Consider the following 41,506-nt stretch of genomic DNA (forward strand, 5'->3'; position numbering starts at 1 on the left):
TGTGGGATATCGTAGTTGATGACGTGTGTCACATTGTCGACGTCGATGCCGCGCGCCGCCACGTCGGTGGCCACCAACAGCTCAACCTCGTTCTTGCGGAACTTGTTCATCACGCGGTCCCGCTGAGCCTGGCTGAGATCACCGTGCAGACCGTCGACCAGATAGCCGCGCGCAAGCAGCGCTTCGGTCAGTTCGTCCACACCGCGCTTCGTCCGGCAGAAGATGATGCCCAACTGGACGTCCTCACTGTCGACAATCCGGCACAGACTCTCGAGCTTGTTCCGTTCGAGAACCTTGTAATACACCTGATCAATCAGCGGTACCGTGACCTCGCCGCGGTTGACCGTCACGTGTTCCGGATTGCGCATGTATCGCGTGGCCAGCCGCTTGATATCCGTGGTGAACGTCGCCGAGAACAACATGGTCTGCCGGTCCTCCGGGGTCTCCCGGAGAATTGTCTCAATGTCGTCGATGAAGCCCATGTCGAGCATTTCATCTGCTTCGTCCAGCACCACGGCGCGCAGATTCTGCAGCTTCAACGTACCCCGCCGAATATGATCCAGCACGCGGCCAGGGGTGCCGATGACAATTTGCACACCCTGCTGCAGCGCACGTATCTGGTGTCCAATGGACTGCCCGCCGTAAATCGGCAGTGTCCGAACCCGCTTGTACTTGGCGATTTTCCGGAACTCCCCCGCCACCTGAATGGCGAGTTCGCGCGTCGGCGTCAACACCAACGCCTGGACCTTCCCTTCCGTGCTGACCATATTGACCAAAGGAATACCAAACGCAGCCGTCTTGCCTGTACCGGTCTGCGCTTGTCCAATCACGTCTCGCCCTTCCAACACCAAGGGAATGCAGGCGGCCTGAATCGGAGACGGTTCTTCAAATCCCATCTCGTCAATGGCCTGCTGCACCTTGCGATTTAGATCCAACTCTTGAAAAGCTGTCATTGTATCATCTCACCTGTCTCAAAAATTCCCGCAAACCACTGTCGGGCTGAACTCATGATGCAGCGTGAACCGGCGATTATGCATGGTCCGCCGCATCCTGACTCAAAACCTTCACCAATTGCCAGAGCGCATTTTTGCTCGACCGAATCCGAATCTGCTCGCGCGATCCGCGGAACAAACCGCGCTCCACCACCGAACCCGTTGGCCCAGCCACGGCGATGTACACCAAACCCACCGGTTTATCCGGCGTGCCTCCATTCGGCCCCGCAATGCCCGTGGTGGCCAGGCCGTACGTCGAGCCAAGCCGTTGGCGAACGCCTTCTGCCATCTCCTTCGCCGTCTCCGCAGACACCGCCCCGTGTTCTCGAAGCGTTTCTGGAGAGACGCCGAGGACTTCCATTTTCACCGCATTCTCATAGGCGACCACGCCGCCCTTCCAAACTGCGGACACCCCGGGGACTTCCGCCATCATGGCGTTGACCATGCCCCCCGTGCAGCTCTCCGCCACCGCCACCGTCGCCCCGCAGGCCTGAAGCCCTCGATAGGCGGCCACAGGAAGCGTGTCCTCATCCGTTCCATAAATGAACGACCCCAGGCGGCGGCGAATTTCCGATTCCATCGCACGAACCAATCCCTCGGCCTCACCGACGGACGGCGCATTCGCGGTGATGCGTAGCAGCATCTCCCCTTCTCCGGCCAATGGAGCCAGCGTCGGATTGCTGCTTTGCATCAGATCGTGAAGCTGTTCATCGACGTGAGATTCACCAATGCCGCAGAAGTGAAGAATCCGGGAAATCAGCACCTGTGGAGATGGAAACAAGCGCAACAATCGGGGAAGCACTTCATTTTTCAGCATCGGCTTCATTTCCAGCGGCGGCCCGGGCAGCAGGAAGTAATGCACTCCCTCATGTGCCACGTACTGGCCGGGTGCCGTTCCATTCGGATTCGGCAATATCTCCGCTCCCTGAATGCGCATGGCCTGCCGTCGATTCTCCTCCGGCATGGTCCGCGACCGGCTCCGAAAGAACGATTCCACCATCGCCAGCGCCTCTGGATCCAGTGTCAACGGCAATCCGAGGTGCTTGGCCACCGCATCCCGCGTCAAGTCGTCATTCGTGGGGCCGATGCCGCCCGTCAAAATCACGACATTCGACCGCTCGGAGGCCTGTTTCAAGACTTGCACGATGCGTTCCAGGTTGTCTCCCACCGCGTGGTGATGATAGAGAAACAGGCCGTGTTCGGCCAACATCCTGGAAACGGACTGCGCATGCGAATTCAGAATCTGCCCAAGCAGTATCTCCGTACCAACCGCAATGTGTTCCGCAATACATCTCTGGTTCAATGACCCCGCCCCATTCTCATGGAGTCGACTCACAGGCTACCCAACATTCTCAATCACGCGTTTGTTCTTGACGAAGTAGTCAATCCCTGAAACGACAGTGGCGACAACCATCACGTACACCATCAGCGTGTCAAAAGGGAAACCAACGTAAGAAAACGGAAAATTGTTGATAATCAGAGCGACCATCGTAACAATCTGCGACGCCGTCTTCCATTTCGCCAGCCGGCTCGCTGCAATGACGAGTCCCTCGCCAGCGGCGACCAGCCGCAGACCCGTGACGGCGAACTCGCGGCTGATGATGAGAATCGCCACCCACGCGGACAGGCGCTGCATCTCCACCAGACTGATGAGCACAGCAGAAATCAACAATTTATCCGCGAGGGGATCTAAAAGCTTTCCGAACGTGGTCACCATCTTACGCTTTCTCGCGATGTATCCGTCCAGTCCATCCGTGCTCGCGGCCAGGATGAACACGAGCGCAGCTATCATCTCGCTCCCCGTGGTGGTTCGGTGATTGATGGTCACAGTCCAGAAATCAAACCGAACCAGGAGCAGGAAAATCACCACTGGCACTAAAAAGATTCTGGCTATCGTAATCCGGTTAGCCAGATTCAATCAAAACACTCCCCATCCCGCTGCTCAATTCATTGCTGTTCGACTGGTCTACAGCCGCCGATGCACTGTACGCATCAGGAACCAATCTTCGCCACAATACAGTATAGCCCAGCGTCAGGAAGTCTGTCAAAACAGCTTCCCGCACCGGGCCTCACCTCCATCCGACCTATCCGCGATAATTCGTAAACTGCAGCGGCACATCCAGGTCTGCCTCCCGCAGCATCTGGATCACCGCCTGCAGGTCGTCGCGGCTCTTTCCCGTCACCCTGACCTGGTCGCCCTGGATGCTGGCCTGCACCTTCAGCTTCGTGTCCTTAATCAGCTTCGTGATTTTCTTGGCCGTATCCTGGTCAATGCCCTGCTGGAGCGTGACCACCTGTCGCACCGTGCCGCCCGAGGCCGGTTCAATCTTCCCCATTTTCAGGGCTTTCAACGAGATGCCCCGTTTCACACACTTGGTCTGCAACACATCCGTCAGGGCAGCCAGTTTGTACTCGTCGTCAGAGACGAGGACGAGCGTTTCTCCGTCGAACCGGATGTCGCTCTTGCTGCCCTTGAAGTCGAAGCGGGTCTGAATCTCCTTCAGGGTCTGATTCACCGCATTGTCCACTTCTTGCAATTCAACCTTTGACACAATGTCAAAGGATGCGTCCTTGGCCATTACGAACGTTTCTCCTTTCTCCCGATGGTGTATCGCCGAAGTCCGTGCATCGATTCACTGCGCCTGTCCTTTGGTGACGGTCACATAGATCGGGCTGTTTGTATTTGGCAATGACAGCGACTGGCCGTTCACCGTCAAACGAACCCCAGGCGGAAACCCGAGGCGGATGCGCACGGTTTGATTCCCGGTCCATGTCCGCTGCGCTGGTGGATTCAGCGTCTCGCTCGGATCGACCAACTTTTGATCCACCCACGTCTGCAGCCAACAGCTCTGCGTGTCCTGAAGCTGAACGGTCAACGGATCCGCGGTGGCGACCACGAACGTCTGCTCACCCCCGGAGAAGGTCTGCGACACCACCTGAAGCTTCGACGCAGGTGATGTGCTCCCCGGCGCATTCCCCGTTTGGTTGCCTGGATTCGACGTGTTCCCCGGCGCGTTTGTCGCGTTGGACGAAGACGACGCATTGGAAGCGCCGGAATGAACCGTGTCCGTTTGATTCAACGTGGATAAACCCGCGTTATCCGAATGTCCCTTGCCGGGTCCGCCAATCAACCACCAGGCCGCGCCAACCACGGCGAGAATGGCGACAACGGCTGCCGTCTCTCCCCAGTAGGTCTTGCCCCGGCCTGCGCTCCGTTCACCCAGACGCACGGAAGTCGGTCGTTCCAGACGCGTGGGCTTGGTTGCCGTACGGCTCGGCTTTACACGCTGCGGCGTCGGATCCGCTTCCTGCACCGGCTCGGGCGTCGGCTGCGAACCTTCCTCCACACCGTCGGCTTCGCCCGCCGTACCTATGTATTGTTCCAACAGTTGTTTTCCGTCGAGACCCACCGCCTCCGCATAGCTGCGCACAAACCCCCGCGCGTAGACATCACCGGGCAACAAGTCCCAGTCTCCGTCTTCCAGAGCAATCAGGTAGCGCTTGCGAATCTTCGTTTTCTCCTGCAGTTCATCCAGCGTGATATTCAACTGTTCGCGGCGATTCCGCAAAACCCTTCCCAACTCTTTCACGCAGTAAACCCTCCTCTGGCCGCCACGCCAGTCCGGATCGGCCGCTATTCCTCATGCCACCTGGCCGCCTCCTGTTCATACACTTCATATTGAATCGCCTCGTCAGGATCCCGGCGCAGTTCAATCAGCAGATCAAACAACTGCCAGCCAAAATGGGAATGTTTTACAAAAATATCCGGGTGCTCAATGACGACCGGTGCCGGCAGGCGCAACACCTCATCCACCAGCATCAGATGCCGCTCATCTCCGCGCAGCGTTGATACCGCGCCGTCGATGATGTACACCAACTCGTTGGACTCAAGCTGTTCCCGCCGAAGTTCTCGTATTATCGTTTGCTTCAACAGGGTTGAAGATACAAACGTCCAGCGCTTGTTGGCGTAAACGCTGGCGGCCACAATCGATTCGGTCTTGCCCACGCGCGGTTGCCCTCGCATGCCAATCACCTGTCTCCCCGGCCGCTTCAACAATTCCCCGAGAAAGTCGACGAGAATGCCCAGTTCGTCGCGAACAAAGCGATAGGTGCGCGTCTCGGTGTCACTGCGCTCGATGAACTTGCCATGCCGGACCGCGACCCGGTCGCGCAAGGACGGACGGCGCAGCGCCGTCAGCTCGATATCCTCCAACAACGCCACCATGGAGCGCAACAAGTCCACGGATTCCGGCCGCTCGGTCCGCAGCAAAAAGCCGCGTCCCGTCTCGGAAACACCGCCGAGTTGAAGAATATTGAATCCGAGCATGCCTAACAGCGACGCCACATCGCCCAACAACCCGGGCCGGTCTTTCCGGATGCGATACTCGAAGTAGATGTCTGCAGGGTCCCCCTGCAGCCACTGCTGCATTTTCGACATGCTGGTCCCGACTCCTCCCTTGCCGCACGGCAACGGTTATGTGGCCAATCCCGCGACGGCGCTCCATGCCGTCCGGATAGGCGACGGTACATTCGACCAGGCTGTTGTGACATTGATAGCGTTGTTCGCCAAGGAGGACGCCATCCCCTGCCAGCTCGATTGGACCTGTGGCGAAAGAACACCCGTAGAAACCTGCAGCAGTTGGTCAGGCGTGGCGGAAACCACGCCCGGCTTCCACGTGTGATTCGCGAATGCCAACAAGTCCTCGACCGCCGCCTGCACATCGGGCATCGCCGGCTGTGTGCTGATCCCGGATACGCCGGGTTGAGGTACGAGCGACAGGAGCACGGCGCGCGCCGCGGACAGGGTCGACGCTTCCGCAGCACTCAGCACGTGATTGGTGATGACAATGGGTGGCACGGGCCCGCTCGCGCTCTGGGACGGCGCGGATGCGTTCACCGCCTGCAGTTGCACGTTCGGAGCGGCCGCGTACAACCCACCGAGCGTCGCTTGCTCCGCCGACGCCGGCACGCCGCTTGGTCCCGACAGCCAACCGACCACTGGCGCCGAGGTCGTCCATCCGGCGCTTTCCAGGGTACCTGCCAACCACCCCGTGCCGTAGCCGGTGATGGCCTCATCCGGTACGCGTTGCCGGAAGTTCGCTAAGTTCCCCAGCTGACGATTGCCCGCTGTGGACAACCATTCAAACATCACCTGCGGATGCTGCTGGACCATGGTTGCAAAAGCGTTGTCCGGCAAGTCTGCCGAGGCCACCATCACCAGCCCCACGCCGGTGCTCCGAATGGCTTGCGCAACCTCCTGTTCGAGCTGCCCAGACGTGCAGAACTTCACCTGCACATTGAGGCCGGACGCCGATTCCAGCGTCTGCACGGCGTCAGCGGTCCAACCCGGTGGATTGCCAACCACCAATACTTCCGCAGACGACTTCTGGACGGTCGGCTTCATGGCCGACAGGTCCGGCGCACCACAGCCCACCACAGCCACGCAACTGAACGCGGAACAGAGTGCCAGCCAGTGAAACGGACGATGCATGACTGTACCTTCCTCCACAGAGCCAATCCCAACAGGCGACCGCACAGAACCCGGCGCCTGTCGTTCCCGACTCATTGTACCATTTTTGGTTCGACATCTCTTGCCTTTCAAGAACAATGTACGGATAATATGGGTGAGAGGTGGGGAGTCTCATGCCAAGTACGGGTGGCGAACACCTGTCCGTTGCAAAAGCGCTGTACCAATTGGATTTCTACCTTCGGACGCTGAACATGCCGCTGACGGTTGTAGATCTGTATGAACGGGCATATAAGACGCGCCGGGGAGACCATTACGACGACCGCTGGGTCGTGTGCTTGCATGAGAATCCGGATGTCGCGGCTTCCATTGAAGAGCCGTTTACGACGCAGACCATCATCGAGACCCTCATGCGGACCGGTCACGAACCCATTGTCCGTGCGTTGATGAAGGAAGTTCGGAAGCGCAAAATCGTATTCACGCAGGCATACATGATTGGATTGCCAAAAAAACCTTGATTCTTGGCCAAACATAAATAGGGGGCGCGGCAGCGCCCCTTTTGTTGTGTGCCCCAATCCTTTACGGTGCGGAATTGTCCAACAGGGATTGATACCAACAATCTTCGGGCCCCTCGATGTCGCTGGACGCCTGGGTGGCCAGCAGGTCCGTGAACTGGGCGGGTTCCGCTGTGCTGACCGCCGCACCCAGTTTCGCGTAAGCGTCCCTGCCCAAACCGGCGCCAGCCACAACGCGGCCATCCTGCAGGATGTACAGGTGGGCATCATCCACTGCCACGCCGCTTTGATAGACATTTTCAAAGAACGTCTGAACATCGTGTTCCACCATCGCGTCGGTCTGTCCCGTCGCGCCGTCCAGCGCCAACTCCACAGTGCCGCTGACCGTGTAATGGTTTGGCGCATCCGCGGGCAATACCACCCATTCCTGTAAATCGGACAATTGATTGAGATGCGACTTCAAGTCGGCCAACACCGAATCGGGTACGTCGGCATCCGAAATCGGAGGCGCGGATTGCGCCGCACCCAATCCCGCGGCGCTGGTCGGCTGCAGGTTTAGACTGGCCGCGCAGGCGGTGAAGGCGGCCCCGCACACGATGATGGCGGACATCAACACTTTGCGCGGATCGAAAAACGGGCTGGCCATCGACATTTCGGACACCTCCAGCGCTTGTCCTTACATCTGTATGTCGATGGCCGCCCGATTAGTCTCCGTCGTTCGCCACAGTCCCACCCGGCGCGTACTTTCTGCGCAGCTCCTGCCACTGCGCCGCCGTGATCAAAACCTCGCGCGGTTTGCTGCCTTCAAACGGCCCCACCAGCCCCTCCTGCTCCATTTGGTCGATGATTCTGGCCGCTCTCGAGTATCCCACGCGAAACCGACGCTGGACCATGGACACGGACGCCTGCCCCGCTTCCACCACCAGGTCCACCGCGTCCGCGAACAGGGCGTCCACTTCCTGATGCTGCACCGCAGCCTCGGCCGTCTCTTCCAGGTGGTTGAGGTCCACGGTATATACCACGTTTTGTTGTTGCTTGACATAGTCCACCAGTGCCTCAATTTCCTGTTCGGACACGAACGCCCCCTGGACGCGCACCGGTTTGGATGCGCCCACCGGCAGATACAACATATCGCCGCGGCCCAGGAGCTTTTCCGCCCCCCCGCCGTCGAGGATGGTCCGAGAATCCGCCATCGAGGACACAGCAAACGCAATGCGGCTGGGAATGTTGGCCTTGATGACGCCGGTGATAACATCCACCGACGGGCGCTGCGTCGCCACAATCAGATGGATGCCTGCCGCGCGCGCCATCTGCGCAATCCGGCAAATGGCGTCTTCCACATCCCCCGGCGCAACCATCATGAGGTCCGCCAACTCGTCCACAATCACCACGATGTACGGCAGCGGATCGAGTCCGTCCCCTTGCACCAACTGATTGTACCGCTCAATGTCGCGCGCCCCTCGCTCCGCGAACTGGCGGTAGCGCGTCTCCATTTCCTCCACAATTTTCTTCAGTGCGAACGCCGCTTTGCGCGGATCCGTCACCACAGGCGCCAACAGATGGGGGATCCCGTTGTATCCGCTCAACTCCACCATTTTTGGGTCAATCATCAAAAACTTCACTTCGTGCGGTTTCGCCTTCATCAAGATGGAGGCAATCATCCCATTGATGCACACGCTCTTGCCCGATCCGGTCGCGCCCGCGACCAACAGGTGAGGCATTTTCTGCAGATTGCCGACGATGGCGGCCCCGGATATGTCCCGTCCGAGCGCCAGCGTCAAGCGACTGGCTTCACGCTGGAATTCGGTCGACTCAAATACCTCCCGCAGCGTGACCACGGCAATCTCTTCGTTCGGGACCTCAATCCCCACCACCGGTTTGCCGGGTACCGGCGCCTCAATCCGAATGTCTCGCGCAGCCAGCGCCAACGCGATGTCATCGGTCAAATTGACGATGCGCGACACCTTCACCCCAGTCGCCGGTTGCACCTCGTACCGCGTGACGGCCGGCCCGCGGCTGATTTCCAGCACCTTCGCCTGTACACCGAAGCTCTCCAGCGTCGCCTCCAACTTGCGCGCGTTTTCCTGGATAGCTTTCTGCGAAAATCCGCCGGATCCGGCGGGTGGCAGAGAAAACATCCGCAGCGGTGGCAGTTGGTAATTCTCATCCCGCACCGGCGCCCCCACCGGATAGGCGTCGGCCTTTTGGGTGGGGCGCGGCGACGGACTCAATTCCGATTTCTGTTCCGGGAACTTCACGGTGATGGTGCGCCCCGATTGTTCCATGCGCGGCAAGGTGCCTTCCTTTTCCTCCACATCCTGTTTCTCGCGGAGTTTTGCGGTGAAGTCATGAACCACCGGCGGCTGGTCACCGTCCACATCCCACGGCAGCGCTCCCGCTTCCAGCGCCGATTCCGTCGTTTCGGGCGCCCCCGTCTGCTTCTGTCCGCGACGCGATCGGTTCGATTGTTGCCGCCCCTTCTCGGCAGGAAGTTTGCCTTTCTGTTCTTCCGTACCGAACAGCAGGGACGCATACTGCCGACTTCCTTTCCACAGGCCCGTCAAGCGGGCTTCCATCCACTTCGTGCCTCGCTGCACCACGGCCACCACCGAAACTTCCAGCAGCAGCGCCAAACCGATGATCGCGCACACCGGTAGCACGACGCGGATACCGATCCCCGCGAACAGGTAGTGAAACACCGAAAAAACCGCACAGCCCACCAGTCCGCCGCCGGCTTCCGGAGGGCCTCCACCGGTGGCGTGGCCATTGAGCACATCATTGCGCAATTCAATGATGGCTGTCCACGTGGCGTGCCACAGCGGCACCGGCTGGCCAGGTTCTGTGTATTGTGCGATGTCCGCGTAAAACCCCTGATGAATATACGTCAGCCACGTGATGAACAGGATCAACATCCCCATGTGGCGACTCGTCCACGGAAAAGAAGTGCGCCGCACCATAATGTAAATCCCGGCATAGCCGGTGAAAATGGGCAGCAAAAAACTCCAACTACCGGCCAGGAAGATGAAGATCACATCGAGATTTCGCCCGACCACGCCGAGACGGCCCAACGTCAATATGCTCATCGTCAGGATAATCAATCCAACCAATTCAAAGTAGAAGATGTTCTGCTGTTGCTTCTTTTTTCCCATGCTCTTCCTCCGCGTTGCCGCGCAGCCGTGCGCCGTCTTATGAAACAATTCGTGTCTGAACGGATCATTCCTGCAATAAAGAAGGGCCGGCGCTCAGCCGGCCCACGACTCCGATATCATCCGCGTTGCCCGGATGGCAGTTGAATCAGGCACCCCGGCTGCCACTCCGGTTTCAGGTAATGCTTGGGGTTTCCGCTGATGACGCGTTCAATCCGTGCCATTCCACCTTCCACCGGTTCCACGACCATGGTGGCCCCTTCCAGCGTCACCTCACGAAACCGGGACGGCCGATCGGACGCCGCGTCCATGAACACCCACTCCGACGGAATCACCGACCACAACAGTGTCATTGGACCGCTTCCTTTCCGCCCTCCGGCTTTGCCACCCGTTTGGCGTCCACCAGCTGCCGCAGTTTGGCCATTGCCTGCCCGAGTCCGCCCACTTCGTCAATCAATCCGTATTTCACCGCGTCCCGCCCGACGACCGTGCTGCCGATATCGCGGGCCATCTCTCCCGTGTTCAGCATGAGGCGGCGAAACACCTCTTCGCTGATGCGCGAATGTTCCACCACAAAGCGCGTCACCCGTTCCTGCATGCGCTCCAAATACTCGAAGGACTGGGGTACGCCAATCACCATGCCGGTCAGTCGAATTGGGTGAATAGTCATGGAGGCCGTTTCGGCAATGAAGCTGTAGTCGGCGCTGACGGCGATGGGTACGCCGATGGAGTGGCCTCCGCCGAGGACGATGGAGACGGTCGGTTTGCTGAGGCTCGCGACCATTTCGGCGATGGCGAGTCCCGCTTCCACATCTCCCCCCACCGTGTTCAACACCAGCAACAATCCCTCAATGGCGTCGTTTTGCTCCACGGCGACCAACTGCGGAATCACGTGCTCGTACTTGGTCGTCTTGTTCTGTGGCGGCAGGACCAGATGCCCTTCCACCTGTCCAATGATGGTCAGACAATAAATGCTCGAATCCGCTTCGACTGGATTGGTCTGCCCCAACGATTCAACGTTTCGAACGATGGCTCCTTCCGACGGTTCCGCCGTTTCCGAAGCCGCCGCCCGCGGGGCCGTCCCTCCCGTACTCCGCAACACCGCATTGATGCGATCCCGCATGTCCAACTCCCAACGACTCCTTCCCTCACATCCGGATGTTGGGTAGTATGGACGTTCACTGTGCGGACATACAGAAAAGCGGTCCGCCCATGGGCGGACCGGCTCACGCCTCCATGATGATGGGCAGAATCATCGGACGCCGTCGAGTCTGTTCATACAGGAAACGGCCGAGCGTGTCCCGCACCGCGGTCTTCAAGGAAGACCACTCGCTGATGTTATCGGACACCAGCTTGGTGAGCGTCGACTCCACCAATTTGGTCGCCTCGTCCAGCAACGCCTCCGATTCCCGCACGTACACGAAACCGCGCGAGATGATGTCGGGTCCGGACAAAATGTTGCCCGACGTCTTCGACAGCGTGACCACCACAACCAGAATACCATCCTGCGACAGCAGCTTCCGATCGCGCAGCACAATATTGCCCACGTCGCCGACACCCAGTCCGTCAATCATCACGGTACCCGCAGGAATCTTCGATCCGTACCGAGCCGCGCCGTTGTCGAACTCCACAGTGTCCCCGAGATCCAGGATGAAGATGTTTTCTTCCTGAATCCCCACGCTCATGGCCAACTCCGCGTGCACCCGCTGCATCCGGTACTCCCCGTGCACCGGCACGAAATACCGGGGCTTGGTCAGGTTGAGCATCAGCTTCAATTCCTCCTGACTGCCGTGCCCGGACACGTGTACACCGCGGTAGATCACGTGGGCGCCAACGCGGAACAGCTGATCAATGGTCCGAAACACGTACTTTTCGTTTCCAGGAATCGGCGAGCTCGCCAACACCACCGTGTCGCCCGGCATAATCTCAATTTTGCGGTGGGCCGAACGAGCCATCCGCGTCAGCGCTGACATCGGTTCTCCCTGGCTGCCCGTCGACAGAATGACGACTTTCTCCGGCGGCATTTTCGCCACGTCATCCACGTCAATCAGCGTGGATGGCAGCATCTCCAGGTAACCGAGCTGCGACGCAATCTGGATATTGTTGACCATGCTTCGCCCCACCACGGCCACTTTGCGGCCGTGCCGTTCCGCCGATTGGATGACCTGCTGCAGACGGTGAATGTTCGACGCAAACGTCGCCAAAATTACCCGTCCCGGCGCCTGAGCCACAATTTCATCAATCTTTTTCCCCACCACGCGTTCGGACGGCGTGAATCCCTCGCGCTCCGCGTTCGTGCTGTCCGCCACCAGCGCCAACACCCCTCGCTGCCCATACGCTGCGAGTTTGGCCAAGTCCGCCTGGCGCCCGTCCACCGGCGTGTGATCAAATTTGAAGTCCCCCGTGTGAACGACCAATCCTTCCGGCGTATCGATGGCGAAACCACCCGTGTCAGGAATGCTGTGATTCACATAAAAGAATGAGACCTCAAACGCACCCACGCGAACCGATGTATTGCCGTCGAGCGTGATCAGTTTGGTCGAGTCCAACAGACCGTGCTCGCGAAGCTTGTTTTCCACCAAGCCCAGCGTCAGGCGCGTGCCGTACACGGGAACCTGCAGACTTTTCAGCACGTACGGCAAGCCGCCGATGTGGTCTTCGTGCCCGTGCGTGAGAAAGATTCCGCGCACTTTATCACGGTTGTCCAACAGATACGTGATATCGGGAATCACCGCGTCAATGCCCAGCATTTCTTCCTCTGGAAATTTGAGACCGGCATCAACCACAATGATGTCGTCGCCATAGCGATACGCGGTCATGTTCTTGCCAATTTCACCGACACCGCCAAGGGGAATGATGATGAGTTTTGGATGTTTAGCCAAAGTTGCACCTCCATTGCATAAAAAGAGCACCTTGCGAATTTTACATAAATTGTAAATTCAAGAATACACACGAATTCTGTGTCCCGCTATCCGACCAGTTGTTCGAACTGCGCCCGCATGAGTCCGTCCGCTCGATACGCAGATCTGTCCTGGTCATCACGCGTTCGAGTGATGATGTTGGTTCTTTGAAATTCAAAGCCGCACCAGTCACTTTGACACCATTATACCCAGCCCCGCTCCATCACACAACCGAAGAATGCAAAAAGGGCCGGGGTTGCCTCCCCGACCCAACTCGTTTCCCGAGACCGGTGCTTACAATTTGCCCAAGCGCTGTAGTTCCGTGCGCAGTTCGTCGACCACCGACTGCGGCGCAGCCACCAAAGGCAGGCGCAATCCACCGCTGGGCAGTCCGAGTAATTCCATGGCAGCCTTCAGCGGCGCCGGACTCGACACCCGGAACAGCGCCTCAAAGATAGGCAGCAGCCCCAGCGCCCATCGCTGGGCCTCCGCCATCCGTCCGCTCACAAACGCGTCCATCATGTTCCGCATTTCCGGCCCCACCACGTGCGAGGCAACGCTGACCACGCCGTACGCGCCGAGAGCCATCATGGGCAATGTGAACTTATCGTCACCGCTGTACACCAACAGGTCGTCCGGCTTGTTCGCCATCAGGCGCAGGATGTGCGTAAAATCGCCACTGGCCTCTTTCACCGATACTACGTTCGGCAGCTCGGCCAACCGCAAAAGCGTCGGAACCTCAATGTTCACCGCGCTGCGAGGCGGAATGTTGTAAATCATGATGGGCAGGGACACCGCTTCGGCAACCGCCGCAAAATGGGCGTACAGTCCGTCCTGCGTCGGCCGGTTGTAGTACGGAGCCACCAGCAGCAGCCCATGCACGCCAAGCTGCTCCGCTTCCTTCGACAACCGGATGGATTCGGCCGTGTTGTTGCCCCCGGTTCCCGCAATCACCGGCACCCGCCCCGCCGCGAATTCCAGCGTTTTCTCGAATAACAGCAGCTTTTCCTCGTGAGTGAGCGTCGGCGATTCGCCGGTCGTTCCGCAGACCACAAGCGCCGTGGTCCCTGTGTCAATCAGGTGGTTCACCAAACGCTCCAGCCCCGCAATATCCACGCTGCCATCGGCCGCAAACGGCGTGGCCATGGCCGTCACCAAACGTCCAAAATCCATCGTTCATTCCCCTTGTTCGTCGTCGGTTTGATCCAGACCAAAGGTGTGGTGAAGCGCCCGCACCGCAACCTGCATTTGCTCACGGCGCACCAAGCACCAAATGGTGGTGTGGGAATCCGCCGTCTGCAGAATCTCCACTCCCTGTTCCGTCAGTGCCCCGACGATGCGTGCCATGATGCCGGGAACGCCCGCGATTCCCGCGCCGACCACCGCGACCTTGGCGCAGTTCGGCACCACCATCGGCTGCACGCCGAGGCCTGCCAATGTCTCTACCGCTCGCCCTGCATCCGCGTCGGACACCGTATACGCAATTCGATCCGGCGATACCGAAATGATGTCCACACTGATTTCCCGATCCGCCATGGCGCGGAATACTTCATACGCCCCGACCGACGGTCGGTCCAGCACCAACTGGGTGATGCCCACCGTGTGCGCTACGCCGGTCACAAACCGATCCGTGACCGCGTGACTCTCCAGCACTTGGGCGTGGTTTGTGATCAGCGTTCCCTCGTCCGTGGATTCGGTGTGCCGAACGCGGATGGGAATATTTTTCTGCATCGCGATTTCGACGGCGCGCGGATGAATAACTTTCGCACCGGAATAGGCGAAATTGCAGGCTTCCGCATAGGTCACGCGCTGCAGACGGCGCGCTTCCGCGACCACCCGCGGATCGGCCGTCATCACCCCTTCCACGTCGGTGAAGATGTCGACAAACTCCGCCTCAAGCGCCACACCGAGCGCGGTCGCCGTGGTATCGCTGCCACCGCGGCCCAAGGTCGTCACATCTCCGTCCGCCGTGACGCCCTGGAATCCGGTCACCACCACCACCTGTCCCGCACGAAGCCCATCCAGAATGCGCTGTGGTCGAATGCGCAGAATTCTGGCGTTGCCGAATTGATGATCCGTCTCAATCCCGGCCTGCGCTCCGTTGAGGACCAGCACATCATGTCCGCGGGCGCGCAGTGTACTGGCAAACACCACGGACGAGATGGCCTCGCCGCACGACATCAAGATATCCAGTTCGCGCCGATCCACGGGATCGTCCGCTTCAATCAAACTGAGCAGGGTGTCCGTGGCATACGGATCGCCTTTCCGGCCCATGGCCGAAACCACCACCACCACGGCGTAGCCCTTGTTGAGCGCATCCTCAACTTGCGCCACCGCCGCCAGCCGGCGCTCCCGTGTGGCAACGGAGGTACCACCAAACTTCTGTACGAGGATTTTCAACGACTGCACCTTATCACGCACCGAGGGTTCCACCAGTTCGCCCAACTGCGCCATCATCGCTCCACCCCAGCCAGCAATTCGGCAATTTGAACCGCATTCCAAGCGGCGCCCTTGAGCAAGTTGTCCGCCACCACAAACATCAGCACCGTCCGAGGATCCGCCAGGTCCTGTCGAATCCGTCCGACGAACGTATCGCCCGTTCCCTCCGCCATTTTCGGATGCGGAAACACGGCCGCGGCCGGATCGTCCACCACAACCACCCCAGGCGCACTGCGGAGCCGTTCGCGCACCTGTTCAGCAGACACCTCGGACCGGAACTGCACCGCCACCGTCTCGGAGTGTCCGTAGATGACCGGCACGCGGACTGCGGTCGGGCTCACCCGCAGATTGGGAAGATCCAGGATTTTGCGTGATTCATTGACAAGCTTCATTTCCTCTTTGGTATATCCGTTGTCCAAAAAGACATCGCACTGCGGGAGGACATTGAACGCCATCGGATAGCGGCTTTCCTGGCTGGTCGTGGGGAACACGGTGGTTTCCGCTGCGCCGCTCACTTCCTTGTGCAGCGCATCGATGGCTTTTTGCCCCATGCCGCTGACCGCCTGGTAGGTGGATACGGAGACGTGCTCAATGCCGAACTCCACCAGCGGTTTGAGAGCAACCACCAGCTGGATGGTGGAACAGTTCGGATTCGCAATGATCCCGCGGTGGCGGAACGCGGCATCCGAATTCACCTCCGGGACAACCAGAGGAACGTCGGTCTCCAGACGGAAGGCGCTGCTGTTGTCAATGACCACAGCCCCCTGCCGCACCGCCAGCGGCGCGAACTGCTGGCTGGCCGACGCGCCAGCGCTGAACAGGGCGATGTCCATGCCGACGAACGCCGCTTCCTCCGCAGCCTGGACGGTGTACGCACGTCCGCGGAAGGTCAGTTCCTCGCCCGCAGAACGGGGGGAGGCGAGCAGACGTAACTCGCCGACCGGAAAATTCCTGCGTTCCAGTGTATGGAGCATTGCGCGTCCGACAGCACCGGTCGCGCCGAGTATGGCGACATTGTAGCGATCCTTTTTCGTCATGCCAATTCTCCTTTGTCTTCAATCCATCAAGAAGTCATGGGCGCTCCTCCCGCCAACGCTCAATCAACACGGGCTGCAGCTGCCGTTTCTCCAGCGCGGCCTCGCACGTTTCCGGAATGAGCCGCATCAAGGACACCAATGAGTTCATTTTAACATGCGGTGCATCTTGCCCAAACGGTACGAAGAAGATATTTTTCATATTCATCAATTTTGCGATGTTGTAGAGATTCAACCCCAGCCCATCGTTGGTAGAAATCGCAATGACCACCGGACGGTCGTTGCGCAGTGTGGCCTTAGCGGCCATTAACACCGGCGAATCGGTCGCCGCGTTGGCCAGTCGGCTGAGCGAGTTTCCGGTGCAGGGAGCGATGACGAGACAGTCGAGCCGTTTCGACGGACCCAACGGCTCTGCCTCAGGCAGCGAGGTGATGGCGGGATTGCCGGTCACCTGCTCAATTTTCGTCGCCCATTCTCCGGCTTCGCCAAACCGTGTGCTCACCTGCATCACGGTATTGGAAAAGATGGGAACAACGTCCACACCCAGTGCCACCAAGCGCTTCACCTCTGGATAAACTTCAACGTTTCCCGCAAAAGTTAGAACGCGAATAGAGACCCCTGCTCACGTCAGCATAGGGGTCTCCTCGCGCAGTGCAATGCGGCCTGAACGGTGCATTCGTCACAGCCTTTCCTGCCTTGTAGGAACTACCCGGTCTTACGTTCGGCGGGTGGTGAAGTGTGATTCGCCCTAGGTGTGTGTCCGAGTATCGATGGATCCTTGAACCGATAAAGGCCAAAATCACTCGATTATTGTTCTTTGACACCAAGCAGGTCCGTCTAAGCTAGTCTTGGGTGCCTGGTTCACACCGTAGCCCACTTCGGCGTTCCGTATCGGAACAACTTCAGCAGGTTGTGGCACATGGCTACCAACGACCATTCGCCTTCGACTTTGGTGAGACCTCGAAGGGAGAAGTGGTCGAACTTTCGGCAATGCTTGATTTGCCCGTGCGGCGTTTCAACGATGACCTTTCGTCTGGCGTAGATGGCATGTCCCTTCTTCGTCCTCAGCTTTCGAGCCATTCGTTCCTTGACGCCGTAGTGACTCGGTATCCGACCTCTGACCGCGATTGGCATGGCGTTGTGTGGCTGTCGCCCGGTTGCAATGTATGGGTCGATGCCTTCTGATTCCAGCCAGGTGATGTCATCCTGCTTGAAATATCCGGCGTCACAGGAAAGCCGCTTGGGTTTCTTGCCAATGTTCTCTTCGACCATCCGCATCATGTTTCGAAGATGACCTGCATCCGTCGGGCTGTTCGTGACCTTCGTTGCAACGATGATTTGGTATGCTTCATCGACGACTGACTGAACATTGTATCCCTGGATGAACCCATTCGCCGTCTTCATGATTCTGGACTCTGGGTCTGTGAAGTTCATCTGTGCCTTGTCTGCCGGTAGATCCTTTGGTTGCTTGCGTGACGCCCACGCCGCTTGCCGCCAGGACCCTTACCATCCGGGTCATCCTTGTTATCCTTTGACTCTTGTTCCGCTTGTTCTTTGGCACGTTTTTCAAGAGTGGCCATGGCCTCCTGGATCTTCTTCAGGCGGGGCTCCCGCCGAGTAAGCTCAACAAGCAACTCGTCACCACGGGTGGAACCGTACCGACGGTCTTCGCGCTCGTCCACATGCTCCACCTGACGCAGAAGGTCACGGATTTCCTTGCGCAGCTTCTCGCTGTCTTGCTTCATCCGCCCGTAGCTCATGGCCTTATGCTTGGAGGCGTTTGCTTTGATCTTGGTCCCGTCCAGCGCGATATGTCCGAGTTTGACCATGCCGGACTCAGAGCAGATATGCAGCACCTGAAGGAACAGGTTTTCGAATGCCACCAGATGACGTTTGCGAAAATCACTGATGGTGCGAAAGTCAGGGAATTGGTTGGCTGACAGCATCCGATATGCCACATTCTCTTGACAAGCCTTCGCGATCTTGCGCGATGAGTAGGTGCCTGTGGAGTACGCGTAAATGAGCACCTTGAGCAACATGGTCGGATGGTACGGCGGAAAGCCTCTGAGCTCTCGCTCGTACACGGATAAAATCGCGGAGATATCTAAACTGTCGACGATGTCGTCGATGAAGTGGACTAAGTGATCCTCAGGCAACCATTCGTCCAGAGAAGGTGGCAGCAGCATGCTCTGGTTCGGGTCGTAGAGACGAAACTTTTTGGTCATCTCGAAGCCTCCATAAATGAGCTACAGGAAACTTCAACAGCGATCCTTTTATTACCTTTTGGAAAACCGGGGATTACTCGGACACACACCTAGCCCCACGCGTGGTGTGTGAGAGCACCGACATCATGACACTGTTGAGCCTGGCAGAGTCCGGTGTCGGGGTCACGATTGTGCCTGTATCCGCGATGAATCTTCGTACGAGTACTGCCCTGCAGTTTCGGAAAATCGTTGAACCCTCTTTCGAATCAACGGTTGCTGTAGTATGGTTGCGCAACCGAATCCTGTCCACACCGGCTCGCAAATTTATCGAAATGTGTGAATTCAGCGTCTTATGACAGAAACGCGTAGCCGATCCACTGCATTTGCGAAGGTATACATATTATTGATGTCTTCCCTGCAGGACCTGCATACCCATTTCTCGCGAAAGCGCGTCATTTCTCCAGGAAACCCGCAGAACACACATGATGGAACATATCGATTGATGATGAGCTGATCGCCATCCACATAGAATTCAAGCGGTTCGCTGTGAGTGATGCCAAGTCGGCGTCGAATACCGACGGGGATTACCAAGCGGCCCAAAGCATCTAAGTCTTTGATTTCATACCGTTCCATTTCCACTTTCCTCCTTCGTGAGGATTGTGGCACGAGATTATGAGCGTGGTCAATAACGCAGAGGAGAATTTGAGGACTTCTTCAAAAGAAGTTGGAATATGGGATCAATCCCACGCCCGGTATATCGGCCATCGGCGGTCGCTGTGCTCCAAGTCGAACGCCGAGCCATCCGTATTTCTTCGCTTTAAAAAATCATCCCCTTCACACACAGTCTGACACTTCACCCTGTGTGAAGAGGAACGTAGTAAGTCCATTCCAGGCGGCCTCTTGATTCTGACAATTCCGAGTCAGTCGTGCCCCGGAACTGTCAGAATCTCTACAAGTTTTGGCCAACCTATAAGGACATGACTTTGCCAAGGCACCAAATTGGGTGGGAGCTCGCTTTTCGTGACGGCTTTACTTCGATTATGCCTTCAGCCTGATTGCCTCGTTCTCTAAAGCTGACATGAGAGCGGCTAACTCCTGCGCAGAGGCTGCCTGCTGCTCCGAGATTGCCATTGCACCTTCCACCTGCTGATGGATGGTATTGATTCTTTCCCTTACCCTCGTTACCGCCTGCTTGATATTGTCGGATGATCTCTTGGCTCGTTCCGCTAATTTACGAACCTCGTTTGCGACGACCGTGAACCCCAATCCACTGCTCCCAGCTCGAGCCGCTTCAATGGCGGCGTTTATACCGAGAATATTGGTCTGTGCGGCGACATTCATGACAAACTCGCTGAGTTCGTCAATGGTTCGACTATCAGCGGTCAATTCGTTCACTGACTGAACAACAGCCTCCTGGGTTGCAGCCAACTCCGTCGCTGATGTAGCGAAATCACTAGCGATTGCACTAACTTGGTTGACAGATTCCAAAAGTGACTGAGACGCTTCTTGCATATTCCTTTTGTATACTTCGTTTGCTTTTAAAATGTCTCCAATGTACTGCTCCAAAATGATTGCAGAGTCAAATAAAAATCGTTGCGAAACCGCCTGATACAGACGATATCCGTCCGTAAGATTCGAACGATCAATATGCTTGGAAATGTGGTGAAGATAAATCGAGTACCCACCAAGGAACCAAACAGCCGAAAGACCAATTTTGGCATGAATCGCTCCGATCTTCTCACGACCGGCGATGTATTCATCGTCAATGTCATTCGAACTTAAGGTCTTGAAGTACCAGATCTGCGTCTTACGCAACCGTTCAATGGTACTGTGCTCGTGAATGATACCTTCAAGATGGTCTACCTGCATGATGTGTTCGTAGAATGCATTTACGATGTCCTCCGCATTCTTATCAAAGAATTCCTTGTTTTCATGAAGTATATCCAAATCATTTTGATCCAGTCCATAGAATTTCAGCAAATCATTCCATCGACCCTGAACGCTAATCATTGACATCACCTATCTTTTCGAATGTATCCCCAGATGACAAAGTGATTTACGAAGGTACAGCGAATTACGACTTAACGAATGAATGTTTGAATATGTTGATAGATTGTAGACAATTCTCCTTGCCGATCCGCATAACCCGCTTCGAACACGACTTTCGGCATTCCGTATACCACGCAGGATTCTTCGGCTTGCACTATGACGTGACCGTAATGCTCTTTTACACTCTTACAGCCTTCAAGACCATCCGAACCCATTCCGGTCAAGATGACTGCTAACAATCGGTCCTTATAGAGCGGCGCAGCGGACGAGAGTGTGACATCGATGCAAGGTTTATACAAAGACTGTATTGGGAGGTCAGTTCGAATTTGCAGTTCGACATGATCCCCGCGTTTGGCCAACAGGGTTTGCGCACCAGCAGGTCCGACGAAAATCGTACCTGGAAGCAGCCGTTGTCCATCTTCAGCCTCCATTACCCTTAAGTCACACATGGTGTTTAACCGATCCGCCAAAGGCTTTGTAAAGCCAGGCGGCATATGTTGGAGCACCAGAATCGGGATAGGAAAATCCGCCGAAAATCTCGGCAAAATCGCTTGTAGGGCGGAAGGCCCACCCGTGGAGCACCCGATAATGAGAAGATCTTTTTTAACGTCTAACGAATCTCGGTCCTCCTCCGATTTAGGGAGAATGGTTTCGGTTAAACTCCGCTTGGGAATATTCGCATGTATCACCGATTTGAGTCTGGCCAAGAAATCTTTGATAATTTGTGGTTCCGGATTCTCCTGTATGAGCGCATTCTTTAGGAAGAAATCGACCGCACCAAGTTCCAACGCCTTAAGCGTGGATTGTGCCCCTGATTCTGTAAAAACACTCAACATAACAACTGGCACAGGACACTCTTTCATAATTTGAGCCAGTGCGGAAATTCCATCCATCTCAGGCATTTCGACATCCATGGTCACAATATGCGGTTTGATTTGTTTCACTTTCTCCAAGGCCTCCAGGCCGTTGCGTGCGATACCAGCAACGAATAGCTCCTGATCACTCTCTATGAGCATACTGATGCTTCTTCGCATAAAAGCGGAGTCATCAACCACCAAAACCCCGTACTTCGGCATCCGGAGAGGCCTCCTTTCGATAGTAAAACGTCGCAGGCGAATGAATGGTCTCGAACCCAAGGCCCATCCCGGTAATCGTCTCCGCATGACCGAGAAATAGGTACCCACCCATATGGAGACGACGGTGAATATTGCTGATGACTTTTTGAATGGTTTTTGTGTCAAAATAAATGAGTACGTTTCTACAGAAAACCACATCAAACATGCCAAGTGGCTTTGTTTCTTCCTCATCTATGAGGTTAACGTGTTGAAACTTCACCATGTCTTTCACGACGTCGTTGACCGTGAATCCGCCGTCGTCTTCAACAAAGTACCGTTTCAATAAAAACTGTGGAATCCGCCGAAATGATAGCGACTGTTTCCCGTACCAGCCCGTTCTCGCTTTTTCCAACATCCGCTTATCAATGTCCGTTCCGACGATTTCTACTTCCTCCGGCAAAAAGAGGCCTGTCTCAAGAATCAGCATCGCCAAAGTATAGGGTTCTTCTCCACTGGAACAGGCGGCGCTCCAGATCCGGATTGGCCTACCGTCCAAATTTTCCTTTATCATTGGAAGAACGGTATTTTGGAATTCAAGCAGTTGACTCTGTTCCCGATAAAAATAGGTCTCATTAATGGTCAGAAGCTCTGCCACAACGTCCCATTCCTCCGGTTGTTGCAAGAGGTAGCCATGATACTCCCAAAAAGATAACCCCAGTTCCTCCACTCGTTTAGCGAGTTTGCTTTCAAGAGCAGACGCGTTGTCTACGTAATTCAGTCCGTAAAACCTATTGATCAGTTCCGCCAATTGGCGCAAGACCAAGTTCTTCATCGGAGACTTCCTCGCATTCCGTCCAACTCGCTGGGATAGAAACTCTCTATCCCAGCGAGCCATCATCATACTTACAAGGAAAGCAACGAGTTGCGGACTTCGGAAGATCGACTTGTCAGTTCTTGCGTGACCGCAACACCGCGTTCCATATCTTCGATGTTTTTGTTCACGAGCCGCCTTGTCCGATCCATGGCCTGTACAACGATCTCGAGTTCCTTCAATTGTGAATCCGTGGCCCGTGTCACCTCTCCAGCCTGCTTTGATGCGTCCTCAACGAATCCTACAATCTGCCCAATCCGTTCTCCTTGCATCTTTGTCGCCACACTTAATTGACGCATTTGCTCCCGAGTATTTACGACGCCATTGACAATCGCGTCGACACCGACCGTTTGTTCCTTGGTGGCCTTCGTCACGAGTTCTGCCTGAGTCGTAATAGATTCGACGGCTTGGATAATATCCTTAGCCTGTTTCGCTTGTTTCACCGTTGCCTCCGCGACCTGACCCATTTGCTCCCGAGCATTCTCTACGCTCCTTGCAATTTCCACGATCGCCGCCGCGGCTTCCTTGGTTGCTTGCGTGACCATGTCTGCATGGCGTGTAACATTCTCAATGGCGCCGATGATGACTTTGCTTTGCTCCGTTTGCTCCACCATGGAAACTGTCACCTGCCGGACCTGTTCCCGAGTATTGGTCACACCTTTCACGATCTCCTCTACGCCAGCCGCCTGCTCTTTGGTCGCTTGCGTAATGAGGTCGGCTTGGTTCTTCACGTTTTCGGCTGCTTCGGTGATGTTTTGCGCTTGTTTCTCCTGCTCTGCGATGGCGACGGTCACTTCGCGCACCTGCCCGCGGGCGTTGGCCGCTCCTTTAATGATTTCCTCTACACCAGAGGCCTGTTCTTTCGTCGCTTGTGTGACCAGAGCCGCCTGCTTCCTCACGTCTTCAACCGCTATGATAATATCCTGACTGTGCTTGGCTTGTTCCACCGTCGCGGACGTGACCTGACGAACCTGTTCGCGAGCGTTTGTAAGTCCTCGAATGATCTCTTCCACACCGGCGGCTTGCTCTGTGGTCGCTTGCGCCACAAAAACCGTTTGGTCTTTGACTTCCTGCACGGCATTGACAATGTCTTGTGCCTGCTTGGCCTGTTCGACAGTCGCCACCGTCACCTGTCGGACCTGCTCTCGAGCATTCTGAATGCCTTTAATAATTTCATCAACACCCGCCGCCTGCTCCTTTGTGGCTTGCGTAATCATTGCAGTCTGGTTCGCCACGTTATCAACGGCTTTGACGATGTGTTCACTGCCCTTGGCCTGTTCCTCTGTCGCCGACGTAACCTGTCGAATTTCTTCCGCAATCTTTTCGATACCTGTTACGATTTTCACGATGGATTCTCCAGCTTCGTGAGCCAGACGATTTCCCTGCTCTACCTTTTGCGTTCCCACTTCAATGGCTTTGACAGCTTCCGACGTTTCTTCTTGGATCCCCATGATGAGTGCGGCAATTTCTTTTGTCGCCGTAGCCGAACGTTCCGCCAGCTTCCGGACTTCCTCAGCGACTACGGCAAATCCCTTGCCGTGTTCACCAGCTCGTGCTGCTTCAATGGCCGCATTTAAGGCGAGAAGATTGGTTTGTTCTGCAATATCATCGATAACCTCAATGATGCTCCCAATTTCCGAGGAGCGCTTCCCGAGATTTTTCATCACATTCGAGGCGGAGTAAATCACACCAGAAATTTCCTTCATCCCATCCACGGATTGCTGAACCGATTTTTGTCCTTCTTGAGCATCGGTCAGGATCTTGTCGCTGAGTTCGCTTATGGCTCTCGCATTGCCAGCCACCTGCTCGATGGAAGCGGCCATTTGTTGAACGATGGCCGAGGTCTCGGTGGCATTTTTTTGGAGTCCATCCGCAGCATCGGCCACACCTTTGATGGATTGGCTCATCTGTTCAATGGATGCGGAGATTTGCTCCACAGAGCTGGCTGTACTCTGAGCGTTGCCGGCCACTTGCTGAACGGAAGCGGCTATCTCCTGAATTGCATGAGACATCTCTTCAGCCGAGGCAGTTAGACTTTCGGCGTTCCCCGCCACACCTTTGATAGACATGCCCATTTGTTCAATCGAAGCCGAAATTTGCTCAACGGAACCCGCTGCACTTTCCGCGTTCCCTGCCACCTGTTGAATGGAGGCCGCCATTTCCTGTATCGCCGTCGAAGTTTCTTCAGCGGAAGCGGTCATGCTTTCGGCATTCCCGGCCACGCCCTTGATGGACTTGCCCATTTGCTCAATGGAAGCCGAGATTTGTTCGACAGAGCTCGCCGCACTGGCGGCGTTGCCGGCCACCTGTTGAATGGAGGCGGCCATTTCCTGAATCGCCGCCGACGTCTCTTCAGCGGAAGCGGTCATGCTTTCAGCATTCCCGGCCACGCCCTTGATGGACTTGCCCATTTGCTCAATCGAAGCCGAGATTTGTTCGACAGAGCTCGCCGCACTGGCGGCGTTGCCGGCCACCTGTTGAATGGAGGCAGCCATTTCCTGAATCGCCGCCGACGTCTCTTCAGCGGAAGCGGTCATGCTTTCAGCATTTCCTGCCACGCCTTTGATAGACTGGCTCATCTCCTCCATCGCGGCAGAGATTTGTTCGACAGAGCTCGCCGCACTATCAGCATTTCCAGCCACTTGTTGAATGGAGGCGGCCATTTCCTGAATTGCGGCCGAAGTGTCGTGAACGGAGGCAGTCATACTTTCGGCATTCCCTGCCACGCCTTTGATAGATTTACTCATTTCCTCGATCGAAGCAGAGATTTGTTCGATGGAAGCAGCTGTACTCTCCGCATTACCGGTAACTTGTTGAATTGACACCGAGACCTCTTCCAGGTTGGACAAGGCCTTTTGTGTTAAGGAACTTACATGTCCCGCATTCTTGGCAGCATCGCTAATTGACGTGCTGATGCCATCGAGGATCATATCTGTAGAATCTAGGGCCGCCGATTGTTCACTCACTCCTTCAGAAATCTGTTCGGCAATGGAAGACAAATTTCTCAAGCTTTGCTCAATACCTGTAAAAGCATTGCGTACGTGAGAAACTTTTTTCTTCATCGTTGCTGCAAAAATGGCCATTGAATTGTCACCCTTCCCCTCAGACAGTTATATGTCCAGCCGCAGCGTTGCGGCTGTCAATCAATCTTGCGACTCCAACGACGTCAAGAATCGGCGCCACATTGCCATCACCAAGAATCGTTACTCCAGAAATCCCCTCCACCTTACCGATATAGGAACCCAAGGGCTTAACGACGATCTCTTGATTACCAATCAATTCATCCACGACAAGTCCCAGTCGCTTCTCAGCCACACCGACGATGACAATCGAAAGGTGTTTCTTCTGTCGATCGCTTCGTCGAAATCCAAAGTAATCGTGCAACCAAACGACCGGAAGCGCCCGCTCTCGGACGACTGCCATGGGTTGGCCCTTCACCAAGTTGATTTCTTCTTCCGGTACACGGACAATTTCCACAACGCTGCCCATGGGCAGGACGTAGGTGTGTTTTCCGAATTTAACCAGAAGACCCGTTATAATGGCCAGTGTGAGTGGCAGTTTAATCGTAAATTTGGTCCCCTTGCCGACACGACTTTCGACATCAATGAGCCCGTTCAGCTTCTCAATGTGCTCCCGGACGATATCCATGCCCACACCACGACCAGAAACATCGCTGATGTTTTCCGCCGTAGAGAAGCCTGGCCTGTATATCAATTGAATCGCGTCGTGATCTGTCAGCCCTTCCGCCTCTTGCTCGGAAATAATCCCCTTGCGAATTGCTGAAGCCTTGATCTTTTGCGGGTCAATCCCGGCGCCATCATCCTCAATGGTGATCACGACTTGGTTTTCTTGGTGAGATGCCGCGATCCGAAGAGTGCCCTTGGTCGGCTTCCCGGCAATCTTCCGATCCTCAACCGGCTCAATTCCGTGGTCGAGCGCGTTTCGTATTAGGTGAATCAGCGGATCGCTGATTTCCTCGATAACCGTTCGGTCGAGCTCCGTTTCTTGCCCAACGAGTTCAAGGTGTACTTCCTTTTCCAGGCTATGCGCCAAGTCCCGTACCAACCGTGGAAAGCGATTGAACAACTGCTCAATGGGTAACATACGAATTTTCATCACACTTTCCTGAAGTTCACCAACAACCCGGATGAGATGATGCGAGATTTGTTCCATATCTCCGACGGTCTCGTCCGTTCTGTAGCGGTCACGCAGTACCTTCCCTGCCTGAGCAATTCTGGTCTGGTCAATGACCAACTCCCCAACCAAATTCATCAACTGTTCAAGCCGATCCACATCCACCCGAACCATATGTACCGTGCGCTTGATGTCTTTTGGAACAGATGGAGGTTGGTCGATCGTCACCATCTCAGCAGTTACAGTGCCTACTGCCTGTCGAATAAATGGTTTGATCCGAACCGCCTGGATATCTACGAACTCACGGATAGTTTGATCAAGCTCATCCGGATCCAAATGAGTGTCAAGTAGATAGGTCACCTGCCCTACCTGGCTATCGTCGATTTCGAGATGATGTAGGTCAGGTAAAGTGGCAATGACCGTCCCCATATCATGCAGTTGCCTCAACACAAGATGAGCACGGGCGAATTTCATCTCACATGCCGGGTTAATGTCTACCTCACATATCCACACATGTCGCCCCTTCTCAATCGCGTCATCCACCTGTGACGCTTGTTCTTCATCAAGCACAAGCGATTCTCTTGGTCCACTGGGTGGAACAATCGTCAAAACTCCATCGGTTAGCAGGTTATGCAACGCCTCGATGACAGATCGCGTGTCAGTCTGGATACCACCTCCACTCACAACTTCATTCCTGATATATTGCAGTCGGTCCAAACACTGAAAAAGTATGTCGACCATTTGCCTGGTCACTGACAAACGGCCCTGACGGAGCTGTTCCAACACATCTTCCATCTTATGGACCAACAGTTTCATTTCTTCAAATCCCATGGCAGCTGAGGAACCCTTTAAGGTATGCGCAACACGAAAGAGACTTTGAATGACCTCCGGCGAATCACCGTGATCTTCTAATCGCAAAAGCCCTTGTTCCAAGAGTTGGATTTGTTCATCGACCTCTTCAAGAAATGCCCCCATCAGTTCTGAACGATCAAACCCGAAATTCATGGCCTCACCTTACCCCATCAAGATTTGTGGAATGTTGAGTAAACTGATAAGACCATGTTCCGAGTGACCGATTCCGCTCAAATATGAGACATCAACCGCGGAAAAATCATTCGGTGGAGGCTGAATATCGGTAAATGTAGTGACTCGAGTGACCCCGTCCACTACGATACCGACCTGTTCTTCATCTCGATTCACCACAACAATACGTGTTGATTTTGTTACAGGGGCCTCTTCCATTCCGAATCTTTTACGGAGGCTAATCACAGGGACGATCTTCCCCCGAAGATTAATGACACCTTCGAAAAACGAGACGGTGTTTGGCAGCTCCGTGATCGTCTGCATTTTTATTACTTCATAAACGTCATGAATTCGGATCGCGTACTTCTCTTGACCCAATTCAATGACAACATACTGATTTTCCACCTCAACCACCTTCCAAATCACCCCTTAATAGGGAACTAAACAAATCATTGTTTCACAGTTCTTGTCTCCCACCTCCTCATCGTCCGCAGGTCTTGCCTACGCACCGTGCGCCACCCGAATGTGCACTGCCCTCGACGGCACGCAAAATGGCATGCGCCAGCCGGGGAGGTTCAAAAGTTCCGTCAGAAATCTGAGCCCTCCGTCTGACGATGCCAGTCAGGGAGACTGGAGAAGGGCAAGGGAGGACTCCAGTAGTACCCCTGACTCAACGAAATCCCCATCGCCTGAACGGCCGCCAAATCGGCAGCATCCTCGACGCCTTCAGCGATGATGGAATCCGTCGAGTCAACGTAAGCCGCCAGACATGACAACAGATCCTGTTTCGCGCGAGACTTGGAGACGCCCTGAACCAGCGTACGGTCCAACTTGACAAAGTCGGGTTGAAGCTGGACCAGTGCGTTCAGGTTCGCCCCGCTCGCGCCCACGTCGTCGATGGCTATCCTGATTCCAAACGACCGAAGATTGTGTAACGATTCGGCGAGTGTCAGGAGATGATAATCGAAGGGGATGAATTCCACCAGTTCCAGCACCAGTTGTTCCGGTCTGCAGAGGCCATTACGAAACAGGAACTCTAACACGTGCAGGAAAGAACGGTCAAAGTCAACGATGGTAGTCGGAAGAATGTTGACGAACAACATCAAACGGGAGAGTTCATGGCCCAACTGCATATCCGTGACAGCCATCTTCAACACACGGACATCCGCGTCGACGGAACGGCGTCTCGCAAATGCTTCGCGAAACCACTCGTCGGGCCGCACCGGCACTCCGTTCACCTGTGGACGGATCAACGCTTCGTGACCCACAGCACGCCGAGAGACATGGTCAACAATTGGTTGATACACCATGTTCACGATGGTTCGGGAAAACAGATTGTCACACCAGGATGAATTAGAGGTATTACTGGATAAATATTCATTTAGAGGGAGTTTACCCCCCCCCCCCCCCCGAAGAGGGGTTTTATGTATGTTTTGTAACCAATTACCCTTCACGCTATCACTCTATTCGTTATATATTCTCTATTTCTTACCGCCAAGCCCGTCTTACCTTGTCTAAGACTCTTTTCAATAAATCAATTATTAAAACAATCCAAAAAATAATATATCCCGTAAAAGACCAAGGGCAACCCCACACCTACGGTAAGGTTGCCCCTGTCCAAGAAGTTCTCCATACAAGCTCTTGACGTATACGGCAACCCGGCGATCATAGACAGATGCCCCTGTCCGTAGATCCGTGGCTTTGCGTCTCAGCGTTTCCGCTGATTTGCCCTTATTCGTATCACTTTGCGGTCACTCAAGAAAAATAAACGACTGAATCCAGATTATTTTACGACACTATTCGACAATAAAATACAATCCGTTCGGCGTCTTGTCAACTATCCGAATGTCTTCGTTTTGTGTGTCTGTGATCATGTTATCCCGAAGTTAATTGACCGGTGATTTTCAAGGTGTCCTCGATTTGACGGTTACTTTACACCACCAATTGAGACTTTAACGCAAGCGTCGAACGCAGAGTGGCATTGGCACAGCAGTATGCATACCATTTCGAAGGATAAAAGTATGTTCAACCAAAAACCGAAAAAACGGTAGTGTCGCGTCAAGACCAGCTATGTAGGGTCTGCTGAACAGGTCACGAGTTCGCCAGAGCAGTTGAGATCGGACAGCGCTCGAACCACGCAAACACAATGTACAGAAGAAGGCGGAGTCGCCGCTCCAAGTTCATCACCAGCAGTTGCAGCGCGATAACCGTCTCGCTCGTGGCTCGCAGACGCGCCCGTATCAGACCCAGACCGTACAAACGCTTGCCTTCGCCGAACTTTCCTTCAATTGCATTGCGTTCCGCCGCGTCCTGTCTTTCCAGTTTGACTTGTTCCGGGCGTTCTGCCTTCGAGGGACGACCCAGTGGTGGACCGCTTAAGCGAATCCCGCGTTCCTTGCAGTAACGCAAGTTCTCTCGGTTTCGGTACGCCTTATCCGCTAGCACGGCCTCTGGATAGCAGCCGTGGCGTTCATAGTAGGCCTCCACCGCATCTTTCAATGTGAGGCCCTCATGGAACCCATCCCAACTCACATGCTCAATCCGTGCGTATCCGCCCACGAGGCTGATGGCCGCTTTCGCGCCAAACTCGACATTCGCCCGTGCCCTGCCACGCACCATGGGTCGCACGTGGGGCTGCGAGATACTCACGATTCGATCTTCGATGCGGTGTGTTCGTTTGCGGTACATTTCTTCCTGCTGACGATACAGCTCGTGAATCACCAACAAGTCACGATGTTGTCGGCGATTCAACGCTTGCAAACCAACCTCGTCACGCAGCATGGCGATGATGCGAAGGTCTCGTGCCACAAAGCGTAGCTTCTTGCCAATGGCCTTGCGAAGTACACGTGGGCTCACACGTCGCTGCTTCGCCACCATCAGGTATGCCTTGCGTGCCTTCTCTCGGTATGTGCGCGGTTTTTGTTTGTCAGATTCGCGCACGGAATGCATCACATCGATCATCTGTTCGAGCTTCTCGCGCGCCTCGTTGAGCAAGGAGAGATCCGTTGGATAGGCAATGTCCGCCGGTGCACATGTAGCATCCAACAGAAGCTTTCCATGGTTGGTCGGACGCTCTGCAGATTCTGGCGTACTGGGTGAAGCTTCTTTCTCTGAAGGAGGGTTCTGATCGTCGTCTGTATCATTTGAATCGCCTTGTTGATCCTATTCGGCGATGATCCATTCATTGACCTGCTTGATGATGTCTGGCCCGAGCCGTTTGCGAAAGTGCACCATAGACGATGGATGAAACGGCGGTTCTTCTTGAAACCGCGGCAGGCCAATGAAGTACTGAAGGTACGGGTTTTCCGTGATCTGCTCCACGGTTTCACGGTCACTCAAGCCCAAGCGTTCCTGGATGATGAGCGCACCGAGCGCCACGCGAACGGAATAAGCCTTCTGGCCTTTCGTCCATGACTTGAACTGTTCGCCATAGTGCTCTTCCACACGCCACCATGGAATCATCTGCGCAAGCTTGACCCAACGATTCTCTTTATTCAACTTCCCACCAAACGGCAAGAAGAAATCATCCGGCAACAGGATTTCACGCTCAGACGAACGATACAAAACCTTCCACCTCATGTGCACGATTTTTGACGGGTATCACCGAAAATCCATGCACCTGATTTCGACATCAGACGCGCAGAACCCTTGTCCTACAAGGGCTTTTCAATCGTTCAGCAGTCCCTACTTGAGCCGCAACTCATGGCATTGCGCGGAGATGCCAGTGGATGGCGAGAAATTCCTGAGTTATGCGGCATTGAAGCGCATGACACATGTACTGCTGAAGGCAGCACGGCAGTGAACTCAGCGTCTTATGACAGAAACGCGTAGCCGATCGACTGCATTTGCGAAGGCATACATATTATTGATGTCTTCCCTGCAGGACCTGCATACCCATTTCTCGCGAAAGCGCGTCATTTCTCCAGGAAACCCGCAGAACACACATGATGGAACATATCGATTGATGACGAGTTGATCGCCATCCACATAGAATTCAAGCGGCTCGCTGTGAGTGATACCAAGCCGGCGTCGAATACCGACGGGGATTACCAAGCGGCCCAAAGCATCTAATTCTTTGATTTCATACCATTCCATTTTCCACTTTCCTCCTTCGTGAGGATTGTGGCACGAGATTATGAGCGTGGTCAATAGTGCAGAGAAGAATTTGAGGATTTCTTAGAGATGTTGACACATCGGAGCGCTCAACATGGCGAGCGCCCCTGGTTACTGCTGATTACCCTAGGCGTCGAAGTAGTTCCCTCACGTCTTCGATGCGCGTGTTTCCTGTTGCTTTGTCAATGATGGATGAGTAGACGTGGGGGATGACATGCTCTGCCCCGTTTGCTACACACACTTCAACGACTTTGTCAAAACTGTCCAGATCAATCCCGCCGGTGGGCTCGAACGTCGTAATCCCATGGCGCACACACGCTTTCACCATCTCTGCGATTTCATCCAGGCGTGATGCTCCCTGAATCGGAAAGAACTTCACGGATGAAACTCCAACGTCTTCCAGCAATGTTGCTGCTGCGTCACAGGATACCGTTTCCGCGTAGGTTTCACTCTTCGGACCAGTGAACACAATCACTTGCCCGGGTGTTCCGGATGGACGGACCAGAGCGTTCACAATTGTATCCCGGAAACCTTTCGCCCGGAGTCCACCGAGCGTGTATCCAGCAGCTGGGAACACCTGATTCACATGATCCGGACCGGTTGCAAGGGCAACTTCATAGACCTTCTCCCACGCCCTGGCATCTCCATTCCCCAGCCCGATGGAGACTTTGACTCCTGCTGCCTGGTAGGAACGTACCGCTTCGATGGCTTCCTCTGTGGTTGGGAAGTCCTTAACAATTACGCCCACCAGCACTCTGCCTTCGGATACCTCTGCAATCTGTCTAGCGTTGTCCAGATTGGCCGCCAGTACATTCAGATGGAACCGTGTCATGGGCTTCCCTCCTTTCCGAGAATCCGCTTCAGTTCGCGGGCAATCACCTTTTCCTGCCCTGGGAACAGGGGTCTTGGGTCAATCGCGATGCATCCGACGTTCGCGTAGTGGTTTCTGGTGTAAATCGCCGGATCGCCACTTTCCAGCTCACGAATCACATCCAATGCAGTTTTCCCGACGATGGTCGCATCAATCTGGATGTAAGCTCGGTAAATCTGACGACCTGCCTCATCTTGCCTGAGTTCACAGGTTACACCCGGGATGCCCTGCAATTCCCCAACGAGCCACCTCATGGATTCATTCTGCTGTCGACGAACGGAGCCGGTAGCGTCCCACGCCAAGTATTCCTCAAGGGCGGTCAGCAAACCAACAATCCCTTCTTTGCCAATCTTCATCGGGCGGCCGACGCCCTTGTACTGTGCTCGACATGCCTCAATCAGGTCATGGCGCCCACAGATGAATCCAGACGTAGGCCCGCCAATTGCTTTCCCGCCGCTGTAGAGTACGAGGTCCGCACCGAGACGGATATACTTGCGAAGGTCCTCTTCAGCAGCAGCGTCGACAATCAGGGGAACCCCATGCCGCTTCGCAATGGCAATCATGTCTTCCAGGGAAACCATGCCTTTTTGAACTGCATGGTGAGATTTGATGTAAATAAGGGCGGCGGTATTTTCTGTGATGGCGTCCTCAATGTGACTCGGCTCCACAAGATTGGCTTGTCCGACTTCGACGACCCGACCTCCACCGATGGCGATCATCTGGCGAATGGGAGCCCCAAAGTTAACAGATTGCCCTTTCTGAATGATGATCTGGTTCTTTAGGCCCTCCGTGTCAGGAATCCGTTCAATCAAGCTCAGGTTGGTCCCAGCGATGACGGCGGCTACTGAGATGGCGATTCCGGCTGCTGCCCCTGTCGTTGGGCAACCGTCTTCCGCCCCTGTTGCTTCCGCAATCGGTTTGCCCGCTGCCACAAATAGGTCATCAATTTTCACGAAGCTGCTCGCCGCCTGGCCCATGGCTTCCGCCACGGTGTGGGTAATGGCGCTGGCGCCAAGAGCGGTCATCTTCCCGCTGGCATTAATGATTTCTTTGAGACCCCACTTCTGGAAAACACTCATGTTGCCATCCCCTAATCATTTCATAAGTCTGTCGAGATCTATCCGAAACGCTATCAAATCAGCACCCTGTAGAAACCTGATGCCTGTGGAAGTATGAAGTTTACGCAACATGTCACTCCGCGCAAACCGCCTCAGTGGACGGGTGGGACTGGGATTTTGAAGAATGCACCGAGAACCATGGCCCCAAGGATTGCGCCACCGGCAATTGGCTTCTTCCAGAAGTAGAACAGTGCTGCGCCGACAGTCGCTCCCAGCCCGACCGGAATGGAAGCCATGGCCGCAGAGATGATGATCAATGGACCAAGGTACCTGCCGGAAGCGTTGCCGGCACCCATCATGACGTCGGCCCCAAAAGTGGATTCGGCGACGTTGATGGTGACCTTGCGAATGCCGATGATGACGGTGCCAATCACCAGGCCAAGGAGCGCACCGGTTAGCAGCGCCAGTGGGAATGACTTCAACGGTGCCGTGATCCCGGCCCCAAGCAGCAGAGCCGGGATACCAATGCCAACGCCGGTCTGCAGGGAGCCACCGATGTCCAGGATACCGACCAAAGGACCTTCGAGAACGCGGGCGAATAGAAAACTTGCACCGAAAGCCGCAGCGGCGCCAAAGCTTCCCCCCTTGATTCCTGCTGCCAGCATCGCAACCACTGCAATATCGTTAAACGCACCGACGTGGTACACGTAGTACAAGTGTGTACCAGTGAAAATTCCTGCGGCGAGGCACGCAACGAAAATCGGAAATGCCCATTCGGAGTACCAGAACCCCTTCATAGCTGTTTCAGTTGGGAGAGCGACGTCCTGAGTCGCTGTGCTAAAGTCCACATCGACACTGGACATTTACTTCACCTCCGATCCGAAGATTTTATGGAAGGAAATCAACCAATGTGGCACCGACAAGTTAAATCCGTGCAGAAGTTGAGCGTCAAACCCCCGGAAGAATCCACTCAATACGAACAGGATGATGACGGCAGCAGCCAAGGTTTTGGTAATTCGTGTCCACCCACTGTCGTCTACGCCCTTGCCAATAAGAATGCCGAGTACAATACCAGGGACCGCGTTCCCCATGATGAGCTGACCGAGACCACCGAGGACGGTGCCCCAAGTTCCGGAGCGTTTCCCGGCGTCAACTGCCGCCATCCAGAAAACTATCGGCATGACTGGATTAAGCAGCCAGTTCGCTGCGGGAACGAGCACTCCCGTCGCGACCTGTTGAAGATTCTGCGGGATGGCGGCTGCGGTGGTATTCATAACCGTTACCACGATGACCCCAATCACCATGCCCACAAACGCCATTTTTTGCGGGTTGTGCAGGGTTTCCGCTACATTGCGGTTCCTGAACAGCAGAGCTGCTGCGGACCAGTTTGGAATGATACGGTGTTCAACATCCTGCGTAAATGCACCGGCACCTACGACCGAGGCCCAGGAGTTGAACAGAAAGCCTAACCCAAACGAGAAGTGGGCAATGGGATCTCCTTCGCAGGCATTCAGCTCGCCAAACGTGCGGAACGCACCCATAGCCTGGATGGTGGGCGCGTGGAACATACGGGCCGCACCGGCACCCACGCCGAATCCGACCAAAGCCCCAACGACGATGGATTCAAACAGAATGTTTAAGGTGTGCATTGACTACCCCCCTTTGTAGGAATCAATCAGTTCGTGACCCGTGCCTCAACGTTGCGTAATCCACCTCCTTACCGTAGGTTTAGGAGTCGCTGGGTACGGCGGAAAGCTTCCCTATACTCCTTGAATTCAATTTCATCCGGGTCCAAAATCGTAACCTGTACAGTAACGTTTGCCTTCAGCGTGTACAGGGAGCGCTCCCGGGGGAACAGTAATCCGAGAAACCGCTCCGTATAGCGGGTGACATCCGCTGAAACAATCTCAATGCCCTTTGGCTCAATCCGAATAGGCAAACCTTTTACCGATTTGCGAACGGCCCCTTGGACCTGAGACAAAAGCTTGCCTATCGCGGCCTCGCGGGTTTCTCCCCGACCCGTCAGAGTCAACGTGCAGTCAGCCGTCCTCATTGGGCTCCCCCTTTTCGTAGCTGGATGTACGCTTCCGTGATTCTTCGACCCAATTCCTCAGTATCCATAAAGCCGAAGCCGAGGACACGCTTACCTTTCTGCAATGCGGTAATTCCGGCTTCGATGGAGCGAAGGCCGAATTCGCAGTCATATCCGTACTTCGTTTTCGCCGTCAGTGCTCCCGCGCCGCCGCTTCCACAAAACGAAATCCCGAGGTCCGCATTCTCCCTTTTCATAAAGTCACCGACCTTCATGTCAGCAGCAACCCCAGGAATCAGGATGGGAATACCGCCTGCCGCCTCGACACCCTTGGCGACTTTCTGACCCTTGCCGAGCCTGTCTCCGATAACTACCTTAATCTGCTCTCCCATGTTCACCCTCCTTGTACTGACACCCTTGTCCTGTTTCCCTGTTCTAACACCCTTGTTCGCAGACTGCGAAGTGGATAGCCAACAGGAATGCTTCGGTGTCCGTGATGGAATAATTGCGATTCGCACAATACGTTTGCAGGAGATTCCGGCTGTCCTCAATCAACCTGGCATCAATGTCGCTGGACATCGCTAGGTCCTTGTCGTCCAGGAACTCTCTGTTCTCGACGCGGCGCACGAAGGCAAGCAAATGTGAAGCAATGGCCACATACCGCTCCTTCGCTACCGTCAGCGAGCGCCTATCCAGGTACTCATTCACAAGCGTTAGTACCTCATCGAGCCTAGCCTGCTCCCCGGCTTGAACCTCTGTGTGTTGGCTCAGCTCATGGATGATTTCACTTGTCTGCAACGTCGAACACCCTGCCATTCTTTATGGTGTAGACGGGCTGCAACACCCGCTCTCCCCTGACTGTGAATCCCTCCGAATCCATCAGGTCAATCGGCCGTTCAACTAGACGGACAATAGAGATATCCGCGACAGTTCCGGGTTTCAAACTGCCAAGTTCGTCCTCCAAACGAAGGATCCTGGCCGGGGCCAGCGTGACCCATTCGATCACATCCGTGAGCGAAAACCCGACCTGTATCAGCTTCGACATAGTCAACGTCAGACTGTAAACAGGCCCATGATAGTTGGTCTTGTAGATGTCAGTACTAATACTGTGCGGCTTCAGACCAAGTTCTTTTGCCCTCATCATGGTCTGAAAGCTGAAGCTGGCCGTCCCATGTCCGACGTCAAACAGTACCCCTCTTGCGAGGGCAGCTCCCGCCCCGGGAATTAGCTGGCCCTGCGAATCCAGGATTCCACCCGGCTTCCCGTGGAAAGCGTGCGTTACCACGTCCCCTGCTTCAAGAAGATTGAGAATGTCCGCTAAGTCCGGCGGTGTGTTGCCGATGTGTACCATCACCGGCACCTTTCTCTCCCGCGCCACCTGTTTGGCGATGACGAGCGGCTGGATGCCGTTTCCTCCCACAACGGATCGGCTCATGCGCACCTTGATGCCGCGAATCGTTGGTGAATCTTCAATCATCCGGCCTGTCTCTTCAGGACGCAATTTGGACATATCCGCCAGCTCAGTGTTTCCATTACAAAGGCCGTCTTCTGAAATATTCAGCCAAGCCAGAACCTCTGTTTCCTTCCTGGAAATGTGGTGATGCAAGAAGTGTGGAAACGTGGCCGATCCGGAGCTTCCCGCATCGACCACTGTTGTGACGCCCTGGCGAACGCCCACCTGGTCCGCGTCAATACCGAGATAGGTGTCGTTTTCGTAGACGTGGACATGGAGATCGATGAACCCAGGAGCCACAATACAACCCGTAGCATCAAGAACCTTCTCCGCATCGATCCCAATCTCGCCTGGGCTCTCTACCTTTGTGATACGCCCACTGTCGATGGCGACGTCGAACCGACCATCGAGGCCAGACGCCGGGTCGATGACTCTGCCGTGTTTGATGATTAATTCATGCTTCACAACTCTCACCTACCTATCGATGCGACAACTATGCCTCTGAGAAATACCTCAGGATGGCGTCCACTTCCGACTCTGGAATATCGATGTTTCGTTCCCGCATCAGTTCCTTCAAACCATCCCGCAAGGAAGGAGACGCATCTTCCCACGGCGGGGACAAGTTCTGGTACCTGTAGGGATCGCTAAAAGCCAACCGGTTGACCATGAGTAGAATGTGCAGTGTTAAACCAATTGCACTTTCGTCCGTGAGATAGTCCCTAAACCGTTCAATGACCAGATGACTCAGCTCAAATCCCCGAGTGATGATGTCGTGGTTGAAATGTTCCAGAGACTGTAGGACATCCTTCGGAAGGTTGGCGTTGAGTCCTGTGCCTCTAGGTCCTTTGTCTCGGTGACCGCTTGGTTTCTCTTGATAACTGTTCGACCTGTACATCTCCCTGTGGCTCTTTAATTGGGACAACTTCGCGTAAACACTGGCGACGTCATCCCTCGTCGGCAGATGGCCAACGCGAACCACGGGAACGTCACCAAGGTTTTGCACCGAGAGAGTGGTGATCACGAGATCGACCGGATTGTTTTCGAGCGCTGACTCCACTTCACGAATCGAGCAGCAGGAGACTACTTCGAGATGTCTGACCTCGTTTTCGAAGAAGCTCTTGAGGAAGCGGGCATTGCCTCTTCCCGTGCTGCAGACCACCAGCGCCCTGTAATCCTTTTCACCGACCATACGTTCAAGTGTCGCGGCAAAATGTAGTACTAGAAAGGCAACATCCGAGTCCTCGAGATCGATCCCGTCCCGCGCAAACACATCCTTACAGGCCAACTTCACACTATTGAACAAGTCCGCGTAGTTCCGGATGATTTCCGAAGTTAGTGGGTTAGGCGCAGGTACACCATTGCGAAGCTTGGGCAGGCGTGAGCCCAGGTGCGCCATGAGATTGTCAAATAGGTCCGGATCCGTCTGAAACGGAACCCCCATCCGTCGGGATACGGTTTCAATCAAACGCCGAGTGACTGTCAATGCGGAGGTGGGCTCAGAAACTCCGGTCCCAAAGTAAAGGCATACATACACTGGATCTGCGTCGAGAAACCGTATACTCAACCTTCCAGACAAAACGTCCAGTGTGTCACGGACGGGTCGAGCAAAAGCCATTCCCTCAGCCGTTGAAACCACATCGTCGGTAAAGTTGAGGCCCTGGGAAGTTGTGTGTCGACTGCGGCTGACAGCAATGCAAATCCGGATGAAAACACCGATGATATCCCGGTCTGCTAGGTAGAGCCCGTGGCTCTTTGCGCTTTGCACAAACCCGGCCATCGCCTGCAAAATAAGCTTTACGTCTTCACTTGGCAAAAGAAACAGATTCCCAAGCCTCGTCACGTCCAATCTGTCATCGCCGTTACTGAGCACGTTCTGGATGATCTGGAACATGTCAGTACCGTTTAGGAACTCACGTGCCGTGTATTCCGCGGCCCTTCGGCGCTGGAGCTCCGGGGCTGTAACCCTAATGCCATATCGGATCCGCCTCTCCAGATACACATCCCATTTCGCCAAAGCTTGCTCAACATACTTGATGTCCATGATAACCGTATTCCGGCTTACCAGCAGTTCCTCGGCAAGTTCTCCAAAAGTCACATATTCCTCGCGCAGAAGCAGCCACGCAACAATGTAGCTGATCCTCTCACTTCTCGAAAGAACGCTTTCATAACGTCCAGCATCGATCAACAACTCTCCGAGGATATCTCGGGAGTGTTGCCGGTCACCCAACCACAGCCCGATGTTCGGGCGAGAGTGTAGTTCGATCCCCCTCGTTTTCAGGAAATCGCGGATGGATTCCAAATCATACTTGACAGTCCGGGAACTGACCCGAAATCGATTTGCGAGTTCCTGAACCGTGACGGGGTGGGTTGAGGCTACAAGGGTCCGCAGTATCTCTCTCGGCCGAGATGCCAGCATTCCATCCCCTCCCTCGCGCGTTCCCTGTCGGAAATTATAGACTCTTCTTCCGAGAGTGTAATAGACCAAATTCCTGCACCACGTGATGGTGCAGATTTGACAGAGGGATTTGTCATCGGCCAATGCCGTACCACATAAAGGAAACAAGTTGCCGACTCATTGTCGAGCGGTCTATAATCGTCATATCGTGGACACCTTGAAAATCACCAGCCAACTCGACGACCATCTGCATAAAAAAGCCCCACTGCATCCGCGCGACAGAGCTGGTCAGAATGCCCTTATTTTCTGTTACGTACGCGTGTTGGCAGTGTCTCCGACCACGTCAGCAGCGCGGCAATCACCTCCTTATCGTCTGTGTCGATGTGCCGTTCGAACAGGTACTCCAGATAAGCATATGGGCTGAGACCATTTTCTTGGCGTTTTCACGATGCTGCAGGCAGTCGCGCTGGAGAGTGCCCCACGCGGTGTATTGGACCACGCTCCCGTCTCCAACGCCTTAGGATGAGATGTGTACGGTCTGACGCCCACATAGATTAGCGAACGCACCACATCAAAACGAAATGCACCCGCCACAGCGGGGCTGTTCATCGTCTCTCCTCACATCATTGGCAGAAGCTCTTGAGCAGATGCAAAATGGCGCGGTCGGAAAATCCGCGCCACACTTTGTTTTCTGGTCCACCCGGAGGGCCTCGAACCCCCGCAAGACGCGGTTTAGGAAATCGAGTTGGCCTGTTACTCCTCGTGATCTGCCGAGACTTTACATGCCCGAAATCTCTGTGATGACGGCCTTTTTGCCCCTCTTTGTGACTCTTCGTGACTTGTCATGACTCACCTATGACTGCATTTTGATTTGCAATCTGATTTGCAAAGGGCTTGACGATAGAATAATTCCGGATTACGATATTCACAATCATCGATATTGATGGAGGTCGATATGAATACTCAGTCTGTGCTTGATCGGCTAAGTGCGCTAGCTGACAAGAGCCGCTTCACAATCCTTCAAATTATGGCGAAGGGGGCAATTGGCACATGCTGTGATCGGATCGAAGCGTATGAGAATGGTTGTTGTGTCGCCGACGTGGTCGCGGTCACAGGGCTTTCACAACCCACCGTTTCGCATCATTTGAAAACGCTGGAGAAGGTTGGACTGGTTCGCAAGGAAGTACGAGGCCCTTGGACTTGTTACTTTCCCAACCCAGAGGCCATTGATGAATTGATCAGTACACTGAGAGTTGAATTGTACCCATCGGAAAACTGTAACGAAGGAGGATGCTGTCCATGACCGCTTTGAAACCCCATGTGGCCATCAATGTGCGCGATTTCGGTAGGTCGCTCACGTTCTACCGTACCTTTTTCGGGCTAGAACCTGTCAGAGTTCGCCCCGGCTATGCAAAGTTTGATGTTGAACAACGTAAGCGTCAAACCCCTCACACCTTGCGCTTCTCCAGACTTCGTGCGAGAGTCATGCACAGCAACAATCAGCCCCGCCAGGGAACCCAGCGGGGCGATTTCTCATGCTATGCTTTTTTCCCGCGCCTGCGGATCCGTTCCGGCAGGCGGTCCGACCACGGGAGTAACTCATCCATCGCCGCCCGGTCGTCCGTTCGGATGTTGGGCAACCGCTCGAACAGGTATTCCAGGTACAGATACGGGTCCAGCCCGTTCTCCTTGGCTGTCTCCACCAGGCTGTAGGCAATGGCGCTCGCCCTTGCCCCGCGCGGTGTATTCGCGAAC

Annotated in this window: 40 protein-coding genes, 2 pseudogenes and 1 riboswitch (1 of these 43 running past the window's edge); of the genes and pseudogenes, 4 read left to right on the plus strand and 38 right to left on the minus strand. The window is 55.0% G+C overall.

Going from position 1 to position 41,506, the window contains the following annotated elements:
* The 7 genes from G463_RS0104010 to G463_RS0104045 all read right to left on the minus strand — a co-directional run.
* Positions 1-953: the 5' portion of a DEAD/DEAH box helicase gene (locus tag G463_RS0104010; RefSeq protein WP_026974137.1), read on the minus strand. The gene continues 628 nt to the left of window position 1, outside the view; only the first 953 of its 1,581 coding nucleotides appear in the window; its start codon is at positions 951-953; its stop codon lies off the left edge, out of view.
* Positions 954-1,029: 76 nt separating this feature from the next.
* Entirely contained in the window at positions 1,030-2,295 is a 1,266-nt protein-coding gene (locus tag G463_RS0104015; RefSeq protein WP_026974138.1) for a competence/damage-inducible protein A, read from the minus strand.
* A gap of 36 nt (positions 2,296-2,331) precedes the next feature.
* Complete coding sequence (gene pgsA / locus G463_RS0104020) at positions 2,332-2,910, minus strand: CDP-diacylglycerol--glycerol-3-phosphate 3-phosphatidyltransferase (protein WP_026974139.1); 579 nt, start codon at positions 2,908-2,910, stop codon at positions 2,332-2,334.
* 166 nt (positions 2,911-3,076) lie between these two features.
* A complete protein-coding gene (locus tag G463_RS0104030) occupies positions 3,077-3,571 on the minus strand; it encodes a YajQ family cyclic di-GMP-binding protein (RefSeq protein ID WP_026974140.1) in 495 nt (164 codons plus the stop codon).
* Positions 3,572-3,625: 54 nt separating this feature from the next.
* Positions 3,626-4,582, minus strand: coding sequence for a helix-turn-helix domain-containing protein (locus tag G463_RS0104035; protein WP_026974141.1), 957 nt, complete (start codon positions 4,580-4,582; stop codon positions 3,626-3,628).
* Positions 4,583-4,626: 44 nt separating this feature from the next.
* Positions 4,627-5,421: a DUF3388 domain-containing protein gene (locus tag G463_RS0104040; protein ID WP_035485637.1), complete on the minus strand. Its 795-nt coding sequence runs from the start codon at positions 5,419-5,421 to the stop codon at positions 4,627-4,629.
* 45 nt (positions 5,422-5,466) lie between these two features.
* A complete protein-coding gene (locus tag G463_RS0104045) occupies positions 5,467-6,483 on the minus strand; it encodes a hypothetical protein (protein ID WP_026974143.1) in 1,017 nt (338 codons plus the stop codon).
* A gap of 152 nt (positions 6,484-6,635) precedes the next feature.
* On the opposite strand from G463_RS0104045, the gene G463_RS0104050 reads away from it, so the two are divergent.
* Positions 6,636-6,977 carry a hypothetical protein gene (locus tag G463_RS0104050; protein WP_026974144.1) on the plus strand — a complete coding sequence of 114 codons (342 nt, stop codon included), beginning with the start codon at positions 6,636-6,638 and terminating at the stop codon, positions 6,975-6,977.
* A gap of 61 nt (positions 6,978-7,038) precedes the next feature.
* Here the strand turns inward: G463_RS0104050 and G463_RS0104055 are convergent, their stop codons facing one another.
* The 11 genes from G463_RS0104055 to G463_RS23975 form a co-directional block, all read right to left on the minus strand.
* A complete protein-coding gene (locus G463_RS0104055; protein WP_026974145.1) occupies positions 7,039-7,626 on the minus strand; it encodes a hypothetical protein in 588 nt (195 codons plus the stop codon).
* A 52-nt stretch (positions 7,627-7,678) separates the two neighbouring features.
* Entirely contained in the window at positions 7,679-10,123 is a 2,445-nt protein-coding gene (locus G463_RS18670) for a DNA translocase FtsK (protein WP_051321908.1), read from the minus strand.
* Between the two features lie 116 nt (positions 10,124-10,239).
* Positions 10,240-10,473 (minus strand): YlzJ-like family protein, encoded by a 234-nt coding sequence (locus G463_RS0104065; protein ID WP_026974146.1) that lies wholly within the window; start codon positions 10,471-10,473, stop codon positions 10,240-10,242.
* A complete protein-coding gene (locus G463_RS18675; protein ID WP_035485602.1) occupies positions 10,470-11,249 on the minus strand; it encodes a ClpP family protease in 780 nt (259 codons plus the stop codon). The genes G463_RS0104065 and G463_RS18675 overlap by 4 nt, the downstream gene beginning before the upstream one ends.
* Before the next feature lie 97 nt (positions 11,250-11,346).
* The gene (locus G463_RS0104075; protein WP_026974147.1) at positions 11,347-13,002 is read right to left on the minus strand and encodes a ribonuclease J; all 1,656 of its coding nucleotides are present in this window, start codon (positions 13,000-13,002) and stop codon (positions 11,347-11,349) included.
* A 312-nt stretch (positions 13,003-13,314) separates the two neighbouring features.
* A complete protein-coding gene (gene dapA / locus G463_RS0104080; RefSeq protein WP_026974148.1) occupies positions 13,315-14,193 on the minus strand; it encodes a 4-hydroxy-tetrahydrodipicolinate synthase in 879 nt (292 codons plus the stop codon).
* 3 nt (positions 14,194-14,196) lie between these two features.
* Positions 14,197-15,420 carry an aspartate kinase gene (gene dapG / locus G463_RS0104085; protein WP_026974149.1) on the minus strand — a complete coding sequence of 408 codons (1,224 nt, stop codon included), beginning with the start codon at positions 15,418-15,420 and terminating at the stop codon, positions 14,197-14,199.
* A 53-nt stretch (positions 15,421-15,473) separates the two neighbouring features.
* Positions 15,474-16,496 carry an aspartate-semialdehyde dehydrogenase gene (locus G463_RS0104090; RefSeq protein ID WP_026974150.1) on the minus strand — a complete coding sequence of 341 codons (1,023 nt, stop codon included), beginning with the start codon at positions 16,494-16,496 and terminating at the stop codon, positions 15,474-15,476.
* Between the two features lie 34 nt (positions 16,497-16,530).
* Entirely contained in the window at positions 16,531-17,103 is a 573-nt protein-coding gene (locus G463_RS0104095; RefSeq protein ID WP_026974151.1) for a dipicolinate synthase subunit B, read from the minus strand.
* A 251-nt stretch (positions 17,104-17,354) separates the two neighbouring features.
* A complete protein-coding gene (locus G463_RS23970) occupies positions 17,355-17,897 on the minus strand; it encodes a transposase (RefSeq protein WP_425387048.1) in 543 nt (180 codons plus the stop codon).
* A 26-nt stretch (positions 17,898-17,923) separates the two neighbouring features.
* The gene (locus G463_RS23975; RefSeq protein WP_425387049.1) at positions 17,924-18,718 is read right to left on the minus strand and encodes a transposase; all 795 of its coding nucleotides are present in this window, start codon (positions 18,716-18,718) and stop codon (positions 17,924-17,926) included.
* 50 nt (positions 18,719-18,768) lie between these two features.
* Here G463_RS23975 and G463_RS23980 point away from each other — a divergent pair, with 50 nt between their 5' ends.
* A complete protein-coding gene (locus G463_RS23980; protein WP_425387051.1) occupies positions 18,769-19,053 on the plus strand; it encodes a LysR family transcriptional regulator substrate-binding protein in 285 nt (94 codons plus the stop codon).
* On the opposite strand, the gene G463_RS0104105 is transcribed toward G463_RS23980, so the two are convergent.
* The 19 genes and pseudogenes from G463_RS0104105 to G463_RS0104195 form a co-directional block, all read right to left on the minus strand.
* The gene (locus G463_RS0104105) at positions 19,040-19,330 is read right to left on the minus strand and encodes an AbrB/MazE/SpoVT family DNA-binding domain-containing protein (protein ID WP_026974152.1); all 291 of its coding nucleotides are present in this window, start codon (positions 19,328-19,330) and stop codon (positions 19,040-19,042) included. The genes G463_RS23980 and G463_RS0104105 overlap by 14 nt on opposite strands.
* A 405-nt stretch (positions 19,331-19,735) precedes the next feature.
* Positions 19,736-20,707, minus strand: a complete 972-nt coding sequence (locus G463_RS23780) for a globin-coupled sensor protein (RefSeq protein ID WP_026974153.1) — start codon at positions 20,705-20,707, stop codon at positions 19,736-19,738.
* A 71-nt stretch (positions 20,708-20,778) separates the two neighbouring features.
* On the minus strand, positions 20,779-21,822 hold the full coding sequence (locus tag G463_RS0104115; protein WP_026974154.1) for a protein-glutamate methylesterase/protein-glutamine glutaminase: 1,044 nt from the start codon (positions 21,820-21,822) through the stop codon (positions 20,779-20,781).
* Positions 21,794-22,633: a CheR family methyltransferase gene (locus G463_RS18685; RefSeq protein WP_051321909.1), complete on the minus strand. Its 840-nt coding sequence runs from the start codon at positions 22,631-22,633 to the stop codon at positions 21,794-21,796. The genes G463_RS0104115 and G463_RS18685 overlap by 29 nt, the downstream gene beginning before the upstream one ends.
* A 71-nt stretch (positions 22,634-22,704) precedes the next feature.
* A complete protein-coding gene (locus G463_RS18690) occupies positions 22,705-25,755 on the minus strand; it encodes a methyl-accepting chemotaxis protein (protein ID WP_051321910.1) in 3,051 nt (1,016 codons plus the stop codon).
* A gap of 19 nt (positions 25,756-25,774) precedes the next feature.
* Positions 25,775-27,811 (minus strand): chemotaxis protein CheA, encoded by a 2,037-nt coding sequence (locus G463_RS0104130; protein WP_026974155.1) that lies wholly within the window; start codon positions 27,809-27,811, stop codon positions 25,775-25,777.
* Positions 27,812-27,820: 9 nt separating this feature from the next.
* Positions 27,821-28,243 carry a chemotaxis protein CheW gene (locus G463_RS0104135; RefSeq protein ID WP_026974156.1) on the minus strand — a complete coding sequence of 141 codons (423 nt, stop codon included), beginning with the start codon at positions 28,241-28,243 and terminating at the stop codon, positions 27,821-27,823.
* A gap of 173 nt (positions 28,244-28,416) precedes the next feature.
* Positions 28,417-29,136, minus strand: coding sequence for an EAL domain-containing protein (locus G463_RS18695; RefSeq protein ID WP_169725419.1), 720 nt, complete (start codon positions 29,134-29,136; stop codon positions 28,417-28,419).
* A gap of 342 nt (positions 29,137-29,478) precedes the next feature.
* Positions 29,479-29,569: riboswitch (cyclic di-GMP riboswitch) on the minus strand.
* 351 nt (positions 29,570-29,920) lie between these two features.
* Positions 29,921-31,393, minus strand: a pseudogene (locus G463_RS18700) (IS5 family transposase).
* 240 nt (positions 31,394-31,633) lie between these two features.
* Positions 31,634-31,924, minus strand: a complete 291-nt coding sequence (locus G463_RS0104150; RefSeq protein ID WP_026974157.1) for an AbrB/MazE/SpoVT family DNA-binding domain-containing protein — start codon at positions 31,922-31,924, stop codon at positions 31,634-31,636.
* Between the two features lie 139 nt (positions 31,925-32,063).
* The gene (locus tag G463_RS0104155) at positions 32,064-32,774 is read right to left on the minus strand and encodes a KDGP aldolase (protein ID WP_026974158.1); all 711 of its coding nucleotides are present in this window, start codon (positions 32,772-32,774) and stop codon (positions 32,064-32,066) included.
* Positions 32,771-33,892 (minus strand): DgaE family pyridoxal phosphate-dependent ammonia lyase, encoded by a 1,122-nt coding sequence (locus G463_RS0104160; protein ID WP_026974159.1) that lies wholly within the window; start codon positions 33,890-33,892, stop codon positions 32,771-32,773. The genes G463_RS0104155 and G463_RS0104160 overlap by 4 nt, the downstream gene beginning before the upstream one ends.
* A gap of 131 nt (positions 33,893-34,023) precedes the next feature.
* Positions 34,024-34,668 carry a DUF4310 family protein gene (locus G463_RS0104165; protein ID WP_026974160.1) on the minus strand — a complete coding sequence of 215 codons (645 nt, stop codon included), beginning with the start codon at positions 34,666-34,668 and terminating at the stop codon, positions 34,024-34,026.
* 66 nt (positions 34,669-34,734) lie between these two features.
* Positions 34,735-35,520: a DUF4311 domain-containing protein gene (locus G463_RS0104170; protein ID WP_026974161.1), complete on the minus strand. Its 786-nt coding sequence runs from the start codon at positions 35,518-35,520 to the stop codon at positions 34,735-34,737.
* Between the two features lie 68 nt (positions 35,521-35,588).
* Positions 35,589-35,924, minus strand: a complete 336-nt coding sequence (locus G463_RS23985; RefSeq protein ID WP_026974162.1) for a DUF4312 family protein — start codon at positions 35,922-35,924, stop codon at positions 35,589-35,591.
* The gene (locus G463_RS0104180; RefSeq protein WP_026974163.1) at positions 35,921-36,295 is read right to left on the minus strand and encodes an SFCGS family glycine-rich protein; all 375 of its coding nucleotides are present in this window, start codon (positions 36,293-36,295) and stop codon (positions 35,921-35,923) included. Before G463_RS0104180 ends, G463_RS23985 begins: the two co-directional genes overlap by 4 nt.
* Positions 36,296-36,338: 43 nt before the next feature.
* Entirely contained in the window at positions 36,339-36,611 is a 273-nt protein-coding gene (locus G463_RS0104185; protein WP_156900083.1) for a hypothetical protein, read from the minus strand.
* A 76-nt stretch (positions 36,612-36,687) separates the two neighbouring features.
* Positions 36,688-37,821, minus strand: a complete 1,134-nt coding sequence (locus G463_RS0104190; RefSeq protein ID WP_026974165.1) for an amidohydrolase/deacetylase family metallohydrolase — start codon at positions 37,819-37,821, stop codon at positions 36,688-36,690.
* A gap of 28 nt (positions 37,822-37,849) precedes the next feature.
* The gene (locus G463_RS0104195) at positions 37,850-39,772 is read right to left on the minus strand and encodes a BglG family transcription antiterminator (RefSeq protein ID WP_026974166.1); all 1,923 of its coding nucleotides are present in this window, start codon (positions 39,770-39,772) and stop codon (positions 37,850-37,852) included.
* Positions 39,773-40,706: 934 nt separating this feature from the next.
* Between G463_RS0104195 and G463_RS23990 the strand changes: the two genes are divergently transcribed.
* On the plus strand, positions 40,707-41,054 hold the full coding sequence (locus G463_RS23990) for an ArsR/SmtB family transcription factor (RefSeq protein WP_169725420.1): 348 nt from the start codon (positions 40,707-40,709) through the stop codon (positions 41,052-41,054).
* Positions 41,051-41,173 (plus strand): annotated as a pseudogene (locus G463_RS22755) (VOC family protein); the annotation flags it as partial. The gene G463_RS23990 and the pseudogene G463_RS22755, both read left to right, overlap by 4 nt.
* Before the next feature lie 116 nt (positions 41,174-41,289).
* Here the strand turns inward: G463_RS22755 and G463_RS0104200 are convergent.
* Positions 41,290-41,506, minus strand: a 217-nt coding sequence (locus G463_RS0104200; protein ID WP_026974167.1) for a transposase domain-containing protein, incomplete at its 5' end; no start/stop codon positions are given.

Origin of the sequence: Alicyclobacillus contaminans DSM 17975 (assembly GCF_000429525.1) — a bacterium.
Classification (GTDB): Bacteria; Bacillota; Bacilli; order Alicyclobacillales; family Alicyclobacillaceae; genus Alicyclobacillus_A; species Alicyclobacillus_A contaminans.

What these genes read in the sequence shown, in the direction of transcription:
- G463_RS0104065 (WP_026974146.1), bottom strand. Translation starts at nt 10,473, where the DNA reads ATGACACTGTTGTGGTCGGTGATTCCGTCGGAGTGGGTGTTCATGGAC.
- G463_RS0104195 (WP_026974166.1), bottom strand. Translation starts at nt 39,772, where the DNA reads ATGCTGGCATCTCGGCCGAGAGAGATACTGCGGACCCTTGTAGCCTCA.
- G463_RS0104055 (WP_026974145.1), bottom strand. Translation starts at nt 7,626, where the DNA reads ATGTCGATGGCCAGCCCGTTTTTCGATCCGCGCAAAGTGTTGATGTCC.
- G463_RS23975 (WP_425387049.1), bottom strand. Translation starts at nt 18,718, where the DNA reads ATGACCAAAAAGTTTCGTCTCTACGACCCGAACCAGAGCATGCTGCTG.
- G463_RS23985 (WP_026974162.1), bottom strand. Translation starts at nt 35,924, where the DNA reads ATGAGGACGGCTGACTGCACGTTGACTCTGACGGGTCGGGGAGAAACC.
- G463_RS0104090 (WP_026974150.1), bottom strand. Translation starts at nt 16,496, where the DNA reads ATGACGAAAAAGGATCGCTACAATGTCGCCATACTCGGCGCGACCGGT.
- G463_RS0104050 (WP_026974144.1), top strand. Translation starts at nt 6,636, where the DNA reads ATGCCAAGTACGGGTGGCGAACACCTGTCCGTTGCAAAAGCGCTGTAC.
- G463_RS0104130 (WP_026974155.1), bottom strand. Translation starts at nt 27,811, where the DNA reads ATGAATTTCGGGTTTGATCGTTCAGAACTGATGGGGGCATTTCTTGAA.
- G463_RS18690 (WP_051321910.1), bottom strand. Translation starts at nt 25,755, where the DNA reads ATGGCCATTTTTGCAGCAACGATGAAGAAAAAAGTTTCTCACGTACGC.
- G463_RS0104160 (WP_026974159.1), bottom strand. Translation starts at nt 33,892, where the DNA reads ATGAGTGTTTTCCAGAAGTGGGGTCTCAAAGAAATCATTAATGCCAGC.
- G463_RS23780 (WP_026974153.1), bottom strand. Translation starts at nt 20,707, where the DNA reads ATGATTAGCGTTCAGGGTCGATGGAATGATTTGCTGAAATTCTATGGA.
- G463_RS0104155 (WP_026974158.1), bottom strand. Translation starts at nt 32,774, where the DNA reads ATGACACGGTTCCATCTGAATGTACTGGCGGCCAATCTGGACAACGCT.
- G463_RS0104150 (WP_026974157.1), bottom strand. Translation starts at nt 31,924, where the DNA reads ATGGAATGGTATGAAATCAAAGAATTAGATGCTTTGGGCCGCTTGGTA.
- G463_RS0104040 (WP_035485637.1), bottom strand. Translation starts at nt 5,421, where the DNA reads ATGCAGCAGTGGCTGCAGGGGGACCCTGCAGACATCTACTTCGAGTAT.
- G463_RS0104170 (WP_026974161.1), bottom strand. Translation starts at nt 35,520, where the DNA reads ATGCACACCTTAAACATTCTGTTTGAATCCATCGTCGTTGGGGCTTTG.
- G463_RS18670 (WP_051321908.1), bottom strand. Translation starts at nt 10,123, where the DNA reads ATGGGAAAAAAGAAGCAACAGCAGAACATCTTCTACTTTGAATTGGTT.
- G463_RS0104105 (WP_026974152.1), bottom strand. Translation starts at nt 19,330, where the DNA reads ATGGAACGGTATGAAATCAAAGACTTAGATGCTTTGGGCCGCTTGGTA.
- G463_RS0104030 (WP_026974140.1), bottom strand. Translation starts at nt 3,571, where the DNA reads ATGGCCAAGGACGCATCCTTTGACATTGTGTCAAAGGTTGAATTGCAA.
- G463_RS0104180 (WP_026974163.1), bottom strand. Translation starts at nt 36,295, where the DNA reads ATGGGAGAGCAGATTAAGGTAGTTATCGGAGACAGGCTCGGCAAGGGT.
- G463_RS23990 (WP_169725420.1), top strand. Translation starts at nt 40,707, where the DNA reads ATGAATACTCAGTCTGTGCTTGATCGGCTAAGTGCGCTAGCTGACAAG.
- G463_RS0104045 (WP_026974143.1), bottom strand. Translation starts at nt 6,483, where the DNA reads ATGCATCGTCCGTTTCACTGGCTGGCACTCTGTTCCGCGTTCAGTTGC.
- G463_RS0104115 (WP_026974154.1), bottom strand. Translation starts at nt 21,822, where the DNA reads ATGCCGAAGTACGGGGTTTTGGTGGTTGATGACTCCGCTTTTATGCGA.
- G463_RS23970 (WP_425387048.1), bottom strand. Translation starts at nt 17,897, where the DNA reads ATGAAGACGGCGAATGGGTTCATCCAGGGATACAATGTTCAGTCAGTC.
- G463_RS18685 (WP_051321909.1), bottom strand. Translation starts at nt 22,633, where the DNA reads ATGAAGAACTTGGTCTTGCGCCAATTGGCGGAACTGATCAATAGGTTT.
- dapA (WP_026974148.1), bottom strand. Translation starts at nt 14,193, where the DNA reads ATGGATTTTGGACGTTTGGTGACGGCCATGGCCACGCCGTTTGCGGCC.
- G463_RS0104165 (WP_026974160.1), bottom strand. Translation starts at nt 34,668, where the DNA reads ATGAAGGGGTTCTGGTACTCCGAATGGGCATTTCCGATTTTCGTTGCG.